Origin of the sequence: Ruegeria sp. 6PALISEP08 (genome assembly GCF_001238295.1) — a bacterium.
Classification (GTDB): domain Bacteria; phylum Pseudomonadota; class Alphaproteobacteria; order Rhodobacterales; family Rhodobacteraceae; genus Ruegeria.
The window spans coordinates 285949-341038 of the sequence record NZ_LGXZ01000002.1; the positions used below are offsets into that span (position 1 = coordinate 285949).

General features: G+C 58.3%; 59 protein-coding genes and 3 tRNA genes (2 of these 62 running past the window's edge). 21 read left to right on the forward strand and 41 right to left on the reverse strand.

Features of this window, described 5'->3' with window-relative positions; genetic code table 11:
• The 13 genes from ftsZ to ALB80_RS04575 form a co-directional block, all read right to left on the reverse strand.
• Positions 1 to 1017, reverse strand: the 5' portion of a protein-coding gene (gene ftsZ, locus ALB80_RS04515) for a cell division protein FtsZ (protein ID WP_050602832.1). Its footprint begins 591 nt before the window's first position; the window shows 1017 of its 1608 coding nt (coding positions 1-1017); it begins with the start codon at positions 1015 to 1017; its stop codon lies off the left edge, out of view.
• A gap of 347 nt (positions 1018 to 1364) precedes the next feature.
• Positions 1365 to 1784, reverse strand: coding sequence for a hypothetical protein (locus tag ALB80_RS04520; protein WP_050602833.1), 420 nt, complete (start codon positions 1782 to 1784; stop codon positions 1365 to 1367).
• The gene (ftsA, locus tag ALB80_RS04525) at positions 1771 to 3105 is read right to left on the reverse strand and encodes a cell division protein FtsA (protein ID WP_050603019.1); all 1335 of its coding nucleotides are present in this window, start codon (positions 3103 to 3105) and stop codon (positions 1771 to 1773) included. Before ftsA ends, ALB80_RS04520 begins: the two co-directional genes overlap by 14 nt.
• A gap of 8 nt (positions 3106 to 3113) precedes the next feature.
• Positions 3114 to 4121: a cell division protein FtsQ/DivIB gene (locus ALB80_RS04530; RefSeq protein WP_083445186.1), complete on the reverse strand. Its 1008-nt coding sequence runs from the start codon at positions 4119 to 4121 to the stop codon at positions 3114 to 3116.
• Complete coding sequence (locus ALB80_RS04535) at positions 4109 to 5032, reverse strand: D-alanine--D-alanine ligase (protein ID WP_157054139.1); 924 nt, start codon at positions 5030 to 5032, stop codon at positions 4109 to 4111. The genes ALB80_RS04530 and ALB80_RS04535 overlap by 13 nt, the downstream gene beginning before the upstream one ends.
• A gap of 103 nt (positions 5033 to 5135) precedes the next feature.
• Complete coding sequence (gene murB / locus ALB80_RS04540; RefSeq protein WP_050602835.1) at positions 5136 to 6062, reverse strand: UDP-N-acetylmuramate dehydrogenase; 927 nt, start codon at positions 6060 to 6062, stop codon at positions 5136 to 5138.
• Positions 6059 to 6352: a hypothetical protein gene (locus ALB80_RS04545; RefSeq protein WP_050602836.1), complete on the reverse strand. Its 294-nt coding sequence runs from the start codon at positions 6350 to 6352 to the stop codon at positions 6059 to 6061. The genes murB and ALB80_RS04545 overlap by 4 nt, the downstream gene beginning before the upstream one ends.
• Positions 6353 to 6373: 21 nt before the next feature.
• Positions 6374 to 6640 (reverse strand): DUF2484 family protein, encoded by a 267-nt coding sequence (locus ALB80_RS04550; protein WP_050602837.1) that lies wholly within the window; start codon positions 6638 to 6640, stop codon positions 6374 to 6376.
• Positions 6637 to 6885: a DUF2484 family protein gene (locus tag ALB80_RS04555; RefSeq protein ID WP_050602838.1), complete on the reverse strand. Its 249-nt coding sequence runs from the start codon at positions 6883 to 6885 to the stop codon at positions 6637 to 6639. The genes ALB80_RS04550 and ALB80_RS04555 overlap by 4 nt, the downstream gene beginning before the upstream one ends.
• Positions 6886 to 6959: 74 nt before the next feature.
• Positions 6960 to 8369 (reverse strand): UDP-N-acetylmuramate--L-alanine ligase, encoded by a 1410-nt coding sequence (murC, locus tag ALB80_RS04560; RefSeq protein WP_050602839.1) that lies wholly within the window; start codon positions 8367 to 8369, stop codon positions 6960 to 6962.
• Positions 8366 to 9463, reverse strand: coding sequence for a UDP-N-acetylglucosamine--N-acetylmuramyl-(pentapeptide) pyrophosphoryl-undecaprenol N-acetylglucosamine transferase (locus ALB80_RS04565; RefSeq protein ID WP_050602840.1), 1098 nt, complete (start codon positions 9461 to 9463; stop codon positions 8366 to 8368). The genes murC and ALB80_RS04565 overlap by 4 nt, the downstream gene beginning before the upstream one ends.
• A complete protein-coding gene (ftsW, locus tag ALB80_RS04570) occupies positions 9463 to 10626 on the reverse strand; it encodes a putative lipid II flippase FtsW (protein ID WP_050602841.1) in 1164 nt (387 codons plus the stop codon). The genes ALB80_RS04565 and ftsW overlap by 1 nt, the downstream gene beginning before the upstream one ends.
• A 166-nt stretch (positions 10627 to 10792) precedes the next feature.
• Positions 10793 to 11089 (reverse strand): putative quinol monooxygenase, encoded by a 297-nt coding sequence (locus ALB80_RS04575; RefSeq protein WP_050602842.1) that lies wholly within the window; start codon positions 11087 to 11089, stop codon positions 10793 to 10795.
• Positions 11090 to 11234: 145 nt separating this feature from the next.
• Here ALB80_RS04575 and ALB80_RS04580 point away from each other — a divergent pair, with 145 nt between their 5' ends.
• Complete coding sequence (locus ALB80_RS04580; protein WP_050602843.1) at positions 11235 to 12416, forward strand: NAD(P)/FAD-dependent oxidoreductase; 1182 nt, start codon at positions 11235 to 11237, stop codon at positions 12414 to 12416.
• 50 nt (positions 12417 to 12466) lie between these two features.
• Here the strand turns inward: ALB80_RS04580 and ALB80_RS04585 are convergent, their stop codons facing one another.
• The 10 genes from ALB80_RS04585 to mraZ form a co-directional block, all read right to left on the reverse strand.
• Complete coding sequence (locus ALB80_RS04585; protein WP_253276814.1) at positions 12467 to 12841, reverse strand: glycine zipper family protein; 375 nt, start codon at positions 12839 to 12841, stop codon at positions 12467 to 12469.
• 112 nt (positions 12842 to 12953) lie between these two features.
• Positions 12954 to 14348: a UDP-N-acetylmuramoyl-L-alanine--D-glutamate ligase gene (murD, locus tag ALB80_RS04590; protein WP_050602844.1), complete on the reverse strand. Its 1395-nt coding sequence runs from the start codon at positions 14346 to 14348 to the stop codon at positions 12954 to 12956.
• The gene (locus tag ALB80_RS04595; protein ID WP_050602845.1) at positions 14348 to 14959 is read right to left on the reverse strand and encodes a hypothetical protein; all 612 of its coding nucleotides are present in this window, start codon (positions 14957 to 14959) and stop codon (positions 14348 to 14350) included. Before ALB80_RS04595 ends, murD begins: the two co-directional genes overlap by 1 nt.
• Before the next feature lie 16 nt (positions 14960 to 14975).
• A complete protein-coding gene (mraY, locus tag ALB80_RS04600) occupies positions 14976 to 16058 on the reverse strand; it encodes a phospho-N-acetylmuramoyl-pentapeptide-transferase (RefSeq protein WP_050602846.1) in 1083 nt (360 codons plus the stop codon).
• A 36-nt stretch (positions 16059 to 16094) separates the two neighbouring features.
• A complete protein-coding gene (murF, locus tag ALB80_RS04605; RefSeq protein WP_050602847.1) occupies positions 16095 to 17489 on the reverse strand; it encodes a UDP-N-acetylmuramoyl-tripeptide--D-alanyl-D-alanine ligase in 1395 nt (464 codons plus the stop codon).
• Entirely contained in the window at positions 17486 to 18985 is a 1500-nt protein-coding gene (locus tag ALB80_RS04610) for a UDP-N-acetylmuramoyl-L-alanyl-D-glutamate--2,6-diaminopimelate ligase (RefSeq protein WP_050602848.1), read from the reverse strand. Before ALB80_RS04610 ends, murF begins: the two co-directional genes overlap by 4 nt.
• Before the next feature lie 22 nt (positions 18986 to 19007).
• Entirely contained in the window at positions 19008 to 20795 is a 1788-nt protein-coding gene (locus ALB80_RS04615; protein WP_050602849.1) for a penicillin-binding protein 2, read from the reverse strand.
• Positions 20792 to 21160, reverse strand: a complete 369-nt coding sequence (locus ALB80_RS04620) for a cell division protein FtsL (protein ID WP_050602850.1) — start codon at positions 21158 to 21160, stop codon at positions 20792 to 20794. Before ALB80_RS04620 ends, ALB80_RS04615 begins: the two co-directional genes overlap by 4 nt.
• Positions 21157 to 22149 (reverse strand): 16S rRNA (cytosine(1402)-N(4))-methyltransferase RsmH, encoded by a 993-nt coding sequence (gene rsmH / locus ALB80_RS04625; RefSeq protein WP_050602851.1) that lies wholly within the window; start codon positions 22147 to 22149, stop codon positions 21157 to 21159. Before rsmH ends, ALB80_RS04620 begins: the two co-directional genes overlap by 4 nt.
• A gap of 4 nt (positions 22150 to 22153) precedes the next feature.
• Positions 22154 to 22657, reverse strand: coding sequence for a division/cell wall cluster transcriptional repressor MraZ (mraZ, locus tag ALB80_RS04630; protein ID WP_083445187.1), 504 nt, complete (start codon positions 22655 to 22657; stop codon positions 22154 to 22156).
• A 990-nt stretch (positions 22658 to 23647) separates the two neighbouring features.
• Between mraZ and ALB80_RS04640 the strand changes: the two genes are divergently transcribed.
• Together ALB80_RS04640 and ALB80_RS04645 are read left to right on the forward strand one after the other, a co-directional pair.
• Positions 23648 to 23872, forward strand: coding sequence for a DUF1127 domain-containing protein (locus tag ALB80_RS04640; RefSeq protein WP_050603022.1), 225 nt, complete (start codon positions 23648 to 23650; stop codon positions 23870 to 23872).
• 370 nt (positions 23873 to 24242) lie between these two features.
• A complete protein-coding gene (locus tag ALB80_RS04645; protein WP_050602854.1) occupies positions 24243 to 24533 on the forward strand; it encodes a DUF1330 domain-containing protein in 291 nt (96 codons plus the stop codon).
• A gap of 4 nt (positions 24534 to 24537) precedes the next feature.
• On the opposite strand, the gene ALB80_RS04650 is transcribed toward ALB80_RS04645, so the two are convergent.
• The gene (locus ALB80_RS04650) at positions 24538 to 26934 is read right to left on the reverse strand and encodes an ATP-dependent helicase (protein ID WP_050602855.1); all 2397 of its coding nucleotides are present in this window, start codon (positions 26932 to 26934) and stop codon (positions 24538 to 24540) included.
• A 180-nt stretch (positions 26935 to 27114) separates the two neighbouring features.
• On the opposite strand from ALB80_RS04650, the gene ALB80_RS04655 reads away from it, so the two are divergent.
• The 4 genes from ALB80_RS04655 to ALB80_RS04670 all read left to right on the forward strand — a co-directional run bounded on the left by ALB80_RS04655 (position 27115) and on the right by ALB80_RS04670 (position 34110).
• Positions 27115 to 28890, forward strand: coding sequence for a diguanylate cyclase (locus ALB80_RS04655; RefSeq protein ID WP_050602856.1), 1776 nt, complete (start codon positions 27115 to 27117; stop codon positions 28888 to 28890).
• Positions 28891 to 28929: 39 nt separating this feature from the next.
• Positions 28930 to 30057 carry an alpha-hydroxy acid oxidase gene (locus tag ALB80_RS04660; protein ID WP_050602857.1) on the forward strand — a complete coding sequence of 376 codons (1128 nt, stop codon included), beginning with the start codon at positions 28930 to 28932 and terminating at the stop codon, positions 30055 to 30057.
• Positions 30058 to 30210: 153 nt separating this feature from the next.
• The gene (locus ALB80_RS04665) at positions 30211 to 33648 is read left to right on the forward strand and encodes a pyruvate carboxylase (RefSeq protein WP_050602858.1); all 3438 of its coding nucleotides are present in this window, start codon (positions 30211 to 30213) and stop codon (positions 33646 to 33648) included.
• A 78-nt stretch (positions 33649 to 33726) separates the two neighbouring features.
• Positions 33727 to 34110, forward strand: coding sequence for an MAPEG family protein (locus ALB80_RS04670; protein ID WP_050602859.1), 384 nt, complete (start codon positions 33727 to 33729; stop codon positions 34108 to 34110).
• A gap of 12 nt (positions 34111 to 34122) precedes the next feature.
• On the opposite strand, the gene ALB80_RS22125 is transcribed toward ALB80_RS04670, so the two are convergent.
• Positions 34123 to 34275 (reverse strand): hypothetical protein, encoded by a 153-nt coding sequence (locus tag ALB80_RS22125; RefSeq protein ID WP_157054140.1) that lies wholly within the window; start codon positions 34273 to 34275, stop codon positions 34123 to 34125.
• Positions 34276 to 34423: 148 nt separating this feature from the next.
• On the opposite strand from ALB80_RS22125, the gene ALB80_RS04675 reads away from it, so the two are divergent.
• From ALB80_RS04675 to ALB80_RS04685, 3 genes are all read left to right on the forward strand, one after another.
• Positions 34424 to 34498 (forward strand) — tRNA-Gly (locus tag ALB80_RS04675).
• Between the two features lie 33 nt (positions 34499 to 34531).
• Positions 34532 to 34606: transfer RNA gene (locus tag ALB80_RS04680), tRNA-Gly, on the forward strand.
• An 81-nt stretch (positions 34607 to 34687) separates the two neighbouring features.
• The gene (locus ALB80_RS04685; RefSeq protein WP_050602860.1) at positions 34688 to 35554 is read left to right on the forward strand and encodes a GNAT family N-acetyltransferase; all 867 of its coding nucleotides are present in this window, start codon (positions 34688 to 34690) and stop codon (positions 35552 to 35554) included.
• Here the strand turns inward: ALB80_RS04685 and ALB80_RS04690 are convergent.
• Positions 35551 to 35790: an Lrp/AsnC family transcriptional regulator gene (locus ALB80_RS04690; RefSeq protein ID WP_050602861.1), complete on the reverse strand. Its 240-nt coding sequence runs from the start codon at positions 35788 to 35790 to the stop codon at positions 35551 to 35553. The two genes, ALB80_RS04685 and ALB80_RS04690, sit on opposite strands and share 4 nt — an antisense overlap.
• A 153-nt stretch (positions 35791 to 35943) precedes the next feature.
• On the opposite strand from ALB80_RS04690, the gene hisB reads away from it, so the two are divergent.
• Together hisB and hisH are read left to right on the forward strand one after the other, a co-directional pair.
• Positions 35944 to 36531, forward strand: a complete 588-nt coding sequence (hisB, locus tag ALB80_RS04695; protein WP_050602862.1) for an imidazoleglycerol-phosphate dehydratase HisB — start codon at positions 35944 to 35946, stop codon at positions 36529 to 36531.
• Entirely contained in the window at positions 36532 to 37170 is a 639-nt protein-coding gene (gene hisH / locus ALB80_RS04700; protein WP_050602863.1) for an imidazole glycerol phosphate synthase subunit HisH, read from the forward strand.
• A 3-nt stretch (positions 37171 to 37173) separates the two neighbouring features.
• Here the strand turns inward: hisH and ALB80_RS04705 are convergent, their stop codons facing one another.
• The gene (locus ALB80_RS04705) at positions 37174 to 37575 is read right to left on the reverse strand and encodes a DUF2147 domain-containing protein (RefSeq protein ID WP_050602864.1); all 402 of its coding nucleotides are present in this window, start codon (positions 37573 to 37575) and stop codon (positions 37174 to 37176) included.
• Between the two features lie 134 nt (positions 37576 to 37709).
• Here ALB80_RS04705 and hisA point away from each other — a divergent pair, with 134 nt between their 5' ends.
• Positions 37710 to 38429 carry a 1-(5-phosphoribosyl)-5-[(5-phosphoribosylamino)methylideneamino]imidazole-4-carboxamide isomerase gene (gene hisA, locus ALB80_RS04710; protein ID WP_050602865.1) on the forward strand — a complete coding sequence of 240 codons (720 nt, stop codon included), beginning with the start codon at positions 37710 to 37712 and terminating at the stop codon, positions 38427 to 38429.
• Between the two features lie 4 nt (positions 38430 to 38433).
• On the opposite strand, the gene ALB80_RS04715 is transcribed toward hisA, so the two are convergent.
• On the reverse strand, positions 38434 to 38880 hold the full coding sequence (locus ALB80_RS04715) for a DUF302 domain-containing protein (protein ID WP_050602866.1): 447 nt from the start codon (positions 38878 to 38880) through the stop codon (positions 38434 to 38436).
• Positions 38881 to 39000: 120 nt separating this feature from the next.
• Here ALB80_RS04715 and hisF point away from each other — a divergent pair, with 120 nt between their 5' ends.
• The 3 genes from hisF (at position 39001) to ALB80_RS04730 (ending at position 40718) form a co-directional block, all read left to right on the forward strand.
• Positions 39001 to 39762, forward strand: a complete 762-nt coding sequence (hisF, locus tag ALB80_RS04720) for an imidazole glycerol phosphate synthase subunit HisF (protein WP_050602867.1) — start codon at positions 39001 to 39003, stop codon at positions 39760 to 39762.
• Positions 39759 to 40076 carry a phosphoribosyl-ATP diphosphatase gene (locus ALB80_RS04725; protein ID WP_050602868.1) on the forward strand — a complete coding sequence of 106 codons (318 nt, stop codon included), beginning with the start codon at positions 39759 to 39761 and terminating at the stop codon, positions 40074 to 40076. The genes hisF and ALB80_RS04725 overlap by 4 nt, the downstream gene beginning before the upstream one ends.
• A 69-nt stretch (positions 40077 to 40145) precedes the next feature.
• Complete coding sequence (locus ALB80_RS04730; RefSeq protein ID WP_050602869.1) at positions 40146 to 40718, forward strand: hypothetical protein; 573 nt, start codon at positions 40146 to 40148, stop codon at positions 40716 to 40718.
• Here the strand turns inward: ALB80_RS04730 and ALB80_RS04735 are convergent.
• The 4 genes from ALB80_RS04735 to rlmB form a co-directional block, all read right to left on the reverse strand.
• Positions 40715 to 41185, reverse strand: coding sequence for a CoA-binding protein (locus tag ALB80_RS04735; RefSeq protein WP_050602870.1), 471 nt, complete (start codon positions 41183 to 41185; stop codon positions 40715 to 40717). The two genes, ALB80_RS04730 and ALB80_RS04735, sit on opposite strands and share 4 nt — an antisense overlap.
• Positions 41186 to 41381: 196 nt before the next feature.
• Positions 41382 to 41840, reverse strand: a complete 459-nt coding sequence (locus ALB80_RS04740; RefSeq protein ID WP_050603023.1) for a YHS domain-containing (seleno)protein — start codon at positions 41838 to 41840, stop codon at positions 41382 to 41384.
• A gap of 98 nt (positions 41841 to 41938) precedes the next feature.
• A complete protein-coding gene (locus ALB80_RS04745) occupies positions 41939 to 42220 on the reverse strand; it encodes a hypothetical protein (RefSeq protein WP_050602871.1) in 282 nt (93 codons plus the stop codon).
• 15 nt (positions 42221 to 42235) lie between these two features.
• On the reverse strand, positions 42236 to 43006 hold the full coding sequence (gene rlmB / locus ALB80_RS04750) for a 23S rRNA (guanosine(2251)-2'-O)-methyltransferase RlmB (RefSeq protein ID WP_050602872.1): 771 nt from the start codon (positions 43004 to 43006) through the stop codon (positions 42236 to 42238).
• Between the two features lie 116 nt (positions 43007 to 43122).
• Between rlmB and ALB80_RS22130 the strand changes: the two genes are divergently transcribed.
• Positions 43123 to 43206: transfer RNA gene (locus tag ALB80_RS22130), tRNA-Tyr, on the forward strand.
• A gap of 644 nt (positions 43207 to 43850) precedes the next feature.
• On the opposite strand, the gene ALB80_RS04760 is transcribed toward ALB80_RS22130, so the two are convergent.
• From ALB80_RS04760 to ALB80_RS04780, 5 genes are all read right to left on the reverse strand, one after another.
• A complete protein-coding gene (locus ALB80_RS04760; RefSeq protein WP_050602874.1) occupies positions 43851 to 44372 on the reverse strand; it encodes a DUF2478 domain-containing protein in 522 nt (173 codons plus the stop codon).
• Between the two features lie 69 nt (positions 44373 to 44441).
• Complete coding sequence (locus tag ALB80_RS04765) at positions 44442 to 45107, reverse strand: NnrU family protein (RefSeq protein WP_050602875.1); 666 nt, start codon at positions 45105 to 45107, stop codon at positions 44442 to 44444.
• A 105-nt stretch (positions 45108 to 45212) separates the two neighbouring features.
• Positions 45213 to 47279, reverse strand: coding sequence for a proline/glycine betaine ABC transporter permease (locus tag ALB80_RS04770; protein WP_050602876.1), 2067 nt, complete (start codon positions 47277 to 47279; stop codon positions 45213 to 45215).
• On the reverse strand, positions 47276 to 48325 hold the full coding sequence (locus ALB80_RS04775) for a glycine betaine/L-proline ABC transporter ATP-binding protein (RefSeq protein ID WP_050602877.1): 1050 nt from the start codon (positions 48323 to 48325) through the stop codon (positions 47276 to 47278). Before ALB80_RS04775 ends, ALB80_RS04770 begins: the two co-directional genes overlap by 4 nt.
• Before the next feature lie 10 nt (positions 48326 to 48335).
• Positions 48336 to 49286, reverse strand: a complete 951-nt coding sequence (locus ALB80_RS04780; protein ID WP_050602878.1) for an ABC transporter substrate-binding protein — start codon at positions 49284 to 49286, stop codon at positions 48336 to 48338.
• Positions 49287 to 49704: 418 nt separating this feature from the next.
• On the opposite strand from ALB80_RS04780, the gene ALB80_RS04785 reads away from it, so the two are divergent.
• Together ALB80_RS04785 and ALB80_RS04790 are read left to right on the forward strand one after the other, a co-directional pair.
• Positions 49705 to 50367, forward strand: coding sequence for a DNA-3-methyladenine glycosylase I (locus tag ALB80_RS04785; RefSeq protein WP_050602879.1), 663 nt, complete (start codon positions 49705 to 49707; stop codon positions 50365 to 50367).
• A gap of 42 nt (positions 50368 to 50409) precedes the next feature.
• Positions 50410 to 51102 carry a hypothetical protein gene (locus ALB80_RS04790; protein ID WP_050602880.1) on the forward strand — a complete coding sequence of 231 codons (693 nt, stop codon included), beginning with the start codon at positions 50410 to 50412 and terminating at the stop codon, positions 51100 to 51102.
• On the opposite strand, the gene ALB80_RS04795 is transcribed toward ALB80_RS04790, so the two are convergent.
• Entirely contained in the window at positions 51093 to 51497 is a 405-nt protein-coding gene (locus ALB80_RS04795) for a cytochrome c (protein ID WP_083445204.1), read from the reverse strand. The genes ALB80_RS04790 and ALB80_RS04795 overlap by 10 nt on opposite strands.
• 92 nt (positions 51498 to 51589) lie before the next feature.
• On the opposite strand from ALB80_RS04795, the gene ALB80_RS04800 reads away from it, so the two are divergent.
• Positions 51590 to 52027, forward strand: a complete 438-nt coding sequence (locus ALB80_RS04800) for a DMT family transporter (RefSeq protein WP_050602882.1) — start codon at positions 51590 to 51592, stop codon at positions 52025 to 52027.
• On the opposite strand, the gene ALB80_RS04805 is transcribed toward ALB80_RS04800, so the two are convergent.
• A complete protein-coding gene (locus ALB80_RS04805; RefSeq protein ID WP_050602883.1) occupies positions 52011 to 52697 on the reverse strand; it encodes an ABC transporter ATP-binding protein in 687 nt (228 codons plus the stop codon). The two genes, ALB80_RS04800 and ALB80_RS04805, sit on opposite strands and share 17 nt — an antisense overlap.
• A complete protein-coding gene (locus ALB80_RS04810) occupies positions 52690 to 53985 on the reverse strand; it encodes a lipoprotein-releasing ABC transporter permease subunit (protein ID WP_050603024.1) in 1296 nt (431 codons plus the stop codon). The genes ALB80_RS04805 and ALB80_RS04810 overlap by 8 nt, the downstream gene beginning before the upstream one ends.
• Positions 53986 to 54341: 356 nt before the next feature.
• Here ALB80_RS04810 and ALB80_RS04815 point away from each other — a divergent pair, with 356 nt between their 5' ends.
• Positions 54342 to 54701, forward strand: a complete 360-nt coding sequence (locus tag ALB80_RS04815) for a hypothetical protein (RefSeq protein ID WP_050602884.1) — start codon at positions 54342 to 54344, stop codon at positions 54699 to 54701.
• 116 nt (positions 54702 to 54817) lie between these two features.
• Here ALB80_RS04815 and proS read toward each other — a convergent pair whose 3' ends face one another.
• Positions 54818 to 55090 carry the final stretch of a proline--tRNA ligase gene (gene proS / locus ALB80_RS04820; RefSeq protein ID WP_050602885.1) on the reverse strand. 1068 nt of this gene lie beyond the right edge of the window, so only the last 273 of its 1341 coding nucleotides appear in the window; its start codon lies off the right edge, out of view; its stop codon occupies positions 54818 to 54820.

Here is a 55090-nt window from a genome sequence, read left to right on the forward strand (position 1 = left end):
CAGCGGCTCGGACATCGAGCGGCGCGCAACAGGCACATCTGCGGATTTTTCGCTGGCGTCGATGCCGGTGGCAACGACCGATACGCGCATTCCACCTTCCATCACTGTGTCCAGAGTCGACCCGACAATGATGTTCGCTTCTGGATCCACTTCCTCGCGAATACGATTGGCGGCTTCGTCCAGTTCGAACAGGGTCAGGTCGTGGCTGCCAGTGATGTTGATCAGCACGCCCTTCGCGCCCTTGAGGCTGATTTCGTCCAACAGCGGGTTGGCAATGGCTTTTTCCGCCGCCTGAACAGCGCGATCTTCACCGGTCGCTTCACCGGTGCCCATCATCGCCTTGCCCATTTCGTCCATCACCGCGCGAACGTCGGCAAAGTCGAGGTTGATCAGGCCCGGACGCACCATCAGGTCCGTCACCCCCTTAACCCCTTGGTACAGAACGTCGTCCGCCATCGAGAACGCCTCGGTAAAGGTGGTTTTCTCATTGGCCAGGCGGAACAGGTTCTGGTTGGGGATGATGATCAGCGTGTCGACAACCTGCTGCAGCGCTTCAACACCGTCTTCGGCCTGACGCATCCGCTTGGCCCCTTCGAACTGGAAAGGTTTGGTGACAACACCAACGGTCAGAACGCCCAGTTCACGGGCGGCTTGTGCGATGATCGGTGCGGCGCCGGTGCCGGTGCCACCGCCCATACCGGCAGTGATGAAGCACATATGGGCCCCTGCCAGATGATCGACGATCTGTTCAATGCTCTCTTCGGCAGCAGCAGCCCCCACGGTCGGACGGGCCCCTGCCCCCAGACCTTCGGTGACTTTCACGCCCAGTTGCACACGTGCCGAGGACTGACTTTGCTGCAGTGCTTGCGCGTCGGTGTTGGCGACCACAAAGTCGACACCGTCCAGCTGTTTCTCAATCATGTTATTGACAGCGTTCCCGCCTGCACCGCCAACGCCAAATACTGTAATCCGAGGCTTCAGTTCGTCGTGCCCGGGCATCGAAAGATTCAATGTCATGCTCTGTCCGCCTGTATTTTTGTCCCGCCAAAGCGGTGTTTTTCTTACCTATCCTTGGACGATTCTAGCCGGATGATGCGAAAAGGTCACGTCAAAAATCGCGTTTCACCACAAAATATGGAGGAAATAAGGCACGAACCGGCGGCATTTTGCAGGCTCTGCCAGATGTAGCGGAAACATCGGCGATCATCACAAGACACCCGACAGGCCGCGAAGGTCTTGCTACCCTTCACGCTCTGATAGATCGTCATTCACACTGCGGAAAACTGCTCAGGTCCTGCCGCGAGACCTCTGACGGGCCTTGTGGATATCTTGAGTGATAAATCGTCCTGCCGCAACCGGATTTTTCAACTGGTCGGGGCATTTGGGCAGTTCAAGCTGCTTTCCGTAATGCTGCGCACTTCTTGAATCTCTCCGTCCGCGAAGGAGGCGAGCCGCACCATCAGGCGGTCTTGGTGCAAGAAGGGCCACCAACAGACAGGAATTCCATCCGGGTCGTTGTCATAGAGAAAGCAGATCTGACCGTTTGGCGTGGTAATTTGCCCATAAACACAGCCACGCCCTTCTTCCCGCCAAACCGAGACGTGGCGGTTCAGAAATTGCTCGGTCCCGACCAGTTCTCCACTGCGAATCTCATAAAACATAAGTGTTTTGCCAACAGCCGCATCCAGAAATGCGTCCGGCGTGATCATGCTCTGGGCCATGGCCCAGCCGGGCAGCAGGGCAACGCTCAGCGCGGCCCCTCGCAGATGTTTACCAATTATCACGAAACCACCGCACGGCGCGCTTGAACGGGCGCGCAGCATAGGTGTCGACTGGGATCTCGAAGTCCCACCATTCATCCTGCGGGTGGGCCGCAAACAGGCTGAGACCCACGGCGGAGGAAAACGCAGGGCCCGTTGCCGATTGCGGCAGGCCATGTACACGCAGCGGGCGTCCCAGGCGCACGCGCTGCCCCAGAATGCGGGTAGCAAGCCCGTCCAGCCCCATGATCTGACTGCCGCCCCCGGTCAGAACGATCTGTTGGCTTGGCATATGTTCGAACCCGGCGGCATCCAGCCGCACTCGGACCTCTTCCAGAATTTCTTCGACGCGCGGACGCATGATTCCGATCAGCTCGGCCCGGCTGACAGTGCGACGGTCATGTTCCCAGTCGCCCGTGTCGCCACCAATGTCGATCATGTCCCGGTCATCGGCCCCGGTGGCGTGAACGCCCCCATTGAAGGTTTTGATCCGTTCGGCCACTGCCGCGGGCACACCCAGACCCATCGAAATGTCGCTGGTCACATGATCGCCGCCCATGCCGACGCAATCCGCGTAGATCATGTGTTTTTTCATGAAGATCGACACGCTGGTGGTGCCACCGCCCATATCGATACAGGCTGCGCCAAGCTCTTGTTCATCTTCGACCAACGCTGAAACGCCCGAAACATAGGCTGAGTTGGCAATGCCTGCCAGCTCAAGGTCACAGCGCTTGATACAGCGCACGATGTTCTGGATCGCCGTCGCATCGACAGTCAGCATATGCATATCGACCGCAAGGCTTTGGCCCATCTGTCCGCGCGGATCAATCAGGCCAGAACGGTTGTCCAGCGCAAAGTTCACTGGTTGCGCATGCAGTACTTCGCGTCCTTCGCCGTAATCGGGCACGTCGCAAGCGTTCAAAACGCGTCCAACCTCGGCCTCGGACACAAGCTGACCGTCAAGGTCCACCTGCGCGTCCAACCCGTATGAGCGAGGGTTGGCCCCAGAGAAACATGCAATCACGTGATCAACACGGATATCGGCCATTTTCTGCGCCGCCTGCAGCGCGGTGCGAATGGCGCGTTCGGTTTCCTGCATGGCGGTGACTTCGCCAAATTGCACTCCGCGAGAGCGCGTGGTCGCCGCTCCGATGACGCGGAACCCAGTCTGACCGGCCATCGAGCCGATGGTGTTGTCTTCACTCAGTCGGCCAGTGCCGTCAAAACGCAAGACAAGGCAGGCAATCTTGGAACTGCCCACATCCAGAATAGCGATCACACCGCGTTGTAAAGCCTGCCGCCGCATCTGCCGCATGGCACGTTGGGACTGATAAAGATCGGTCATCATTGTCGTTACTGCCCGTTACTCACATTCACTTTTGTATTCCACCAGTCTTCGCTGGCGGCTTTGGTCATTCGGATGGTTGGACGCTGGCCAAGGCGCATATCCACCACGGCCACGTCGCGTTCCAGAAGGTCCTGCACTTCGTTCACAGCAAGCACGCGCTCCAGCGCGCGCACCGGGCGGTCGGTCGGCAGCATGATGCGCTGACCGCGGTCCAGAACCAGATCCCAGCGCCGTTCGCCCACACGTACAAGCCCGCGCACGCGATTGCCCAGGCTGCGCGAAGTCCGGAATAGCTCGAGCGCTTCAGCCACATGGGCATCCGCGCCCCTGCCCGCAATCAACGGCAGGTCAACATGATCCTTGCGCGAGGGGGTTTCCTTGACATGGGCTCCGGTTTCATCCAGCAGTTCCAACCCATCGCGGGTGCGCCAGACGATCACGGGTTGCCGCTCGACCACATCCACTTGCAGGATGCCGCCCGGGCGGATGCGCACGGTTGCGGATTTCACCGGGTCCAGCCCAGTGATCGTGTCGCGCATATGCTCGACGTCCAGATCCCAGGAACTGATCGGGAAATCCAGAGGCACAACCTCGCGAATATCCTCGGACAGGCTGGTCCCTGCCCCATCGATGGCCATCAGATTGACCATGAATTCGGGGCGGTCCTGAATCGAGGTGCGGATATCGGCGGCAAAGGCCATGACAGCCTCGCGGCGCTCTTCCGAGGCGAAGTAAAGCCCTACGGCTGCCGCAAAGGCGCAGAGCGGCAGGCCCACTTTGACGCCCATGCGAATGCCCGGCGTCAGCATCCATCGCTGGAGCCGATAGCTGAGACGCGAAGGCGCCGGATCGCTGCGGCGCGCAGTGCGTGAAAACACCCGTGCCCCACGCAGGCGCAAAAGCGGCTCGGTCTCATGCGGTTCTGTGTCCGCCGAGGCGAAATCAGCATCCGGCCCCGAAAGGGGTTTGGACCGATGGATTTCCAACGAACGGCTGGCGGTCAGCGGTCGCATGTGGCGTCCTCCACCATCCAGGCGCAAAGCTGGCCGAATGTCATGCCCAGATGGGCGGCCTGTTCCGGGGCCAGCGATGTAGGCGTCATGCCGGGTTGAGTGTTGGTCTCCAGCAGAAACAGACCATCGGCGCCCATGCTGTCATCCCACCGAAAATCGGTACGGCTGACGCCCCTACATCCCAAGGCATCATGCGCCCGCCCTGCGTAGTCTATGCAGCGGTCGAAGATGTCTTGCGGAATATCAGCGGGCAGCACATGCCAAGACCCGCCGGGCTTGTACTTGGCATCATAATCGTACCAACCGCCATCAATCATGATCTCGGTCACGGTCAGGGCGCGGTCGCCCATCACGGTCACGGTCAGTTCGCGCCCTGCCACGTATTTTTCGACCATGATCTGATCGGGCATGTCTTCAGACAATTGCGGCGGGCCGTTAGCGTTTTCGTGCACGATGTAGATGCCGACGCTGGAGCCTTCGTTGTTCGGCTTGGCCACGTAAGGCGGTTCCAGCACGTGCGCTTCGATCACTGCAGTTTTCGGAACGATCAAACTGGGAACTACGGGCAGCCCTACGGCCTGATACACTTCCTTGCTACGCTGTTTGTCCATCGCCAGGGCCGAGGCCAGCACGCCAGAGTGCGTATAGGGAATCCGCATCCATTCCAGCAGACCCTGAACGCAACCGTCTTCACCCCAGCGGCCATGCAGGGCATTGAAAACCACATCAGGCTTGATGTCCAAAAGGCGCGCATAGAGGTCGGGACCTGCGTCCAGCTCGACCACTTCAAAACCTTCTCCCACAAGGGCGGCTGCGCATTCGCGCCCAGAACTGAGAGACACCTCGCGTTCCGCCGAGGGTCCACCCATCAATACCACCACTTTGGGGTTTGTCCTGCTCGACATACCCAACGTGCGCCTCAATGTCCCCGGACCTTATGTCTTGGTCCGTACTGCGTTTATGCCTTTGATCCGTCGCCTGAATTTGCCTGTTATTGGTCTGACGGTTGGGGCTTTATTCTTTCAGCGGATCTCCGACCCGCATGATTTCCCACTCTAGCGTGATGCCGCTTGTTTCGTAAACCTTTTTTCGCACTTCTTCACCCAGACCCTCAAGGTCAGCAGCGGTGGCGGTTCCAGTATTGATCAGGAAATTCGAGTGTTTGGGACTCATCTGCGCACCGCCAAGCGTCGCGCCACGCATCCCTGCATCGTCGATCACTTTCCACGCCTTAAGATCATGCACGTCATCCGCCTGACCTGTCGAGGAAAACCCCGCCGGGTTGCGAAAGGTCGACCCTGCGCTACGGTCCTTGGTCGGCTGGGTTTCGTCGCGCTTTTTCAGCTGCGCTTCCATGCGGGCATGGAGGTCTTCGGGACTGCCCGACGGGCCTTCAAACGTGGCGGAAACTAACACTGCTCCTTCGGGCAGGTCTGTTTGCCGATAGCGGAAATTTAGGTCATCCGGCGTGAGGTTCAGAACCTCACCGCACCTTGTGACAATGGTGGCCTTTTGCAGCACATCCGCTGTGTAGCTGCCATAGCATCCCGCGTTCATCCGCACTGCCCCACCGATCGAGCCGGGGATGGTCCTCAGAAACGTAAGGTCCACCCCCGCATCCGCTGCCTTGCGTGCCACATGGGCATCCAGCGCGGCAGACCCGGCAGTGACGGTGGTTCCGTCGACCTCAATCCTGTTGAACCCACGCCCCAACCGGATCACCACAGCGCGCAGGCCACCATCCCGCACGATCAGGTTCGAACCAACCCCCATTGGGAAGACAGGAACATCTGACGGAAGATCACGCAGAAACGCCTGCAGGTCTTCGAGGTCGGCAGGTTGGAACAGGTAGTCCGCCGGGCCGCCAACACGCAGCCAGGTGAGGTCGTTCAGCGGGCGTGCCGAGTTCAGGCGCCCCCGAACTTCAGGCAGGTTGCTCATGCGTTTGACTTTGCGGCCAGCCCGCGCCCGCCAACGCCGCCGGCGATCACAGCAAGCAGGAAGGGCAGGACCGAGCCGGTCAGCCAGACGAAGGGTCCGAATGCCTGTTCCTCTTCACCTGTTCCGACGCCCGCCAGCATTACGATCAGCACCAAGGCACCAGCCGAGGTCAGGCCGATGAGCCATAACAAACCCCTGATTCCGATCCAACGCCCAGCAACAAACCCGGCAACAGCGCCAAGGATCAAAGAAATGAGCGGCAGATAAGCGAAAGTGGCGATGTCGACCATGGAGCCTCCTGAAAACGACCGTTACTTACTGGCCGCCTTCATGCCCTGCATTTTTGTCTTTGTCCAACGGGTCAGGTAAATCATCGGCCAGCGCAGCATTGACATGCCCATCCCCAGCACCAACAGGCCGATCCACGGGCCGTGCTGGTACGTGACATAGCCCAGGATCGGGATTCCCACGGCGATCAGGATGTAAGCCCGTGTCCAGTGGTTATCCTTGCTGGGGATCATCGCAAGGATATTTGCAGACAAGCCCCAAAGAGCGGCCAGAGCGAGGGACCAGCTCATTCTGCCACCTCTCGGCCCGTCCATTTGCGCCAGTAATAACGGATCGGGTTGCGGAACATCGACACGAAGCCACCAAAGGCAAGAACAGACCAAACCCAGCCATGGCCATATCCCAACCAAACGATCAGAACCGGCGCGCAGATTAAAAGGACGATCCCCGGAGGGAATTGCAGCCGCATCGGCAGCATCGCCACAACGGTCGCACAGATCACCCAGAGGGCCGCAAAGATTACGGAATAATCCATTTCCCCTCCTAAGGTCGGTGATGGCGGGTAGCAGGTTGGTTCACCCTATGGTTGCACACCAATGGACCGGAATGTCAAACAGCTTGTTTTCTTAACAGTCTCTCGGGCAGAGCATTGGCCCAGGCGCTGATCGTACCGGCCCCAAGGCAAACGACCATGTCTCCTGGACGGGCCTGTTCCCGCACCAAGCGCTCAAGATCGTTTTCGTCCAACAGCGCCCGTGCGTGGCGGTGGCCATGGCGGATCAACCCCTGCACCAGATCGTCGCGGGAGGCCCCTTCGATCGGCTCTTCACCAGCCGCGAAGATATCAGCGATGGCCACGACATCGGCGTCGTTAAAGCAGGTGCAGAAATCGTCGAACAGGTTGGACAGGCGTGAGTAGCGGTGAGGTTGGTGAACGGCGATGACGCGGCCTTCGGTCGCTTGGCGCGCAGCCTTTAGGACAGCAGCGATTTCGACCGGATGATGGCCGTAGTCATCGATGATGGTGACACCGTCAACTTCTCCAACCTTGGTGAAGCGCCGATTGACCCCGCCAAAATTGGCCAGGGCCTCGCGAATTTCAGTCGCTTTCATACCCAGATGGCGCGCGACAGCCACAGCAGACAGCGCGTTCGAGACGTTATGATCACCGGGCATCGGCAGGGTGCAGCCTTCGATCACCTTGTCTTCGTATTGCAGGTGAATGTCGAAATGGGCGACACCGCCTTTGTAGGTCAGGTTTTCCGCCCGCACATCGGCCTGTGCATTGAACCCATAGGTGCGCACGCGGCGGTCGGCGATACGACCAACCAGAGCCTGAACCTCGGCATGGTCAGTGCAGCAGACAGCGAGGCCATAGAATGGCAGGTTCGAAACAAACTCGTGGAAACCGTCCCGCAATCTGTCGAAATCGCCCCAGTGCTCCATATGCTCGGGGTCGATATTGGTGACGATGGCGATGGTAGCGGGCAGACGGTTGAACGAGCCGTCGGACTCGTCTGCCTCAACCACCATCCATTCGCCCTGCCCCATGCGTGCATTCGAGCCATAGGCGTGGATGATGCCGCCATTGATTACAGTCGGGTCGAAATCTCCCGCCACCATGAGTTCCGCCATCATCGTGGTCGTGGTGGTCTTGCCGTGCGTGCCGGCAATGGCGATGTTCGAGCGCAAGCGCATCAACTCGGCCAGCATGTCGGCCCGGCGAACGACGGGCAGCCCTTGCGCGCGCGCTTCATCCAGTTCCGGGTTGCCCGGTTTGATCGCGGTCGAGACGACCACAACGGCCGCGTTTTCCAGGTTTTCGGCCCGTTGTCCGACAAAAATCTCTGCGCCCAAACTTGCCAAGCGGTCGGTGATCTTGGAAGTCTTGAGGTCCGAGCCCTGCACCCGGTACCCCAAATTGAGAAGAACCTCGGCGATCCCGGACATCCCGATCCCTCCGATCCCAACAAAGTGAATCGGTCCTACGTCTTGCGGCAGTTTGGTTGCAGGATTCATGCGGTCTCCTTCTGCGCCAGTTGTTCGACAAGATGCACCAGACGCTCGGTCGCGTCGGGGGCACCGGTCGAAAGGGCGGCATGGGCCATTTTCTGTGCGGCTTCGGGGTTGGTCAGAACCGTGGTGATTTGATGCGTCAATGCGTGAACGTCAAGGGCGTTTTCGGGGACCATGATCGCACCGCCAGCCTGTACCAGTCCGCGCGCATTGGCGGTTTGGTGATCTCCGGCGGCGGCGGCAAACGGGACCAGGATCGAGGGTCGCCCAATGACGGAGATATCTGCAACACTGGACGCGCCCGAGCGCGAGATCACCAACTGTGCATCCGACATGCGACGGGGCACGTCAGCGAAAAAGGTCTGAACTTCGGCGCGGATGCCATGATCATTGTAGAACGCTGTAACGCGCGCACTGTCCTCATCCCGCGCCTGATGCGAAACACGGATGTGGTTACGGATGTTTTCAGGCAAGGCGGCAATGGCCTCGGGCACCACGTCGCTCAGGATACGCGCACCTTGTGAGCCCCCCATGACCAAAATCGACATCGGGTAGTCGCCGGGCGGGATGTATCCGGCGGCAGCGCGGTCCAGTACAGCGGCGCGCACCGGGTTGCCGGTGTGGACGCCCTGCGCCCCTTCGGGCAAGTCCGTTGGCCAGACACCGCAAGCAACCTGCGCAACACGGGTGGCGAAAAGCTTGTTCACACGGCCCAGCACACCGTTCTGTTCGTGGATCATGCGTGGGATCTTTAGCAGTGTTGCCGCGCCCAACGCAGGGATCGACGGATACCCGCCAAACCCAACAACCACGTCGGGCTTATCACGCATCATCTGGAACGCCATGCTGGTTACACCGCCCACGATCTTTGGGCCGACCAGCGCCTTGGCTGCCAAACCGCCGCGCGCGAAGGTAGCCGAGGACACCTCGGTAATCTCGGTCGCATCCGGGAAGCCACCGGTATAACGCGCACCGCGTGGATCGGTGGACAGGCGCACCCGCCAGCCCTTCTGCAGCAAAGCCTCGGCCAAGGCCTGAGCGGGGAACATGTGGCCCCCGGTTCCGCCAGCCGCAATCAACAGGTAAGGGCTCCCCATTATCCTCGTCCGCGTAAAATATCGCCAAGTTCGCCCTGAGGGCGGGTTCGGGTGAAGGCCAATAACATGCCAATCGCAATGCCGCCCGCAATCAGGGACGACCCGCCATAGCTGACAAACGGCAACGTCATGCCCTTGGCGGGCAACAGGCGCACGGCGACACCCATATTGATCATCGCCTGAACTCCAAACATGCAGGCCAGACCAGTGCCGGCCAGTCGGATGAACATGTCGCGTTCGCGCATCAGGCGAAGCAGAGACCGCACCACGATCAGTGAGTACACCGCAATAATGATCAGCACCAGGATCAGGCCATATTCCTCGGCCGCAACCGCAATGATGAAGTCGGTATGGGCATCGGGCAGAGACCATTTCACCTGCCCCTCACCCACGCCAACGCCGAACAGCCCGCCTTCGCGGATAGCATTGGTGGCATAGCCCAACTGGGTGGTCGGATCGACCTCTTGGTTCAGGAAGCCATCGATGCGGCGGGCGAAGTGTTCGGAGTTTGAATAGGCAAACATACCGCCCAATACGACCGCCCCTGCCATGCCGACGAGCAGAAGCATTGGGGCCCCCGCCACAAAATACATCACACCCCAACCGAACAGGATCAGGCAGGCCTGACCGAAATCGGGCTGCATCACCAGCATCCCGACAATCGCCATACACAGTGCAAAGGACCAAATCCGCCCCGGAGGGCCGTTAATCTGTTGCGAGGCAGCCAACAGCCAAGCGGCCACGACAATGAAACCGGGCTTCAAGAACTCGGACGGCTGCAGCGAGGCGAAGCCCAGCGAATACCAGCGCACAGCACCCTTACCAAAGTCGGTCCCGAAGACCGGCAGAAAGACCAGCGCCACAAATGACGCCAGAAACCCAAGAACGGCCAAACGCCGCACCAAGGTCGGAGACATCATCGATGTCAGCAACATCGCGATCAGCGCCAATCCGCCGAAGATGGCCTGACGCTCGACATAATGGAAAGGATCGAACCCGTTGCGCCCAGCCAGCGGAGGGGATGAGGCCAGCCCCAGCAACAACCCGATGGTAAAAAGAATCAGAACGCAGGACATCGTCCAGCGATCAATTGTACGCCACCACTTCGGTAGAATCGGTTCTCCGCGCTGGTCCTGGACCGCGCCATACACCATCTCAGTCATGAGATACCGCCACTCTCTGCCTCGTTCACGTCCCGTTTTCGGGATCTGATTGAGAGTTTACAGGGTATTTTGCGTTTGGGCTAGTAGGATGACAGAGCCATTGCCAAAATTACCCCCAGGACCAATGATCTGAAAACTGGCACTTGAACTTCAACAGAGTCTTGGATCACGAACCAACAAGATCGTAGTGCTTGATGGTTCTGGATTCGACCAGTTCAGCTTCAGCGGGATCGATATGCGGGCTTGTGTAATCCTCGCCGACGAATGCTTTCAGCGCGTCCAGGCTGTTCCAAACCATGACAAAACTGAATTCGCGCGGCGAATCCGAGCGCGGCGCGCCCGGCAGAACCTGCACGATACCTTCGGTGTTTTGCATCAAAGGTATCGCGGTCTCGCGGAAGAATTTCGAGAATTCGGCCTCTTTACCGGGTCGCACCGTGACTTGGAAAATGCGCATGATCATTGCGGGACGCTCCTTTGCAATAGACAGATTTGGGGTCCTTCGTGAAAGGAGTTTACCACAAGGCTGTCGCTTCTGATGAACTGACGCCCGGTCTGCCAGCGTGCTGCCTCTTGCCATCCGAACCAATCCACGCCATCCCCCGCCCATGACCTACGACACGATCATCCTTGGCGCCGGGGCAGCCGGCATGATGTGCGCAGCCTTTTGCGGCGGGCGCGTGCTGGTGATCGACCACGCCAAGGCACCGGGCGAGAAAATACGCATCTCGGGCGGTGGGCGCTGTAACTTTACCAACATGTATGCGGGGCCCGGCAACTTCCTGTCGCAGAACCCGCATTTCTGCAAATCCGCGTTGGCGCGCTATACCCAATGGGACTTCATCGATCTGGTCGGTCGGCACAACATCCCATGGCACGAGAAAACCTTGGGGCAATTGTTCTGCGACGGGTCTTCGAAACAGATCATCCAGATGTTGCTGGACGAGATGGGCAATGCAGGAGCCGAGCTGTGGGTGCAAACCTCGCTAAGGGATCTTCGCAAACAGGAAGGCGGATTTGCGCTGGAGGTAGAACGTGAGGGACAACGCCAACACCTGACCTGCGCCAATCTGGTGCTGGCCACGGGCGGCAAATCGATCCCCAAGATGGGCGCGACCGGGTTGGCCTATGACATTGCCGGGCAGTTCGGCTTGCGCATGACCGATACGCGCGCCGCGCTGGTACCGTTCACCTTCCCGGATGGTCGGTTCAAGGACCTGTCCGGTGTTTCCCTGCCCGCACGGTTGTCAAACGACCGCACCAGCTTTGACGAGGCGCTGCTGTTCACGCATCGCGGCCTGAGCGGGCCGTCGGTGTTGCAGCTGTCGTCTTACTGGAACGAAGGCGAAACGATCCGGGTGAATCTGATCCCCGAACTGCCGCTGTTCGATCTTCTGCGCACCCAACGACAGAGCGCGGGCCGCAAGGCGTTGACAACAGAGCTGGCGCGCCATTTGCCTGCGCGTCTTGTCGACCATCTTCGTCAGGTCATTCCCATGTCCGGGAACCTAGCCGACCAATCGGACACAAAACTGTCTGCATTGGCCGCGTCTTTAGCCGACTGGCGGCTGGTGCCGTCAGGAACCGAAGGGTATCGCACGGCTGAGGTGACACTGGGCGGGATCGACACCGACGATCTGTCCTCAAAAACGATGGAGGCCAAGGATGTCCCTGGCCTCTATGCGATTGGCGAAGCGGTGGATGTCACCGGCTGGTTGGGCGGCTACAATTTCCAGTGGGCATGGTCCTCGGGCCATGCTGCTGGTGTTGCTATTGCCGCCAAAAGCTAAACGACACTTCCGATAGCGCGGCCTTAGCCGACACCTGAGATCGCGCGGCCCTAGCCGACGACGTTATACCCGCGACCGCGCATACAGTTGCGCACGATGACTTCTTTGTTCTGGTTCTTGTTGATCACGTCCGCACCGGCACCCACAAGCGCGCCTGCAACAGCTGCACGACCCAGATTGTCGCTGCTGTCCTGAACGATTCCAGTGACGGCAGCCGCACCCGCCGCACCGATGGCAGCGTTCCCAGCTGTGGACCCATCAACGGACGCCTGCGACGCGGCCAGTTGCTGACACTGCTGCAGATCAACATTGTAGTTCGGACCAATTGGACCATCGACAATAGGTTGGTAATTGGCACCGGTGTTGGTGCACGCCCCAGCCACCAGGATGGCAGGCAGGATCATAGAAAGTTTACGGAATGGCATAGTCATGACCTCGTTTTGAAACTCTGCAAGGCAAAAACCAATAATCATGGCGCGTCAAGCTGATAGGCCGCCAGCTTCCCTCAACCGGCGGTCATTTGCAACCAGAGGTCGGCTACACCCTTTTTCGAACCTCGGCGACAAAGTCATCACCGCGCTGCTCGAAGTTGTCATACTGATCGAAGCTGGCCGCTGCCGGCGCCAGCAACACGGTGTCACCCGCTTCGGCATCCTTCATCGCCTGCGACACGGCGGCCTCCATCGTGGTACAAACCTGCGCGTCAGCATCAAGCTGCATCGCAAAACCAGCCGCTTCGCGACCAATCACATAAGCCTTGATGACCCGGTCCGCTGCCGCGTTCAGGGCTGAGATACCGCCCTCTTTCTCAAGCCCACCGCAAATCCAACGGATATTCTTGAACGCGGTCAGCGCTTTCAAAGCGCTGTCGACATTGGTCGCCTTGGAGTCGTTGACGTAAGTGACCCCATCTGTCTCGGCAATGATCTGGCTGCGGTGTGGCAGGCCCGGATAGGAGTGTAGCGCATCCTCGATCACGCGCGGGGCAAGGCCAAGCGAGCGGCAGGCGGCATAAGCCGCACAAGCGTTCTGATGGTTATGCGCACCCGGCAGGCCCTTGATCATGCGCAGGTCGATGGAGCCTGCCTGCCGCCCTTTGCGGTATTCCGACAGGAAGCCCTTGCGGGCAAAAACCTGCCAGCCCGGACCGGTCAGTTTGCGCGCAACCGAGATACGGATCACCCGGTCATCCGCTGGCCCTTCGGCCAGTTGTCCCGCCAAAAATGCGCCCTCGGTTTCGTCAATGCCGATGATCGCACGATCCGGTCCGCCTTCGGCAAAGAGGCGCCGTTTGGCCGCGAAGTAGCCCCCCATCCCACCATGACGGTCCAGATGGTCGGGCGAGAGATTGGTAAACACCGCCACATCTGGGGTCAGCGCACGGGCCAGTTCCGTCTGATAGCTGCTGAGTTCCAGCACCACCACCGAGCCGTCACCGCCCGGATCGATATCCAGAACCCCGCGCCCGATGTTTCCCGCCAGCTGCGCCTCGCGTCCGGCCTCGGTCAGAATGTGATGGATCAGCGCAGCCGTTGTGGATTTTCCATTCGATCCCGTGACAGCGATCACGCGCGGCGGTGTGTCGTAATTGTGCCATTCCGGTCCGGCAAAGGAGCGGAAGAACAGGCCGATGTCATTGTCCACCGGCACGCCAGCGTCCAGGGCTGCGGCCACCACAGGGTTCGGTTCGGGATAGAGATGCGGAATGCCCGGTGAGACGATCAGCGAGGCGATGTCGTCAAACGCCCCATGCTTGCGCAGGTCAGCGCAGGCGAAGCCCTCGCCTTCGGCCGATTCACGGGCTGCCGGGTTGTCGTCCCAGCACACTGGCTCGGCCCCGCCCGCACGCAGGGCACGCGCAGTGGCCAGGCCGGAGCGGCCCAACCCCAGAACGGCCACTTTCTGCCCTGCAAAGCCTTTGATCGGGATCATTAGGGGGTCACCTTTTTAAGATTACCGAAGATCGTGAAATCACCAACAGCTACGACCCCGCCAATAATAAACAGCAACGAAATGAAAAACGATAGTATTTGTACGCTTACTGCCTCGCGGTCGTAGCGACCACTCAATTGAGTAAGCCTGTAGCCAACTACTAATGCTGCGGAGTTTGCAACGTGAAGGAACGCGACCAATACTACAAACGCGGTGATCAAAAACACACGGATATCAAAGCCAACACAGGCCAAAAAAATCAGTGTGAAAAATACCGCAATAGCGAGCCACAACGCTTGATCAATAGTACGATGAGAAGACTTACTATTGGGCCACCTTGTATTTACGCAATTGTGAAGCACAACTATGGGGATTGACACAACGATAGCCACAGCGGACAAAACCAAAGCGGCAATGATCACCCCCCAGTACGAACTGCACAGATCAAAAAGCCCAAGAGTGTTGTAAAAGAACAAGCTAAGGGTGCCTTTCCCAGGTGAAACGCTTTCCCAAAATTTTATAAAAATTACAGCCAACCCTGCCGACTGTAGCCCAGCCGCGATGGCGTAAAGCCGTTCGCGCTTACACAATTCCATTTGATCGCAAGCCATTCCGCGTTGTCTTTAACTACCGCACTTTCAACGTCGCCAGACCGATCATCGCCAGGATCAGCGAGATGATCCAGAAGCGGATGACGATCGTGGGTTCCGCCCAGCCTTTTTTCTCATAGTGATGATGGATCGGGGCCATCAGAAAGACCCGCTTTCCGGTGCGCTTGAAGTAGAGGACCTGAATGATCACGCTCAGCGCCTCGACCACGAACAGACCTCCGACCACGGCCAGAACCAGCTCGTGCTTTGTGGCCACGGCGATTGCGCCCAATGCGCCGCCCAAGGCCAGCGATCCGGTGTCGCCCATGAACACCGCCGCGGGTGGGGCGTTGTACCACAAAAAGCCCAAACCGCCTCCGAACAGGGCAGCCGTGAAAATTAGAATCTCGCCGGTTCCAGGCACGTAGTGCACGTCCAGATATTCGGTGAAGTCAACGCGCCCGACCGCATAAGCAATGATCCCAAGGGTCGTCGCGGCAATCATCGCGGGCATGATGGCCAGCCCATCCAGACCGTCGGTCAGGTTCACCGCATTGGCGGCCCCCACGATCACGACGACCGTGAACGGGATGTAGAAAAGTCCCAGATTGACCAGAGTGTCCTTGAACACCGGCACCGCCAGCTGGTTCTGAAGCGCTTCAGGATGATGCAGCGACGCCCAGAGCGAGGCCAGAACTGCAATAATGACGCCCAGCGCCAGGCGCATCTTGCCCGAAACGCCCTTGGTATTCTGTTTCGACACCTTGGCGTAGTCATCCGCAAATCCGATAGCCGCATAAGCCAAGGTCACAAACAGCACCATCCAGACATAAGGATTGTCCCAACGCGCCCAGATCAGGGTCGACGTCACCAGCGCGCCGACGATCAGCAGCCCACCCATGGTTGGCGTACCTGCCTTGGAAAAATGCCCTTCGGGACCGTCGTCGCGGATCGGCTGTCCTTTGCCTTGTTTCTTGCGCAGCACATTGATCAAGGGTTTTCCGAACAGGAACCCAAAGATCAGCGCCGTCATGAAGGCACCGCCAGCGCGGAAAGTGATATAGCGGAAGAGGTTCCAGAAATCCCCACCGTCCGACAGGGCGGTCAACCAATACAGCATGACAATACCTTTCTCACACGCGGCGTCTGGGCGCGATCACCCATCAAGCGCGCTCCCTTGCCCCATTTTGCGCAGACCGTCAACAATCGCAGCCAATGTCATGCTGAGAGAGCCTTTTGCCAGCACCGTGTCGCCATCGCGGATCAGTGCGGGCAAGTGTTCGGTCATCTCAGCACTGGTTTCGAACCAGAGCCCGCGTTTGTCATCGGGTAGCGCTTGGTGCAGGGCCTGCATCAGCGGTCCAATGCAATGTACCTGATCCACCTGCGCCATGGCTGCAGCGTCCGCCATCGCGGCGTGCATCACCTCTTCTTGCGGGCCCAGTTCTTTCATATCGCCCAGAAATGCGATGCGACGGGTACCTTGCGAGGCGGCCAACACATCCAGCGCGGCCTCCATCGAGGTTGGGTTGGCGTTATAGCTGTCATCCAGAAGTTCGATCTGACCACCCCCGGACAGCGGCAAGCTTTCGCGTACACCGCGACCCTTGACCGGCGACCACGCACGCAGACCCGAGATGGCTTGATCCAGATCGACACCCAGTTCCACGCATGCTGCCAGAGCCCCAAGCGCGTTCATGGCAAAATGGGTACCGGCAGAGTTGACCTCAAAGCGGATGAGTTGATCGCCGACCACTGCCTGGGCGTTCACTGTGTTGGCCCCTTGCTGCGCATCGGTCAGCCGGTAATCTGCAGCATTGCAGCCGAAATCGACGATCCCGGCGCCGTGATCCTGCGCAGTCTGACGCAGGATGTCAGCGTGTTCTATATCTGCATTGACGATCGCGGCTCCGCCAGGCTCCAACCCCTCGAAGATCGCCGCTTTCTCATGAGCGATGCCTGTGACGGACTCGAAGGCTTCCAAGTGCACCGCAGCCACGGTTGTGACCAGCGCCACGTGCGGTCGGGCCTGTTTTGCCAGCGGGGCAATCTCGCCCGGGTGGTTCATGCCGATCTCTATCACGGCAAACTCAGTATCACGCGGCATCCGCGCCAAAGTCAGCGGTACGCCCCAATGGTTGTTGTAGCTGGCCACGCTGGCGTGGGTTTTGCTTTGCGTTTCGAGGATCGTCGCCAGCATTTCCTTGGTCGAGGTCTTGCCGACGCTGCCCGTCACACCCAAAACGCGCGCATCAGTTCTAGCTCGTGCCGCCTGCCCCAACGCTTCAAGACCGGCCTGCACGTCATCAACGATCAGCAGAGGCGCCCCATCCGGGACATCTTTGGGAATGTGAGAAACCAGCGCCGCCCCTGCGCCTTTTTCCAGTGCCTGCGCCACAAAATCATGACCGTCCCGCGCGGCTTTCAGCGCCACGAACAAATCGCCAGGCTGGATTGTGCGCGTATCAATGGACACACCATTGGCAATCCAGTCACTCGTAGCCTGACCGCCAGTAGCCTCAGCGGCCTCGGATGCTGTCCAGAGCGTCATGCGACCCTCCCGTCCAGCGCGGCGACCGAGATGCTGGCCTGTTCAACGTCATCAAAAGGCAGAACCTGATCCCCGACGATCTGACCGGTTTCATGTCCCTTACCAGCAATCAGCAGCGCATCGCCCGGTTGCAGCGCGTCGATGCCGCGTAAAATAGCCTCGGCGCGGTCGCCAACCTCAGTCACACTGGCCTGATCTGCGGCCTCAAGCGCACCTTCCATGACGGCCGCACGGATGGCGGCAGGGTCTTCACTGCGCGGGTTGTCATCGGTGACAAACACCACATCAGCATGGTTGGCCGCCGCCTTGCCCATCAAAGGTCGTTTCGTGGCGTCTCGATCCCCGCCTGCCCCGACGATAGCGATCAGTCGCCCCATCACATGCGGGCGCAGCGCCTTGAGGGCGGTGGCCACGGCGTCGGGCGTGTGGGCGTAATCCACAAAAACCGTTGCACCATTATCGCGCGTTGCGGCCAGTTGCATCCGCCCCCGCACGGTCGTCAGATGCGGCAGGGTTTCAAAAACCTGCTCTGGGCTGTCGCCTGCGGCGATGACCAGCGCGCAGGCCAGCAGGATGTTTTCCGCCTGGAACCCACCGATCAGGTTCAGGCGGGTCTGGAACGTTCGGCCCTGCCAGGAAAACCGAAGGTCCTGCCCGGTGGCGTCAAACCGTTGATTGATCAGGCATAAATCGGCGTCACCCAAACCAACGGTCAGAACCGATTGACCCCGAGATTTTGCGACCCGCTGGACCTGAGCGCCTTTGGGGTCGCTCAGATTGATCACCGCTGTACCATCTTGCAACAACACACGGTCGAACAGACCGGCCTTGGCGGCGAAATACGCCTCGAAGGTTTCGTGATAGTCCAGATGGTCTTGAGTGAAGTTGGAAAACCCTGCGGCTGTCAGGTGCACACCATCCAGACGGCGCTGTTCCAGACCATGGGACGAAGCCTCCATCGCGGCGTGGGTCACGCCATTCTCAGCCGCCTCTGCCAGACAGCGATGCAGGGTGATCGGCTCAGGTGTGGTGTGGGCCAGCGGCGCGGTCCAGGCTCCCTCGACCCCGGTGGTGCCAAGATTCACGGCGGCATGGCCCAGCTCGGCCCAGATTTGGCGCACAAACGTGGAAACAGAGGTTTTGCCATTGGTCCCGGTGACAGCGACGATGGTTCGCGGTTGTGCGCCAAACCACAATGCGGCTGCCCCGGCCAGCGCTTGACGCGGGTCTTCAACCACTACCAGTGCCGCGCCTGATTCACCCAGCTCGGCCTCAGCTATCTCGGCCCCTTCGGCATCGGTCAGGATCGCAGCGGCCCCCATGCGCAGGGCAAACTGGATGAACTTACCGCCATGAACGCGCGTGCCGGGAAGGGCCGCAAACAGGAAGCCGTCTTTCACCTCGCGGCTGTCGACGGCCAGACCTGTAATGCCGGGGTTTGCGCCCCCGCGTGCAGTCAGGGCCAGTTGGTTAAGTTTCTTTGTCCTTGTGCCCATGACCCACCTCTTGCCGGACAGCCTAGTTTGAGGTCAGCGTTATAGCAGCGCCCGCCTCAGGCTCAAGCCGGGGACGCAGGCCCAGCAAGGGCGCGACGCGACTAATAAGTTCGGCGGCGACCGGCACGGCAGTCCAGCCCGCAGTGCGGCGCTTTTCGCCATATGCCACGATCGAAGGCTCGTCCAACGTGACGATCAGAACGTATTTCGGATCATAGGCCGGGAAGATTGTCGCAAAGGTCGCGATGACCTTGTCATCGTAATACCCGCCGCGCGGCTTGGGCTTGTCCGCCGTACCAGTTTTGCCGGCCACATCGTAACCCTTAACCTCGGCAAAGCTGGCGGTGCCGTCTGTTACCACTTTGCGCAGCATTTTCTGTGCCTGGCGCGCGGTGTTTTCCGACAATACGCGAGGGCCGTATTGCGGGCCGTTTTTACGCAGAATGGTCGGGCTGACATAGTGCCCGCCATTGGCAATGGCAGCGTACCCGGCGGCCAGATGCATTGGGCTGGTCGATAGACCATGGCCGTAGGAAATGGTCACTGTGCTCAGCTCGCCCCATTTCTTGGGCCTGAGCGGCACCCCACCCTTGGCCTCGACAATTTCAAACGGTGTCGGGTCGAACATGCCCAGCGTATTCAGGAATTCCTGCTGCCGCTGCGCACCAATCTGCAAGGCAAGACGGCCCGTGCCCCGGTTCGAGCTGTGTACGATCACATCCGCAACGCTGATTTTGCCGTAATTCTTGCCGTTGAACTCTCCAATGGGAAAGCGACCGATCTTCATCGGGCCTGATGTGTCGATGATGGTATTGGAATTCACCAGCCCCAGCTGAACAGCCTGCGCCGCAGTGAAAATCTTGAAGACCGAACCCAATTCGTACACACCTTGCACGTACCGGTTGAACAGCGGGCTGTCTGATGGATCAAAACCCGAAGTCGGCGGGCGCGGGCGGTCGTTCGGATCAAATGAAGGCAGAGACGCAGCCGACACGACCTCGCCCGTATGCGCGTTCATCAAAACAGCCGACGCGCCCTTGGCGTTCATGATCTTCATGCCGCCATACAGCACCTGTTCAACAGCCGCCTGAATTGTCAGGTCCAGCGACAATTGCAGCGGCTTGTTGCCGTTGGCCGGGTCACGCAGATAGTCGTCGAACTGTTTCTCTACACCTGCCACACCGATCACTTCGGCAGCGCTGACGCCTTCACGACCAAAACCGGACCCGCCCAGAATATGCGCGGCAAGCCTGCCGTTGGGATAAAGACGCATTTCGCGCGGACCAAACAGAATGCCCGGATCGCCGATGTCATGGACGGCCTGCTTCTGCTCGGGCGAGATACGTTTCTTGATCCACAGGAACTTGCGCTTACTGGTGAAATCCTTGACCAAACGCTCTTTGTCCAGATCAGGGAAGATTGCCACCAGCTGATCTGCAGCGGCAATCGGGTCGATCATCAATGGCGGCTGCGCGTAGACCGAATACGTGTCCAGATTGGTCGCCAGAATACGCCCTTCGCGGTCAACGATATTGGCACGCTGCATGGCAATTGCCGCACCCGGCGCACTTGCCACGGGCTCTTGCGCCTCGGACGTGGCCAGCATTCCCATGCGGACACCAACAACCGAGAAGGCGCAGAAGAAGAACAGCCCCAGCACCAATAGGCGCCCTTCGGCGCGGGCGCGGGCACGGTCTTTCATGTCTTCGTGGCGTTTACGGATGTTTTCCCGCTCGATCGCCTTGGGGTTTTCGCCCCGGGCGCGAGCGTCGAGGATTCGGGCCAGCGGGCGCAACGGCGTGCGAGTCATGGAATCTGCACCTCGCCCAAAGCCTGAATGTCTGTGATGGCCTGCAGTTCAATCGGATCCACGATGGGCAGATCGGGGTCTTCGGCATAGGCAATCTGGTCGGCACGCCCGAATTGTTCTGCCCGCAGCGGCAGCAGAGCCAGGCGTTCAAAGTTCAAATCTGCCAACTCGCGCAGCCGGTCGGGGCGGTTCAGATAGGCCCATTCGGCGTTCAGGACAGCCAACCGAACCTGCGCCATGCCGATCTCGCGCTGTAGTTTCTGTGTTTCCTTCACCACCTGCTGGGTGCGGTAGTTTTCCTGATAGGCCCAAATCGCCAATCCAAAAACGGACAGAGCGGTCAACACATATAAAATACTCTTCATCTTGCCCTTCCCCCCAATTGCGGCATTCCAATCGCGCGGGCCTCAATTTCTCCTGATGGTGCCTCGGTTCGGGTTGCCACGCGCAGCTTGGCCGAGCGCGCGCGGGGGTTTTCCTGCAGTTCCTGCTCATCCGGCCCTACGGCCTTACGGGTTTTCAGCGTGAATTGCGGCTGATCCTGCTCGATTTCGGGCGCATATCGGTTCGCACGCCCTGTCTTGCCCGCGCGGGACTGAAAGAACCGCTTTACCATCCGATCCTCGATGGAATGGAAGGTCACCACGGCCAGTTGCCCGCCTGGCTTCAACGCCCTCTCCGCCGCCATCAATCCTTGAAACAGCTCTTCATATTCGGCATTCACAGCGATCCGCAGCCCTTGAAAGCTGCGCGTCGCCGGGTGCGATTGCCCTGGCTTGGGTCGCGGCAAGCAGGATTCGATGATCCCGGTCAGGCGCAAGGTCGTGGTGATTGGGTCTTCGGCCCGCGCCTTGACGATGGCTTTGGCGATTCGACGACTTGCGCGCTCCTCGCCGAAATGGAACAGGATATCAGCCAGTTGCGCCTCACTCGCCGCGTTGATCAAATCCGCTGCGCTTTCACCCTCCTGGCTCATCCGCATGTCCAATGGGCCGTCCTTCTTGAAGGAAAAGCCCCGTTCGGCCTGATCCAGCTGCATAGAAGACACACCGAGATCCAGCACAACGCCGTCCAGATCCTGTGCGTATTCGTCCATCCGCGAGAACACACCGGGCTGCATCACCAGCCTGTCGCCATACTCTCCGGCCCAATCCGTGGCCATTTCAAAGGCTAGTGGGTCACGGTCCACGCCGATGACCTTGTCAGCCCCCGCATCTAACAACCCGCGCGTGTACCCGCCTGCCCCAAAGGTGCCGTCCAACCAAACGCCGGACACCGGAGACACCGCAGCCAGCAATGGACGCAGCAAAACAGGAATATGAGGTTTATCGGAGGGAGGGACAGCGCCGGACATGCCGTCACGCGTCCCCGACGCCATCGAGATAGACCATCGGGTCGAAATCGTCGGGCAGATCGTCCATCCATTCTTCGGCTTTGGCCAGTTCCTCGACTTCGTAGGTCTCGGGCTTCCAAATCTGGAACGTGTCACCGGCAGCGATAAAGAAGGCCTCGCTCTCCAGATCGATCTTGGTGCGCAGCTTGGCGGGCAGAACCAGACGCCCGGTTTCATCCACGTTTGTCGGGAAGGACTGACCGTGGAACATGCGTTGCAACATTTTGCGCTCCATCGAGCCACGCGGAAGCGCGTCGATTTTGGCATCGACCTCGTCAATCGCCTGCATGGTATAACATTCAAGGTATTTGCGACGGTGATCGCCGTACACAATCACGAGTTCAGGATTGTCACCAGGCTGCCAGTTGGGATCGGAAGCTTCAAGCACACGGCGAAACGAGGCCGGGATCGAGACCCTGCCCTTCGTGTCCACCTTATGGTGGCTTTCACCTCTAAACCTGCGCGCCAAGACGACTGTCCCTTTCGCTTGCGCCCCACTTAAAATTCACGTCCCCAGAAGGTAAAAACGGCGGGTTGATCTGCTGCCACTGATCAACCCGCCGCATTGACCCGCTTTGCGGGATGTCCAGCTGCACGCGCCACCTGGGGGGATGTCTGCTCGCCCGCGCGCCGGATCTCTTGATTGATGAAAGCGAGATGCCTGTATGAAACCTGATTAGTATTTTTGGTTCGGGGTCGTTTGGCGCCCCTGCTGCCTCGTCCTCATCGGATGTATAAGGGATGCCATGGGAATTCATGGAAATCAATAGGAAATTTTTTGATCGTGTCGCTTGAAGCACGGCACATCTATACTGAAACGGAAGAAATTCGGCATCAATACACCATAATTAGAAGCGAACCGCCCAACAATATCAACATATAGAAAAAACGCACCGGCGAAAATTTCCCACGTTTTCCCAAAAAAATTTGAGATTTCTTATTCGGACTGGATTTTCTGGCCCACTGCAAGCAACCGGCCCATAGAATCGACTAAAGCAAAAGGGGGTTCTAGGTGTCATTTCCCCACCTACACCAACACCGCCCACGATTTCCCATACGCAGTCACTTGCGACCGCAAAAGCGAGTCTCCGACCTGCCTCCACCCCGGAAAACTGGAATCAACGAGACGATGCTACGCCTCCAAAAGGCCAGTCGTTGGTGCCCTCCGACACTTCAATGATCTGATGCCAGCATTTCACATCGCATAAATTCACGCCGAACATGCTCAATTCAAAGGCACCCCACCGCGTGGCGTTTTTCCAGGCGCTGACGGTGCCTCAGACAATACCTATATTTCAAAGGCGTATTTCACCGCCACGAAAAACCCGAACCAATCTATGCATTTGCTGCATGGCAGCATTGACGATGTGACCTATTGTGCAATCGCAGCATTTGCCTATTTTCAATCTCAAGCAAGGGCCGAGTGATATCGGTAACACAAGACAGACGGATGATGAAAATGGCAGTCGCAGGCACACATACAGCACATAAAAGCACAACGGCGTTTGGATTGGCCGCATTGGTTGAGACCGCCAAGACCCGTTTTGTGCGCTATCGCATGTATCGCCAGACAGTTAACGAACTGTCCGGGCTGTCAAATCGTGAACTGACCGATCTGGGCCTGCACCGCTCGATGATCCGCCGGGTCGCGTTGCAGGCCGCAGAAGACCACACCGCGCGTTAAGCGCAAACAGATACAGAGATCAGGCCCTTCCTCCTCCCTTTGGGTCTGTAATCAGCGGCAACGTCTTTCCTCCTCCCTGACGTTGCCGCACCTTATACCGGCCTCAAGATGCTGGAACCTGATACATCAGGGCTCTCCTCCTCCCTGCCTTGATGTTGAAAGCGCGCGGCGACGCATTCCTCCTCCCTAGCGTCGCCGCGTCTTCCTCATACCGGGCTCAGACCCGGGTTCGCATACGTCAGGGCTCTCCTCCTCCCTGCTCTGATGTTGACAAGACGGCGGTTCCCTTCCTCCTCCCTGGGAACCGCCGTTTTTTGTTTTTTCGACACTGGTGTAAGATGGCCTTCTGATTTCTGATCCGGAGGACGCCATGGCAGCCTATTTCATCGCGCAGATCGACATCCACGACCCTGACGGGTATCAGGATTATCTGGCGGGCTTCATGCCAATCTTTGACCGCCACGGAGGCCGCTTGCTGACGGTCTCGTCGAAATCGGTCGAACAGATTGAAGGCGGTTGGCCGGAAGGTGGAATTGTGCTGATGGAGTTTCCAGACCTTGCCGCGGCGAAAGCCTGGAAAGACGACCCCGATTACATCGAGCTAGCGAAGATCCGGCAAGCCACCGCCTCGACCAACCTGGTTCTGGTCGAAGGGATCTGACACCTCAGAACGGGACGTCATCCTTGTTGGCCAGGAACCGCGAGACGACTTTCTTGGTTCCCGCCTTGTCAAAATCGACCTCGACCTTGTCGCCCTCGATCCCGATCACCGCGCCATAGCCGAATTTCTGATGGAAAACACGCTCACCCAGCGTGAAACTGGCCAATGCGGTGGCGTCAATCACCGTACTCCGGCTTTCTTTCGGCTGCGACATGCCATATTGACCTTGCCGCGCCTGCAACCGTTTCCAGCCTGGTGAGTTGTAGACATTGGCTTCGGCTGCGCGGGTTTCGATTCCCGCGGTCCGGTGCCCGCCGCCATAAAGACCAGGGGGCGTCAGCACCTCAACGTGGTCTTCCGGCAATTCATCGATGAAGCGCGAAGGCATGGAGTTCTGCCATTGCCCGAACACCCGCCGATTGGCAGCAAAGGAAATCGTACATACCTCTTCAGCGCGGGTGATGCCGACATAGGCCAGACGGCGCTCTTCCTCGAGCCCTTTGAGGCCGGATTCGTCCATTGACCGTTGCGACGGGAACAAGCCGTCCTCCCACCCCGGCAGGAAGACAACTGGGAATTCAAGCCCCTTGGCTGCGTGCAGGGTCATGATCGACACCTTCGCTCCGTCGCTGTCTTGTTCGTTGTCCATGACAAGGCTGACATGTTCCAGAAACCCTTGCAGGTTTTCGAAATTGTCCAGCTGGTTGACCAGCTCTTTCAGGTTTTCCAGACGCCCCGGCGCTTCGGGAGTCTTGTCGTTCTGCCAATGAGAGGTATAGCCGGACTCGTCGAGAATGATCTGCGCCAGTTCGATATGCGTATGTTCGGGCGCGCCGAACCGCATGGGGGATATCCCGTCATCGATCACCGAATCGTCTTCGACTTCGATCCGGGGGCCGCGCGTCATCGCGTTCCACCGGGCCAGCCCATCGATCAACTCGCGCAGCGCTTTGCCGCCCTTCCCCTTGATCAACCCGTTATCGACCGCGATCCGCGCGCCCTCGACCAGAGGCACCCCGTTCTCACGCGCTGTCATCTGTATGGTTTGCTGGGCCTTGTCGCCAAGGCCGCGTTTCGGGGTGTTTACGATGCGCTCAAAGGCAAGATCATCCTCAGGGCTGACGACCAGCCGGAAATAGGCCATGGCATCGCGGATCTCCATCCGCTCATAGAATCGCGGGCCGCCGATCACCTTGTAGGGCAGACCGATGGTCAGGAACCGATCTTCAAACGCGCGCATCTGGTGCGAGGCGCGTACAAGGATAGCCATCTCATCAAGGTTCACAGGGCGTATACCGCGCGTGCCGCCCTGCATCGCGTCGATTTCTTCGCCGATCCAGCGGGCCTCTTCCTCGCCATCCCAATGGCCTATCAGGTTGACCTTGTGGCCATCATCCGCATCAGTCCAAAGCTCTTTGCCCAGACGGTTTTCATTGCCCCGAATAACGTTCGATGCAGCCGCCAGAATATGCGGGGTCGAGCGATAGTTCTGCTCCAGTCGCACCACATATGCGCCAGGGAAGTCCTTTTCGAACCGCAGGATGTTGCCTACCTCGGCCCCGCGCCAGCCATAGATCGACTGATCGTCATCACCCACGCAGCAAATGTTTTTGTGCCCCCCGGCCAGCAACCGCAGCCACAGGTATTGGGCGACGTTTGTGTCCTGATACTCATCCACAAGGATGTAGCGGAACCAGCGCTGGTATTGCTCCAACACGTCCGGGTGGGTCTGGAAGATCGTGACCACGTGCAGCAGCAGGTCGCCGAAATCCACCGCGTTCAACTCACGCAGACGGGTCTGGTATTGAGCATAAAGCTCAATGCCTTTGTTGTTGTAGGCCCCGGCATCTGCGGTTGGCACCCTATCCGGTGTCAGTGCGCGGTTCTTCCAATCGTCGATGATCCCCAGCAGCATCCGCGCTGGCCAGCGTTTGTCATCGATATTGGCGGCCTGTACCAGTTGTTTGAGCAGGCGAAGCTGATCATCAGTATCCAGAATGGTGAAATTCGACTTCAAGCCAGCCAGCTCCGCATGGCGGCGCAACAGCTTGACGCAGATCGAATGAAACGTGCCCAGCCACGGCATCCCTTCGGCAGGCTGACCCAGCAGGCGACCGACCCGTTCTTTCATCTCGCGCGCGGCCTTGTTGGTAAACGTCACCGACAGAATCTCATTCGGACGGGCCCGCACCGTATTGAGCAAATGCGCGATCCGGGCTGTGAGGGCCTTGGTCTTGCCTGTCCCTGCCCCGGCCAGCATTAGAACCGGACCGTCCAGACGCTCAACTGCGTCCCGCTGCGCCGGGTTCAACTCATCCAGGTAGGGCGAAGGGCGCACGGCCATTGCCCGCGCCGACAGCGATGCGCCTTCGAAGGCGTCCATTTCGTCAAAACTGCTCATGAATCCAAACTACGCCGGATGCGCGCCGAGTGAAAGAGTTTGTTCACGGCTTGTTCACAAGCTTTTCGCACTTCTTTTTCCATTCAATCCTAAACAAATACGCCGCTGCCCTGAGCGCCTGTTAACCCTCTGTCAAATCTTGAATCGGATGCCTATCTGAGTGTTGTGGGAGCGGAAATAATGGAACAGGTGGAACCGACAGGTCAGTCATCAAGGCTGAAAATGGTGGGTGTGACCGTAATGTTGCTTGCGCTGACGGCAGCAGCAGGCTGGGGAATCTATGCCGTTCCCGCACCGGTGGTTGATCGCATGCTGGAATCCGACCTGCGAGAAAGCGCAATGCAGATGAGCCGTCAGGTCGAAAGCCACCTGAGCGATCTGAATGCTACTTTCCGTTTTCACGCATTGACCGAGCATGATGAAGAATTTCTGGAGCTGTTGCCCAAAACCTCGGACATTTATCGCGTCAAGCTGTTTGAAGCTTCGGGGCACGTTTTCTGGTCGACACGTACAAATGATATTGGAACCGTGAACACACAACCGTTTTTCCAGTCGGTCGTCGCGGCCGGCGGTCTCTATTACAAACACCAAGAGAAACCGATCACGGAAAAAGATTCGTTTGATCCCGATCATGCCGGAGATACAGGCCTAAGCAGTCGTCACGTGGCCGAGGTCCACACGCCGATCATCAAGGATGCGGTGTTTCTGGGGGCTATCGAATTCTATTCGGATATTGCAGACCTCAGGAACCTGTTTATCTCCCGCGTCCGCATTTCTTTGACGTTTTTGAGCGGAGTCGCCTTGCTGGCACTGACCACCGTCATCCTGATTGTCCACCGCACCAACCGCCGTCAGGTGCGTGATCTGCGCAAACGTGCCGAAAAAGAACGTGAGCTGATGGATGAACAACTGCGCCTGGCTAGAGAGGTTCGCCTGCTCGGGGAATTGAACGAATGGTTGCAATCAAGTCGATCACTGGACGAGCTTTTCGAAATGGTCTCACGCTTTATGACCCACATTTTGCCTGAGTCGGAGGGCAGTGTTTATGTCTATTCGAACTCTCGCGATGTGCTGGATGGCTGCGCCAGCTGGAATGGCGGCGCGCACAAGGCGCATATCCATCCTGAAGGTTGCTGGGGCTTGCGGCGCGGCAGGACCTATGAGTTCGGCGCATCCGAGATCGATTTTGTCTGCGAACATGCCGAACCGCATGACGGCCGACCCTATTTCTGCTTTCCCATTCTGGCACATGGCGAAACAGTTGGTCTTCTGCACCTTAGGGCAATCGAAGGGCGTGAGGATTGTTTCAACAAAAGCCGTAAATTGGCTCAATTATGCGCCGAACAGATCAGCATGGCGATTGCCAATGTCCGCATGCGGGATCAGCTTCATGACCAATCGGTACGCGACCCGCTGACCGGATTGTTCAATCGCCGCCACATGACCGAAACGCTGCGCAAATCCATCAGCCGCTGCCAACAAACGGGCGCTGCGCTGAGCCTGATTGCGGTGGACGTCGATCACTTCAAGAAGTTCAACGATACACATGGGCATGATGCCGGTGACATGGTCTTGCGCGCGGTCGGCGCCGCGCTGGAGCAAGGCTGCGACAGGGACGAAATCGCCTGCCGCATCGGCGGCGAAGAATTCATGCTGATTCTGCCCGACAACAGCCCCGAAGACGCCGTAACTCGTGCCGAACAGTTGCGTCAGGCGGTCGAAGCCGTAGCTGTACGCTATGGCGAGAAGGCTCTGCCCCGCATCACGATGTCGGTTGGGGTCGCGCATTACCCGGCCCATGGCACCATTCCACAGGACCTGATGCGTGCTGCCGACGACGCACTGTATGTTGCCAAGGATAAGGGTCGCAATCAGGTTCAGGTTGCCTGCGGAACCACGGATCCGGCTAAACGCGCAGGGCCTGAAAGCAAGCATCCCTCGACAGATGCAGCCTAAAAACCTTGCCGAATCGCGTGGTGGATCGGATCAATCTGCATGGATCTGCACAGCACCTATCCCGGCATTCCGGACCTGAAACGACGCGCGCGCCGCCGCCTGCCGCATTTTGTGTGGGAGTATATCGACAGCGGAACCGGTATTGAAACGACGTTAAACCGCAACCGCATTGCGCTGGATGATGTCCGCCTTTCCCCCTCGATCCTGCACGGTGAGCTGGAGTTTGACACATCAAGGACGTTTCTGAGTACCGCTTGTCCATTGCCCTTCGGAATCGCCCCCATCGGGATGTCTGGACTGGTCTGGCCCGATGCGGAGCGGCTGTTGGCGCAGGCCGCTGCGCAGGCGGGTATTCCCTATACCCTGTCCACCGTTGCCAGCCAAAGCCCCGAGGATTTGGCCCCGCATTTGGGACCAAACGCGTGGTTTCAGCTTTATCCACCGCGGGACCCCGAAATTCGCAAGGATATGCTGGATCGGGCGCGCCAGGCCGGATTTCGAACTCTGGTGCTGACCGTGGACGTCCCTGTTGCCTCGCGCAGGGAACGGCAAACCCGCTCAGGTCTCAGGCAGCCGCCAAAGCTGACGCCGCGCTTGCTGGCACAGATTGCGGCAAGACCCGCCTGGGCTATGGGGATATTGCGCAACGGCGTGCCGCATATGCGCACTCTGGACAAGTACATCGAAAATCCCGGAGATCTGCCTCCGACGGCCCATGTCGGATACCTGTTAAGGACCTCGCCAGCGTTGGACTATGTCTCGTGGCTGCGCGATCATTGGGACGGACCTTTTGTTATAAAAGGCATCCTGCGCGCCGAAGACACAGAGCGTCTGGAACAGATCGGGGTGGACGCCCTTTGGGTCTCGAATCACGGTGGGCGTCAGTTTGACGCCGCTCCTGCCAGCATTGAGGTTCTTCCTTCGATTCGCAAAGCAACTCGCCTGCCCCTGATCTTTGACAGCGGTGTCGAAGGCGGGCTGGACATTCTGCGTGCGCTGACTCTGGGAGCGGATTTCGTCATGCTTGGGCGCGCATTCTTGTACGGATTGGCGGCACTTGGCACGCGCGGACCCGCCCATGTCATCGATATTCTAAATCAGGATCTGCACGCAAATATGGGTCAGATGGGCCTAGCAGATTTGTCTCAATTCGAGAGAAAGCGCTAAGTATTTGATGCTGCGGCGCGGCATAAGTATAAGAGCGCAGCGACCAAGGGCGTTTGCGAGCGGTAACATGCCGGTTCTACCCAGAAGAACGGATATACCTGCGCGTATTGTTTGCCCAAAGAGACGCCCAAACACAAAAGACCGGGACCTATTATGACAGACTTCTCCAAGATCCTGATCGCCAACCGCGGCGAGATTGCCATCCGCGTTATGCGCGCAGCAAACGAGATGGGAAAACGAACCGTCGCCGTTTACGCCGAAGAGGACAAACTGGGCTTGCACCGGTTCAAGGCGGACGAGGCGTATCAGATCGGTGAGGGCATGGGGCCGGTCGCGGCCTATCTGTCGATCGATGAGATAATCCGTGTTGCCAAGCAATGCGGCGCAGACGCGATCCACCCAGGCTATGGCCTGCTGTCCGAGAACCCGGATTTCGTAGATGCATGCGTCAAGAATGGCATCACCTTCATCGGCCCCAAGGCGGAAACCATGCGTGCGCTAGGCGACAAGGCCAGCGCGCGGCGTGTCGCAATCGCGGCGGGTGTACCTGTCATTCCGGCAACCGAAGTGCTGGGCGATGACATGGACACCATCCGCAAAGAGGCCGCCGAGATCGGCTATCCGCTGATGCTCAAAGCCAGCTGGGGCGGTGGTGGTCGGGGAATGCGCCCGATCCAGTCGGAAGATGAGCTGGAAGAAAAAGTTCTGGAAGGTCGCCGCGAGGCCGAAGCCGCCTTTGGCAACGGCGAGGGATATCTGGAAAAGATGATCATCCACGCCCGCCATGTCGAGGTACAGATCCTGGGCGACAAGCATGGTGAGATCTATCACCTCTATGAACGCGACTGCTCGGTCCAGCGCCGGAACCAGAAAGTGGTCGAACGCGCCCCCGCCCCATACCTGAGCGAAGAGCAACGCGCCGAGATCTGCGAGCTGGGCCGCAAGATTTGTGCCCATGTGAACTATGAATGCGCTGGCACGGTCGAATTCCTGATGGATATGGAAACCGGCAAGTTCTACTTCATCGAAGTGAACCCGCGCGTACAGGTGGAACACACCGTGACAGAAGAAGTCACCGGCATCGACATTGTGCAGGCGCAGATCCTGATTGCGGAAGGCAAAACACTGGCCGAGGCCACCGGTGCAGCAAGTCAGGCAGACGTACATTTGACCGGTCATGCTCTGCAGACCCGGATCACGACCGAAGACCCGCAGAACAACTTCATCCCCGATTACGGCCGCATCACCGCCTATCGCTCGGCCACTGGCATGGGCATTCGTCTGGACGGCGGCACGGCGTATGCAGGCGGTGTGATTACGCGCTATTATGATTCGCTGCTGACCAAAGTAACGGCTAAAGCGCCGACCCCCGAGGCAGCAATTGCCCGCATGGACCGTGCGCTGCGCGAGTTCCGTATTCGTGGCGTCAGCACCAATATCGACTTCGTCATCAACCTGCTGAAGCATCCGACCTTCCTGTCGAACGAATACACCACCAAGTTCATTGACACGACGCCGGACCTGTTTGCCTTCAAGCGCCGCCGCGATCGGGGCACCAAGGTTCTGACTTATATCGCCGACATCACGGTGAACGGTCACCCCGAAACAAAGGATCGGCCAGAGCCGCGCGCCGATCTGAAAGAGGCCAAGCCCCCCGCGCAGAAGGCAGAGCCGCAAATGGGCACTCGCAACCTGCTGGAGCAGAAGGGCCCGCAGGCCGTGGCCGACTGGATGAAAGCGCAGCGTCAGCTGCTGATCACCGATACCACCATGCGCGACGGGCACCAGTCGCTGCTGGCAACCCGTATGCGCTCGATCGACATGATCAAGGTGGCACCCACCTATGCCGCAAACCTGCCGCAGCTGTTCTCGGTCGAATGCTGGGGTGGCGCGACCTTCGACGTGGCCTATCGCTTCCTGCAGGAATGCCCGTGGCAGCGCTTGCGTGACCTGCGCGAAGCGATGCCGAACCTGATGACCCAGATGTTGCTGCGCGGCGCGAACGGTGTGGGTTACACCAACTATCCCGACAACGTAGTGCAGGAATTTGTGCGTCAGGCGTCCAAAAATATCGACGTGTTCCGTGTGTTCGACTCGTTGAACTGGGTCGAGAACATGCGTGTGGCGATGGACGCCGTGGTAGAAAACGGCAAAATCTGCGAAGGTACCGTCTGTTACACCGGTGACATTCTGGACCCGGATCGCGCCAAATATGACCTGAAATATTATGTCGGCATGGCGAAAGAGCTGCGCGATGCCGGTGCGCATATTCTGGGCCTGAAGGACATGGCTGGCCTGCTGAAACCGGCCTCAGCCAAGATCCTGATCCGCGCGTTGAAGGAAGAGGTCGGTCTGCCGATCCACTTCCACACCCATGACACTGCAGGTATTGCCAGCGCGACCATTCTGGCGGCGTCCGAGGCGGGCGTCGACGCGGTGGATTGCGCGATGGACAGCTTCTCGGGCAACACCAGTCAGGCAACACTGGGCACTGTGGTCGAGGCGCTGCGCCATACCGACCGCGACACCGGGTTGGACATCAAAGCGATCCGCGAAATCAGCGACTACTTCGAGGTTGTACGCGGCCAGTACGCGGCCTTTGAATCCAGTCTCCAGGCTCCGGCATCGGAAGTCTATCTGCACGAGATGCCCGGAGGCCAGTTCACCAACCTCAAGGCGCAGGCGCGCAGCCTGGGGCTGGAAGAGCGCTGGCATGAGGTGGCGCAGATGTATGCGGACGTGAACCGGATGTTCGGCGATATCGTGAAGGTGACACCGTCGTCCAAGGTTGTTGGCGACATGGCACTGATGATGGTCAGCCAGAACATGACCCGCGAACAGGTCGAGGACCCGGGCACCGATGTGGCCTTCCCTGACTCGGTCGTAGACATGATGCGCGGCAATCTGGGTCAGCCTCCGGGCGGGTTCCCCGACACTATCATAAAGAAGGTGCTCAAGGACGAAGCCCCCAACACCGAACGCTCCGGCAAGGACGTGCCTGCGGTTGATCTTGAGGCCACCCGCGAAGAGCTGTCCAAGCAATTGGAAGGCAAAGAGGTCGATGACGAGGACTTGAACGGATACCTGATGTATCCCAAGGTCTTTTTGGACTACATCGGCCGTCACCGGGTTTATGGCCCGGTCCGCACCCTGCCCACGCGCACCTTTTTCTACGGCATGGAGCCGGGCGAAGAGATCACGGCGGAAATCGACCCGGGCAAGACGCTGGAAATACGCTGCCAGGCCATTGGCGAAACGGATGAAAAGGGCGAGGTTAAAGTGTTCTTTGAACTCAACGGCCAGCCGCGTGTCATCCGGGTTCCGAACCGGATGGTCACATCGACCACGCAGGCTCGGCCTAAGGCCGAGGTCGGCAACCCAGATCATGTCGGAGCCCCCATGCCGGGTGTTGTGGCCACTGTCGCCGTTACTGCGGGCCAACAGGTCAAGGAAGGCGACATGCTGCTGACCATCGAGGCGATGAAGATGGAAACCGGTATCCACGCCGAGCGCGACGCGACGGTCAAAGCGGTTCATGTGCAGCCCGGCGGCCAGATTGACGCAAAGGACCTTCTGGTCGAGCTGGAATAAGCTGCAGAACCTTCTACAGTTCAAAGGGCCGCGCGGGAAACTGCGTGGCCCTTTTCTATAATGGAACGGAGATACACCATGCTTGCAATCACCCCGATCTACGCGGCCCTGATCGCACTGCTTTATGTGACGCTCAGCGTCAAAGTGATCCTGCAGCGCCGCAGCGACAAGATCTCAGTCGGGGATGGCGGCAGCAAAATGATGATCAAAGCGGTACGGACGCATTCCAACTGCGCCGAATACGCACCCATCGGCCTATTGCTGATCGCAATGGTGGAGTTGCAGGGCGCAGGTGGCGTGCTTTTGCATGTGCTGGGCTTGCTGTTGCTGGCAGGACGTTTGCTGCACGCTTATGGGTTTGGCAGAACGCCACAGATCGTCATCCTGCGACAGATTGGCATGGGGCTGACTTTCACGGCGATATTGGTCGCTGCCATTGCGAATCTGGTTTTGGCGCTCTGACCGATTGCGGGTTTAACCCGCCAAAACCCGCGTTTCGATCAGCGGGGCTTGCATCAGGGTTGGCTCGACCTCTGCCACCCTGTCTTCGCCGCGCGCGCAGATCAGTGTTGTAAGCGCAATCAAGGCAGCCAACACCGCCATTTTCAGGTCCGCTGTATTTGTCATTTTCTTCTCTCAGCCCCTCTTGTTTTGTGATGCTCTGGATTTAGAACGCTTCAACCCTAGATTTCCGTCGAAAGATTTTTCCGCTTTTTTGCGTTTTTCCGCTTGCAGCCCCGCGTGGGAATTTATACATCCCTCCTCACTCAACGGCGCGGGCGTAGCTCAGGGGTAGAGCATAACCTTGCCAAGGTTAGGGTCGGGCGTTCGAATCGCCTCGCCCGCTCCATTGAGAGGTCTTTGGACCACATATGTATCTGATGCGGGCGTAGCTCAGGGGTAGAGCATAACCTTGCCAAGGTTAGGGTCGGGCGTTCGAATCGCCTCGCCCGCTCCAGATACAAAACTGTCCAAACATGCTGGTTCTTTGCTGGGCGTTGCGCCATTCTGGCCGCATTACGCAATGCAGGATTACCCTATGTCTGATTACATCATCCGCCCGCTCACTGCCGCCGAAGTTCAGCACGCCGTCGATTGGGCCGGGCGCGAGGGCTGGAACCCGGGGGTTCATGATGCCGAGTGCTTTCGTCCGACGGACCCGGACGGCTTCCTGGGAGGCTTTCTGAACGGAGAGATGATCGCATCAGTTTCAGCGGTAAACTACAACGATCACTTTGCTTTCCTGGGCTTCTACATCGTCAAACCCGAATTCAGACACCATGGCCACGGGCTTGAGATCGCGCAGCATGCGCTGGCCCATTGCACCGGGCGCAACATGGGTCTGGACGGCGTGGTCGAGCAACAGGACAATTATCGCAAGTCCGGGTTCACCTTCGCCTATAACAACTATCGGTTTGCCGGAACGAAAACTCGGATGTTGGCGAAACTGGACACATCTCCGAATGATCGCATCGCGGATCTGAACAACGCATCCGACGCATTGAAGGCTTATGACCGCAAACTGTTCCCTGCGCCACGTGACCTTTTTTTGGATAGTTGGCTGAGCGCTTACAGCCATGTCTCGAAGGTATATACTGAGAATGGCGAGATCAGAGGCTACGCCACGCTGCGCCCTTGCCTCACGGGCTATAAAGTAGGGCCTCTGTTTGCGGACACCACCGATATTGCAAAGGCGTTGTTGAACGCTGTCTTGTCCTCGATCCCCGAGGACCACAATGAACACGAGGTTTTCGTAGATATGCCTCAGCCCAACGCATCAGCCTTCGCATTGGCCGACGAACTTGGGCTGGATAAAGTCTTTGAAACGGCCCGGATGTATTCCGACCACGAGCCGGATATCGATCTGAACCGCATCTTTGGCGTCACCACGTTCGAACTTGGTTAAAACGCCTTGAACGTCATCGTCGTCAGCGAACGTTCGATGTTGGGAATCACCAACAAATGTTCGTTGATGAAATGGCCTACATCCTCGGTTTCGGGGATGTAGAGTTTGAGCAGCAGGTCGTATTCACCGCTGGTGGAATAAAGTTCCGAATGAATTTCGCGCAGAGCGATTTCCTCGGCCACCTTATACGTGGTGCCGGGTTTGCAGCGGATCTGGATGAAAACGCAGGTGGACATGATGTAACCCTATCGGTTCGTTTGCTTGCAAGCTGACACGGGGCACAGCCGGGTGCAATCCCCTGCAACAGTTTGCCGTGAATGCCACCTATGGTCTGGATAAGGCAACCCAACCCCGTCTATAAGCGCGCCTGTAGCAAAAGGAATTCGCCCATGCGCAGCGCTTCGATCAGCCGCAAGACCGCCGAGACCGAAATTTCGGTTCAGGTCAATCTGGACGGCACCGGCACCTATGACAACCAGACCGGCGTCGGGTTCTTTGACCATATGCTGGATCAGCTGGCGCGCCATTCGCTGATCGACATGACGATCGAGGCCAAGGGCGATTATCACATCGACGACCACCACACGGTCGAGGATACCGGTATTGCGCTGGGTCAGGCACTGGCGCAGGCTTTGGGCGACAAGAAAGGCATCCGTCGTTATGGCGAATGTCACCTGCCCATGGACGACGCACAGGTACGCTGTGCGCTGGACCTTTCGGGCCGTCCCTTCCTGATCTGGAACGTTGATCTGCCGACCCAGAAGATCGGTACATTCGACACCGAGCTGGTGCGCGAGTTCTTTCAGGCGCTCAGCACCCATGGCGGCATCACGCTGCATATCGATCAACTGCACGGTTTCAACAGCCACCACATCGCCGAAGCTGCCTTCAAGGCCGTTGCACGCGCCCTGCGGGATGCGGTTGAGACCGACCCCCGCAAGGCGGACGCTATTCCGTCAACCAAAGGCGCGCTGTAAATGCTGACCGCAATTATTGATTACGAAAGCGGTAACCTGCATTCGGCCGAGAAAGCATTTCAGCGCATGGCGCGCGAGGTGAACGCGGGCGAGGTTGTTGTAACCTCGGACGCGGATGTTGTCGCGCGAGCGGATCGTCTGGTTCTGCCCGGTGACGGGGCATTTCCGGCCTGTGCTTCCGAGCTACGCGGCCACAAAGGTATCTATGATGCGATGGTCGAGGCAGTCGAGCAGAAAGGCCGCCCGTTTCTGGGTATCTGCGTCGGCATGCAACTCATGGCAACAACAGGCCATGAATATACTGATACGGATGGTCTGGACTGGGTTGCCGGTGATGTGGTCAGGATCGAGCCTTCGGATTCAACTCTGAAAGTACCCCATATGGGCTGGAACAATCTGGTTCTGGAAAGCGATCACCCCGTGTTCAACGGGGTGAAATCGGGGGATCACACCTATTTCGTGCACTCCTACCACTTCCGCGTCACGGATCCGGCACAGCGGCTAGCTTATGTGGAGTATGGTCAGGAAGTCACGGCCATTATCGGCCGCGACACGATGGTTGGGATGCAGTTCCACCCCGAGAAAAGCCAGGACGTTGGCCTGCGCCTGCTGGGCAATTTCCTGACCTGGAAACCCTGACGCTTACTGGACCCTTGTCCAGGTCTGACCCCGGCAGATCAGACCGCCCGCCACACAGCCTTTGACGGTCAGTTTGTTCTGGCCGTCCAGCGACATTTTCGAGTTATAGGTCTTGTCGCGGTCCGGGGCCCAGATCTTGCCGCTGTCATAACTACCGCCACCCTCGGGCACCATGTCCCAGATGATCTGTTTACCCAGATTTTCATATTCCAGCTGCTGGTTGCCATCCGCGTCGAACGCACTGTCGATGGTACCGCAAATCGCGCTGCCGCATTCTGAAATTGTTACGTGCAGATATCCGCCTGTATCACCCGGTGCGGTCTTCCACAGACCATCGACGGGATCAGCGGCCATTGCCCCGGTTGCAAGAAGCGTCAAACCCGCTGCAAAAGTAAATCTCTTCATGGTTTTCTCCCTGTTTTGAGGACAGTCTGACCCGCCAATGAGCGACGGGCAAGAATGACCCAGCGTCGCGTTGCATCCCCTGCCCTGCTTGTGCGATATCCCGCGCGTGTAACAGTGATATAGGGCCGCCCGACATGATCCTCTACCCCGCCATCGACCTCAAAGACGGCAACGCCGTCCGCCTTCTGCGCGGAGAAATGGACAAGGCCACCGTTTTCAACGAAGACCCCGCCGCACAGGCCCGCGCCTTTGTCGAGGCGGGATGCGAGTGGCTGCATCTGGTCGATCTGAACGGCGCATTCGCGGGTGTGCCTGTCAACGCCGCTCCTGTCGAAGCGATTCTGAAAGCGTGCAATGTGCCCGCTCAGCTGGGCGGTGGCATCCGCGACATGGCCACCATCGAGACCTGGATAGACAAGGGTCTGGCCCGGGTCATTCTGGGCACGGTTGCTGTCGAAAACCCCGATCTGGTGCGGGAAGCCGCCAAAGCCTTTCCCGGTAAGGTCGCTGTGGGTATCGACGCGCGCAACGGGATGGTTGCCACCAAAGGTTGGGCCGAAGAAACCGACGTGCAAGTCACCGACCTTGCCCGCAGCTTTGAGGATGCCGGTGTCGCCGCAATTATCTATACCGATATCAACCGCGACGGCGCCATGCAGGGTCCGAACATCGAGGCCACCGCCGCGCTGGCACAGGCTGTATCAATCCCGGTCATCGCCTCGGGCGGTGTCAGCTCTTTAGAAGACCTGATTGCCCTGCGCGACTGTGGTGTCGAACTGGACGGCGCGATCTCGGGTCGGGCGCTGTATGATGGCGCGATTGACCTGGCCGAGGCCATTCGCGCCCTGTCTTGATAGGTTACTGCGCGGCAGCGGCGGTCAACTTGGCCAAAGCGCCGCGCATCTTTTCGATGACGGGTGACTTTTCGACTTCATCCAGCTCATCCATTGTCTCTTTGGGGTCTTCATAAGCCAGCCAGACCTGACCGTTGGCATCTTCATAGGCCTGAACCTTGAGCGGCAGGAACAGCCCGGCACGTGGATCAATCTGCATGGCTGGTGTGCCCAGCGCAGGATTGCCGAAAATCAGCACCTGATTGGCGGGAATGGGTGTGCCGACCTTTTCCGCCCCGGCCGCATGGTCGATGCGTGCAAACACGGTGGCCCCGGCGTTGCCGACCGCTGCTTCCAACGCGTCCAGCGCCTCAGCCACGGATTTATTTGTTTGAACTTTGATGATGTCGTCAGCCATGGCGGATAGTGCGCCCCCGAATGTTAGAATTGAAGCCAGAAGAAGATGTTTCATTTCGATAATCCTTTTCATGAATTTCACCTCTAATTTCCATGGCTTCACGATGGATCGCAATCACAAGTCTGGCATCGGCGGGGCTTTGCCGCTAAAGGTCCGGCAACGAAGGACGCCCAGATGCTAAAAACCCGGATCATTCCTTGTCTTGATGTTGCTGATGGCCGCGTGGTCAAAGGTGTAAATTTCGTCGGTCTGCGCGATGCAGGCGACCCGGTGGAATCGGCCAAAGCCTATGACGCTGCCGGTGCAGATGAGATCTGTTTTCTGGATATTCACGCGACCCATGAGAACCGAGGAACTATGTTCGATGTGGTGCGACGCACGGCCGAGCAGTGCTTTGTGCCGCTGACAGTGGGCGGTGGCGTACGCACCAAGGATGATGTCCGTGCCTTGCTTTTGGCAGGGGCGGACAAGGTCAGCTTCAACTCGGCCGCCGTTGCCAACCCGGATGTGATCGCGCAAGCAGCGGACCAGTTCGGAGGTCAGTGCATTGTCTGCGCCATCGACGCCAAGACGGTCAGCCCCGGCAAGTGGGAAATCTTTACCCATGGCGGACGCAAGCCCACCGGCATTGATGCTGTGGAATTTGCAAAAACTGTCGTTGCCAAAGGGGCCGGAGAAATCCTGCTGACCTCTATGGATCGTGACGGCACAAAGGCTGGGTTCAACCTGCCCCTGACCCGCGCAATTTCCGATGCAGTGGACGTGCCGGTGATCGCCAGCGGCGGTGTCGGCAATCTGGACCATCTGGTGGAAGGCGTCACGAAAGGCCGGGCGAGTGCGGTACTCGCTGCTTCGATCTTCCACTTCGGCGAATACACCATCCGCGAAGCCAAGGAACACATGGCCGCCGCTGGTATCCCGATGAGGCTGACATGAGCATTCTGCACGAACTGGCCAATACAATTGAGGCTCGGAAGGGTTCTGACCCGGACTCGAGCTGGACGGCCAAGCTTCTGGCCAAAGGCCCTGAAAAATGCGCCGAGAAATTCGGTGAGGAAGCCATTGAGGCGATCATCGAGGCTGTTAAGGGTGATAAAGCCAAGTTGACCTCTGAGGCGGCGGATGTTCTGTATCACCTTCTGGTCATGCTGGCCGCGCGGGACGTGGTGCTGGACGATGTCTTGGCCGAACTGGCCCGTCGTCAGGGCGTCAGCGGCATCGCGGAAAAGGCATCCCGCTCCGACGGGTAACGCCTGGGTTCCGCGCCGCTGTTTTGACCGCTATACTCGGGCGTCAGATTGGCAGGCCGAGGGCGCGATATGATCCGAGTTTTGATGCTTGTGGCAACGCTTGCCATTGCCGCGGCCTGCTCTGCGCCACCTGCCTCGACCGGCGACGAGGTTCAACGACTGTCAGCCGAAATTCAGGCGCTGGGTCCTGATATCGACCCAGAAGAAGCCCGACGGGCTGCGCAAGTCGCTTATGCCTACACCGCGCAGCTTGTCGATGAATACCAGATCACGGATCCGCCATTGATCCACAACGCAAAAGTCAACAAGGGCCTGCGCCCGCGCGGGCTGTGCTGGCACTGGGCCGAAGACATTGAGCGTCGCCTAAAGCAGGAAAACTTCCAAACGCTGGAGATGCACCGCGCCATCGCCAATGCCGACAACCCGCTGAGGATCGACCACAGCACCGCAATCATCAGCCGCAAGGGGGAAACGCTGTATGACGGCGTTGTACTGGATCCGTGGCGCTACGGCGGGGTTTTGTTCTGGTCTCCGCTGGTTGAGGACACCCGTTACGAATGGGTGCCGCGCGACGTGGTTTTGGAGAAGCGGCGTCAAGAACAAGTAGCCCGGCTGAAACCGTATCAGCCGGCAACGCCTTAAAGCTTGGATGAGATGATTCCGGTCGAAAACCCGCCCATGCGCAGCTCGCCAAACAGGCGTTGATACTCGATCTTGGGACAGCGGTTCATCACGACGTCCACACCTCGCGCTTCGGCCTTTGCGGCTGCTTCGGGATGTTCAACCCCGATTTGCATCCAGATCGTACTGAGTGAAGGGAAGGCCGCTAACGCTTCGTCAACGATGGGCGGCACAGCTTCGGACCGCCGGAAAATGTCGACCATGTCCACCGGCTCGGATAACTCCGACAAGCTGCCACGCACCGTCTTGCCAAACAGTTCCTTACCCGCATGTCCCGGATTGACCGGGATCACATCGAATCCTTTCAGCGACAGATAACGCGCCACGTAATAGCTGGGTCGCACCGGATTCATGGATACCCCAACAACGGCGACCGTTTTGGTCCGTTGCAGAATGGCTTTCAGATATAGGTCAGAATACTGAGGCATGCCCCATCCTTAACAGGGTTCCAAAAAGAAAAAAGCGCCCAAGAAACCTTGGGCGCCAGTTGTTGGAACGAGGGACAGTGAAATGACCCGCGGCAGTTCCGTTCCGCGGTCACTGTGACATTTAGGCATAAGTTTGGGGAAAAAAAGAGGTAGCGCGCATTTTTGTGATGACTTTTCACAATTAGCTGATTTCCGCCTAATCCTGATACAGGACTATCGGCCAGTTTTTTTCTGCCATTTCAATGTATTCGGCCCTGTCCTGCCGCCACATCGCCTCGATCTGTGGGGAATGCGTCAGATACAGGCGGCCATCGACCAACTGCCACGCATTGGGATCGGTGCTTTTCAGAACCCCCTTGGCCATCGCATAAGAACAATACCCGCCAAACTGCGGGGCAAAGGCGCGTGGGTTGCTTTCAAAGCGCTCACGGTTTTCTGCAGATGAGAAATGCCACTTGGCCCCTTTCCACATCACCGCATTTTCAGCTGCGCCCATGACAGGCGTCGAACCTTCAAAATAAGTCACGGGGTCATACCCGGCCAATGCCACACCTTCGGTGACAAAATAGACCGGTTTGTCCTGCGCAAACGCCGCAGAAGTCAGGAAAACGGCACTCAGCACGCCAAGGATGGTACGTCGGATCAACATCGTCATTTCAGAATCTGCAATCTTGAAGGTATCAAGATGCAAGTTTTTTCCGGCAACGGAAGCCCTGTTGACATGGATGTGATCAGGGTTCAGCGCCGCGGCACTTAGTCAAAGATGTCCTCGATCACATCCCAGGCTTCGTCAAACACCCGCGAGAGCATAGTTTTCTTCTTCTTTTTGCGTTTCGCCTTAGGTGGTGACACATGAGAACCGGCCGATCGTGCTTTTGCGGTTTTCCCGGTCTTTCGCTTGGGCAGCATCTTCAGATCATGCAACGGCGCCCCGCAGCTTGAGCAGCTGAGCTCGTGTCGCTCTTTGCCCTTCAGGACCAGGGCCGCGCGAGTCCCGCAATAGCAGCAGGTGGCGATTTTGGATGGACCGGAAATGGCGCTCTCCTTTGCTCAGGGACGGGATGCATATAAGGCGATTGCCGCCGCGTTTGAGACATTCAGTGACCCAAACCCACCTGCTGCGTCAATTTTCACCAACTGATCCACGGTTTCCTTGGTCTTCTGCCGCAAACCCGGGCCTTCCGCACCAAGCACAAGCGCCACGGGGCGATCACGTCCCTCGCTCAGTGCGCCTTCGATTGTCACCTCGGCTTCGCCGTCCAGTCCAAGAACCAGAAAGCCCATGCCCTGAAGTTCAATGATCGCGTCCGCAAGGTTGCGCACCCGCAGATACGGTTGGCGCTCCAGGGCGCCGCTGGCAGTTTTGGCCAGCGCTCCCGTTTCGGGTGCAGAATGATGGCGCGTACCAATCACGGCGCTGGCCCCAAGAACTTCGGCCGAGCGCAGAATCGCCCCGACGTTATGCGGATCGGTCACACGGTCCAACAGAATGACTCTCGGGTTTTCCCGTCCAATACAGTTTTCGGCCAAACCACCCCAATCCAACGGCTTGACCTCAAGCGCAGCACCCTGGTGAACCGATCCCGCATCGATGGGAGCGGTAAATTTGCGCGGATCAACCATGTCGACCTCGATCCCTGCAAATTCAATCGCTTCGGCCAGTTTGTCACGCGCGTTGCGTGTCACGATCAGGCGCAGTTTCTGACGTTTAGGGTTCATCAGAGCATCGCGCACCGCGTGCAGGCCAAACAGCCAGACGGTTTCGGCCGCAGCAGCTTTGCGCGCCTGTTCCTTTTCGACGACCCATTTGGGTTTCTTCATTTTAAGGGCCTCCGGGCCGAGATTTCGGTTTCCTGCGTCAAAGCGAAATTTTCCTGTTGACGCTCCTTTGGTGCGCTAGTAATCACGCCTCCACGTCAGGTGCAACGCCTGACAGTGGGCGACAGGCCGCAAGGTGTGGCAGGGGACTGTAACTCCCTCGCGGAGACGCACGCCTGGTTCGATTCCAGGGTCGCCCACCATTTTTCAACGTATTTGAAATCACGTTGAAAATCCTTTTTTCAAGGGATTTCCTTTTAGAGCTCGTCGCAAACCCGGGCACTCCTTGATTTCTCATGATGGACAACCTGTTCGAGACTCGTTGCAGTTTCTTTGGCAGCAGCCCTCAATATGGTTAGTGGGCAACGGCTCGGGCAGCGCCACTTGCAACGCTAACTTTCACAGGCATTCGGAACGGCGTGACTGTCGCGACGCAGACGATAAAGCCGACGCAAACGCAACCTACGCTCTCATCCTTCATACCGACGCTTCAACCTCTGACACTCTCAAGCGGATTCAGCGCTATCGACCAGTTGGTTCTGACCGTCAACAATCCACTAAAAGGGTAACCATTCTGGAACGACCTTTATGACCCGTTTGGCCCCAACACGGTTTGGTGTAACAATTGGTGCGCTGGTTATCGGATAGACAACCTGAACGTCACCCTGGCACCTGTTCCCTTGCCCGCCAGCGGCCTGTTGTTGTTGGATGCCGTGATGGCATTTGGCGGATATCGCAGACTTGGGGCATCGTAGTTGCAACCAATACCCCCAAAAAGGACGCGCTGATTGATTATCAGCACGATCTTTTTTGCGTTTGCCACTGTGTGTCTTGCGATTTGACGCGCCTATTCCGCCGCCGTACGCAGCTCTGAGACCCTTTCGAACCAGGCCTCAATCGCATCCAGATCGGCTGGCAAGACCTCGGCAGCACCGTCTGCGAAGGTTTGAAACTTCTCCTCGTTCAATCCGTTCACACCGACCAGCACCGGGATGTCCATCGCCAGCGCTTCACCGATCACAGGGCGGAATCCGCGCCCGTCGGATTCATGCTTTCCGAATTTGTTGATGATCAACAGTTGAGGCGCATCTTCAAGCGAGGCCGTCACATAGCCCACTGCTTGCTCAAGCGCCGCCGGATCAAGACGGCAACCGCGCGACTGGGTTCCCAGCGATTGCGAGATGCGGATGGTTTCACCCTCTGGCAGCACGCGTACATCCATATCGCATTTGCTGCTGTCCACGCATTCGGTGTTGGTCTGAACAACGCCCGCCAGTTTCGCGCCCGAGGCCAGTAGACGTTCTGCGACAGCGCTCAGCAGGCGGTCGGTGGCGCCGCGATCGGTGGTGGTGACATAGGCCAGATTCATCTTGGACCTCTTGTTTTTCATTGCGACATTTCAAATAGCACGCCAAGGCGCATCCGACCACTCCCCTAGCTACGGAAGCGGCGACAGGCCGATCACAGGTGCGTGCAGGTGAAGAAGAACTGCGTATACGGCAATCGCCGTCAGCCAGGCCCCGGGACGCGGCCAGGGACGCGGCGCGCGGAGTGAAAACCGTGCAGTGTTTCGAGACAAGCGGACCCACTCAAAGCCCATTTCGCGGGATTTACGCCGGTCGATCAGGCCCATGCCCATTGCCGCGAATCCGGCAAAAAGACCGAACAGGATCACATGAGAAAGGCTGCCATTGGCCAGCAAATGCGCCACCGCCCACAGCATAAGCGCGGCAAGAATGGGATGGCGGGTTGTGCGTAGAATACCGGGCTGCTCTGGATCAAACGGTCGGTTGCCCAGCCCACCAAACGAGAACGGGTTTTGGATGGCCAGCCCCGCAACGGCCAGCCAGCAGACAACCGGCATGATCAGGATCGGCACCCAGCGCAGAACCGCAAACGGTGGAATGACCTCCACATACGGTGCGTTTGCGGCAGCAATGATCAGCCAGGCCAGCACAGCCAGCGACAGGATGGAATACCCTGCAAAATACCCGCGATGCCCCAGCGTTCCGACCAGCCACCCGCGCACTGCGGGCCGCACGGGAATCACGTGGCTGAGGAGGAATGTGATAAGCGCTGCAAGGAATAGGCCCCAACCGGTCATGGTGATCTCCGAATGTATTGGGATCGGTCTAGTTCAGGACGGCGGCGGCTTCCTTGTCCGAAATCAAGTTTGGAACAGGGGCAGATGAACCGCCCCTGCCCTGTTTCATAACCCAAGTGCAGCGCGGCGTTCTTCGGCAAAACCTTGCACGATGCGATCAGCAATCAGTGCCAGAACCGCCATCGCCGCGCCCGCCGAGATACCAAGCCCCACATCCGCCTGACCCAGCGCCAGATAGATCGACTGGCCCAGACCAGTGGTCCCGATCAGGGCGGCAATCACCAACATTGCAAAGGCATAAAGGATGGTCTGGTTCAGCCCCAGTAATATGGTCGGCGCTGCATACGGTGCGCGCACGTCCCGCATGATCTGCCATTCGGTCGCCCCGCTGGAGATCGCGGCCTCCATCATTTCCTCTGGCGTGTTGACCAGCCCGTGCCGGGTGTAGCGGATCATTGGGACGATCGCGTAGGCACAGATTGCAAGGAAGGCCGAGAATTCGCCGATTTGAAACACCATCAGGACCGGGATCAGGAACACGAACAGCGGGATCGTCTGCAGCATATCGCAGATCGGGCGGACCACTTTCCACACCGGTTCCCATACCGCGCTGGCAAGACCGATCAGGCCGCCAAGCACGGCGCAGGAAAACACTGCCGCGCCGCTGAGGTAGAGTGACAGAAGCGCTCTTTCCCAAAGGCCCGAAACAAGGATGGTGCACAGCAGACCCACACAGAGCGCGGCCAGACGCCAACCGCCCGCGACCCAGCTCAGCGCGGCAACACTGGTCAGGACAAAAGGCCACGGCAAGTTGGCGATGCCAGTTTCCAGCATTCCAATCAGGATCAGAACGATCAAGCCACCCGTCAACCGTCCGCGCCAAGCCATCAGCAGGGCAATCGCGGCACCAGCGGCGAACAGGCCAGCGCTCATGGTCGACGTCCACTGAAAGCCCCAAGTGAAGGGCAGCACCGCCTGATCCAGACCGATCCGTAACGGCAGCAGCACATAGAACAATGAGTTGTTCTTGAACGCATCCAGCCAAGGGCCGTTGGCTTGTGTGAACGCGGTCAAGCCGCTGTCGACAGCCTCGGCCATCGGGTCCAACAGGGTCAGTTCGGACGGATTCGGCAACCAATTGCGGAATGCCAAAGTAAACAACACGGCAAAGCCAAGCATCGCCCAGACAACACGGCTGTCATAACGTTTGCGTTCGGTTGCAAGGGTGCCACTCATCCGGTCGATCACCACGGCAAAGACCACGATGACCAGACCGGCCATCAGCGATTCACCGAACTGAGCTTTGCGCATGGTCAGCAAAACCTCCCAGCCGATATCGTTGAAGCCACCGATAACTGCGGCAATGATCACCATCGACAAAGCGGCCATAAGGCATTGGTTCACACCGACCATGATCTGCGTTGTAGCGGCGGGGATTTCGACCTGAAACAGTTGCTGGAATCGTGTACCGCCAGACATGATGGCCGCCTCTTTGATCTCGGGCTCCACGCGCTCCAACCCCAGCATCACGTTGCGTGCCATAGGTGGCGCTGCGTAGATGGCCGAGGCGATCAGGCCGACAACGGGTCCAAAGCCAAAAAGCAGCAACAGAGGCGTTAGATAAGCGAAGGTTGGCACTGTCTGCATGACATCCAGAACAGCCTGTACCAAGGATTTTACCTTGGGCACCTCATTAGCGAGAATGCCGATACCGCCGCCCATGATCAACGCCACAGGGACGGAAACGGCAACAAGAGCCAAGGTGTTCATGCTCTCGGCCCAATAGCCCGACGCCAGTACAAAGCTGAGACCCAAAAAACCCAGTGCTGCCATCGGCAAGCCGCCAAGGTACCAGCCCAGTGCAGTCACGATTCCAATCAGGATGGGCCATGGCGTATTGCCCAGCACGTAATTGGCCCAGTCCATCGGATAGGTCATCAGGTCTGAAAACAACCGCATCGCCGGTTTGATCAGGTTCAGAAACCAGCCCAGAAACGCGCCAACCCATTGGGTTGCAGGCAATTCCCACGCAGTTGGCCATTTCACCAGCCATGGGGCGATACCTTCAAGCACAAGGCAAACGGCGCCGACGATGACCGTGATAAGGGCGGCCTTTGCCCCCGCCGTCAACTGCGCGCTGTTTTGCGTCGGCAGGTCGGTTACAGCCGTCATGATTCGTCCACCTGCAACGCGGCAGCAAGATCAGATGGATGTACCGTACCGACGACGTTGCCGTCGGCGTCCCGCACCGGCACGGGCTCATACAACTCCATGCAATGCGCAAGGGCCGCGTCCAACGTCATCGAAGTGGTCAGGCCAGGATCGTCCGGACCACAGTCCGCCTCGCTCCGCATAACCGAGGCGACCTTAGCGTGCTGACCCTTGGCCACGTCTTTCGAAAATTCGCGAACGTAGTCATCTACGGGGCGCAATACGATATCCGTCGGCGTTCCGATCTGGACGATCTTGCCATCGCGCATGATGGCGATGCGGTCGGCCAGTTTCAGTGCTTCTTGGATATCGTGGGTAATAAACACGATTGATTTCTTCAGCGTCGCCTGAATGCGCAGGAATTCGTCCTGCAACTGGCGACGGATCAGCGGATCAAGGGCCGAGAACGGTTCATCCAGAAACCAGATATCGGGGTTCACGGCTAGGCTGCGTGCGATGCCCACACGCTGACGCTGACCACCAGAAAGCTGACGAGGAAAGCTGTCTTCACGCCCGTCAAGACCGACCAGTGAGATCACTTCCTGCGCGCGGTCCAGCCGTTCCCTTTTGCTCACGCCTTGAACACGCAACGGATAGGCCACGTTTTCGGCCACGGTCATATGCGGGAACAGACCGAAATGCTGGAACACCATACCCAGCTTTTTGCGGCGCAGGTCCGTCATCACCTTCTTCGAGGCACCAATGACGTTTTGATCATCCACACGAATCTCGCCGCCCGTGCCGGGCAGCAGTTGCGAGATACAGCGGATCAACGTGGATTTACCCGAGCCTGACAGGCCCATAATGACGAACAGCTCGCCCTCTTTGACCTCGAAATTGGCGTCTTGCACCGCCGGGATGAATCCGTTTTCCCGCAGGTCGGTGGCGGCTTTGTCAGCGTCATTCCCTGACCGAGACAGCGCGTCGGTCAGGGCTTTGTCAGCGCCGGGGCCAAACACCTGCCAGAGATTCCGGCAGGCGATGGCTGGCATAGTCGCGTCAGTCACTTACGCGCGCTCACTGCGTTGCTGCGTCAACAACCGGACGCCACTTGCCTTCGTTTTCGGCCATCCATGCGGCAACAACCTCTTCGACCTGACCACCGTCAACATCGATCGCGCCCATCATTGGCTGCTGGTCTTCGACCGCCAGTTGATAGTTCGACAGGATCTCATAGGCAGCGGGCCACTTGTCTTCCATGCCGCTCCAGCTGGCTTTGAAGATGCGCGACGGCGAGAAGTCGCAATCGTTGATCGCATTGGGGTTCGGACCCCATGCCGGATCGTTGAAGCACGCCTCTTCACCCGCTGGCAGGTCGACGAACTGGACGTCATAGGCCGACATCGCCCAATGCGGCTGCCAGAACGTGATCAGCAGCGGCGACTTACGCTCGGTCGAGGCGCGCAGTTCAGCGATCAGAGCACCTTCGGAACCCGCAGGCACAGCTTTGAACGGCAGTTCCAGACCGGTCATACGATCTGCGCCAGGCGTCCCCCAGTCGGCCGGATAGTCAACCAGACGGCCACCGGGCAGAGTTTCGGCGGTTGCGAAGACCTGCGCACAGTCTTTCAGCGCCTCCCAAGCGGGAAGGCCCGGGCACAGATCAGCGACGTGCGCCGGGTATGCGATGCCTTCCTTGGCAGCCAGGCCCAGATCGCCGATTTCGACAACCGTGCCTTCGTCGATCTTCTTGGCATATTCGTCCGATACGTTGGACGACCAGATTTCCAGCGTCGCGTCGATGTCGCCATCCGCCAGCGCCTGGAATTGGTTCATCATGCCTGCAGTCACAAACTCGACGTTATAGCCTGCGGCCTTGAGCATCTCACCCGCCACATGCGTGGTCACGTGCTGACCAGTCCATTCATTGATCGCCAGCTTGATCGGCTCGTCCACGGCACCCATATCCGCCGCTTGCGCCGCACCAGCAACGGTTAGGGCCATAAGGCTTACACTCAGTTTTTTCATGGATTTTCTCCCTGTCTTATTTGTTTTGCCCACCCCGGCGGACTTGTTTCCGCCGGCATACTTGTCGGACGACAATAACATGTCGCAACATGCACAAATTTAGCCGGAAAAGGAAAGTAATCAGTTTGTAACAGACGACGTTAATCGTACAGCAAACCGTGGATATTTCCCTTCAAGTACCCCTAACGCACCCGGCACGGCCAATCATTAACCCTTGTACAAAACCCGGATCGTTGACTGACGAGTCAATCACAAACTATTTTGCCCCCGTTTGTCGAGGATTTCTTTAACACTTCTGCCCTTTTTTCACTCGGGTCAGAAATGTCAGCACATCAGCTAAGAAGCACTATTTCAAGTTTGCCATTGCCAAACCGGAACAAAAGACAAACATTCGAGGAGTGATTTTGAGGTTTGGCTTATGCGCACATTTGACGAAATCTTCGACATTTCAGCAGCACGACATGGCGGGCCGGATGCGTTGGACGCGATGCTGCACAAACCCAAGAGCCCTGAGGAACTGGCCGCAATGCCGGAAGATCGCTGGCTGGCCGTTATCACGAAATGCGTTTTTCAGGCCGGGTTTAACTGGAAGGTCATCGAAAACAAATGGGATGGATTCGAGATCGCGTTTGATGGTTTTGATGTAGGTCGATGTGCCTTTATGGATGACGATAAATTCGATGCGTTGCTGCAGGATACGCGAATCGTGCGCAATGGAACCAAGATCGCGGCAGTGCGGGACAACGCTGCGTTTCTGATGGAGCTGCGTGAAGAAGGTGGTGCGGGCAAAGTACTGGGGGGGTGGCCCTCGACGGATTACATCAACTTGCTTGCACTGCTGGCCAAGCGTGGGTCACGTTTGGGTGGCGCTTCAGCCCAATACGCGATGCGATTTTCCGGACGGGACAGTTTCATTCTGTCCCAAGACGTTACAGCGCGACTGATCGCAGAAGGTGTGATCGACAAACCCGCCACGTCCAAGAAAGCTATGCTGGCCGTTCAACATGCCTTTAATACTTGGATGGACCAATCCGGGCGATCCCTGAGTGAAATCAGCCGGGTTCTGGCCATGAGCCTGTGAAAACGGTTTGCGGAACAGGCACAGCGGACTAGGATTCAACTCATGGTTCTGCGTGTATTTCTTGTTACACTCTTGTTTCTGTCTTCCTGCGGTCGCCCACTGACCGAACCGGAACGCGTGTTTGCAGAGAGCATTCAAGGCGACACACTGAACTTGAATAATGTGCGATTGGTCGAAGGTGCCCCGGTGGCTCCGGTCACGTATTTCCGAGAGGAACGCCCGCGTCTGGCCTGCCGCGAGCTTATTCTGCCGCCAGTCGAGGCCGGGCATGTGACAGGCAAGCCCGCGGCCGTAGCCCTTTTCAACAAGGTCTATTTTGCGCGCGACTGGTATCTGGAAGACTATATGACCGACTTCCCCGATCAGATGAACCTGATTGCCGCTATGTTGTTGGCTCATGAACTGACCCATGTCTGGCAGTGGCAGAATCGCGCAACCACCGGCTATCACCCTCTGCGGGCAGCAGCAGAGCATGGCGGACGGAGAGATCCGTATCTGTTCAATCTGGACACCTCGCCTGACTTTTTATCCTACGGTTTCGAACAGCAGGGCGCGATTGTCGAGGAATACGTGTGCTGTCGCGCGCTGGACCCTCAGGCCAAGCGCACCAAGAGGCTGCACACCATGCTGGGCGAAAATTTCGACTTGTCGCCCTTGCCGGAAAACGGACGTGAACGGGCGGTTCTTTTGCCTTGGAGCGAGGCGGAAGTAGACGGAATTTGCAGTCAGTCCTGAAGCGTTTCCAGATAGGCCACCAGATCCACAATAGGCTGGCTGGTCAGAATAGGCTGACCCCGAGGTGTTTTCATGGACGTATCCTGCCCGTCAAAAAACGGTCCATAAACCGGCATAGGGCTGCCGTGGCTGACCAATGGATCTCTGCCATCGATCCGGGCGACCACACGAGCGGAGGGGAACAAGCCATCCTCATCGGTCAAATTGGTCAAATCGGTTGGTTGTACAACCAAAACGCTGGCCATAGGCCCCTGCCCGGTTGCATCAATCCCATGACAGGTTGCGCAATAATGCATGTAAAGCTCCTCTCCGGTCTTGGCATCCTTCGCCGAGACCGTCTGTGAGGTGGCGACCGAAATCCCAAACACCAGCATACTAAGAGTTGCCCTGAACATCATATCCTCCTGCCACGATAGACATTTGCAGGGTTGCCCGGTCGACGTCTTGGCGCAATGATCCAGATCAACGCAGGCGGAGGGTACAGGCAATGACACAATACGCAGCCATTATGCTGGCGGCAGGGATCGGCGTCCCTATTCTTGCGGCTTTGAACGCGGCCCTGGGCAAGCTGATCGGATCGCCAACCACGGCCGCCGTGATTCTGTTTGCGATCGCCTTCGCGGCGTCGGTCCTGGTGATGCTGCTATTTCCGGGTTTCGAAGCGCTTTCCAAGGTGGTCGCAGCCCCGAAACATCTGTTACTGGCCGGTGTCCTGATCGCATTCTACGTTCTGTCAATCACCCACGTTGCCCCTCATTTCGGGGTTGGCAACGCCGTGTTCTTTGTATTGCTGGGGCAATTGATCAGCACGGCGGCTATTGACCATTTCGGCCTGTTTGGCGCTCAGATCACGCCACTGACGTGGATACGGGCCGGTGGTATTGCCGTGATGGCCATTGGTGTCGCGATCACTCAACTGGCCTGAGCACCCCGCCCTCAAGCCTGACCATCCGGTCCATACGCGCCGCCAGATTCAGGTTGTGGGTCGCGATCAAGGCCGACAGCCCTTCGTCGCGTACCAGAGCCATCAGCGCATCAAACACCTGATCCGAGGTTTCGGGATCCAGATTGCCGGTCGGCTCATCCGCCAATAATACACGCGGTTCGTTGGCCAGAGCCCTGCAAAAGGCGACACGCTGCTGTTCGCCGCCGGACAATGCTGCGGGCCGGTGGCTGGCACGCGGGGCAACGCCGACCCGATCCAACAGATCCATGGCCCGTACCTGCGCGGCCTTTTCTGAAATGCCGTTCGCCAGCTGCGGCAGGGTGATGTTTTCCAGTGCCGTAAACTCAGGCAACAGGTGGTGGAACTGATAAACGAACCCGACGTCCTGACGGCGCAGCGCGGTTCTGGTGCGATCGCCCTTGCTGGTCACGCTCTGCCCGCCAATCTCAACCGAGCCTTCATCGGGCTTGTCCAACAAACCAGCAATGTGCAAAAGCGTTGATTTGCCCGCGCCTGACGGGGCAACCATCGCCACGGCCTCCCCCGCGCGCAAATCCAGATCGACACCGCGCAGAACCTGTACTTCGCCCGGCGTACCTTTGAGGTAAGTCTTTTTCAGACCATTCAGACGCAATGTGACATCATTCATAGCGCAGCGCCTCGACCGGGTTCAGCCGCGCCGCGCGGCGGGCTGGAAAATAAGTGACGATGAAGGACAGGCCAAGCGACAGGCCAATGGCTTTGAGTACATCGCTCAGATGCAATTCGGCCGGCAAAGCATAGATGCCCCGGATCGACGGGTCCCATACGCCGCCGCCCATCACGTAATTCACGAACGAGAAAATCGGATCGATATAGATGGCAAAGAGGCATCCCAGAATAACACCCATCGCCGTTCCGATCAGGCCGGTGAAAGCTCCGCAAATGAAAAAGATACGCAGAACCGACCCCTCGCTCAGCCCGATGGTGCGCAGGATGCCGATATCGCGCCCCTTGTTTTTAACCAGCATGATCAGGCCGGAAACGATATTCATTGCGGCAATGAGAACCAGGATCGAGAGGATGATGAACATCACGTTGTCCTCAACCTCCAAGGCCCGCAGAAAGCCACCGGATGCGTCCTGCCATGTCCAGATCTGGCTGCGTTCACCCGAGGCCTCAATGATCGAAATCAGGATTGGACCCAGACTTTCGGGTTGCTGCACCATCACTTCGATCTCATCTGCCACACCTTCGCGGTTGAAAAAACTCTGGGCCTGCGAAAACGGCATATAGACGCGGGTGCGGTCGATGTCATAGCGACCCGCCGAGAACACATAGACGACGCGATACGCGTTTACACGCGGCGAGGTACCAAAGGCGGTTTTGACCCCATTGGGCGAAGTCAACTTGACGACATCGCCCACGGTGGCCCCGATACTGCGCGCCACGCCAGACCCGATGGCGATGACATCTTCACCCGTTTGAAACTCAGTCAGATCGCCTGCGGCCTGATCCGCCTGCGCAACACCCGGCAAGTCGAACAAATCATCGGGGCGGATGCCGAACACCTCAACCCCGCTGCTGCGGTCGCGATTTGTGATCAGAACCTGCCCTTTGACCAAAGGCGCAGCCCGCTCAACTCCGGCGACTTGCGCGATCCGGGCCGCACGATCTTCATAATCGGCTATCGTTCGGTCGACCCGACCCTGATCATCAATTTCCCCCGACGAATAGACCGTCACATGTGCGTTGGCGCCCAGAATGGTACCCACAAATTCCGAGCGGAAGCCGGACCGGACCGCCAGTGTCGCAATCAGTGCAAACACTGCCAGAGTGATCCCGATCAAGGAAATCCACGTCATCACACTGACACCACCTTCGGCCCGGCGGGCCCGCAGGTAACGCCAGGCGATTTTCCATTCAAATTGGGCAAAGGGCGGGGGTGTTTTGGCCATGCCTGCTCCGGGGTGTTCTTGTTTGCGGGGACAGTTTCGGCATTTCACCCAATGGTCAAGCCGGTTGTCACTTTGACCTGGTTCCTCAGCCCGAATGAGCCGAATCAATACGGGTGACAACAGTAGCGTTACGGCCAAACAGATGACTTGGATATCAAGCGCTACACCATGAGTTGTGAACCGCATCACAGACAAAGCCGGATTGTTTCAGCTATGAAGTTAATCATCGCGCTTCGTGATGTCCTGAATCCAAAAGGCAACAATAAGTGCGAAATATTATTACTCTTTTTGATTATTTTCAGAAACTTTGTCACCCTGACTGTGGGGGAACACATTTAAAGAGCGGGGGTCGCTCAATGAATTTTCAAATCTCAACTAATGGAGCGGGGGCTATTCCGTCCCGCCAAGCATCAACAGAACTGGATTGCGAAACAGCGGCACTGCTGCGCGCGGCCATTCGACCGATCTTTGCCAGCGCAGCAAGCTGGAGCAACCTGACAGATATCCTGAAAGAAAAAGGATACCGGCTGGTGTTCCGTCAGGGCCGTTTGTGCATCACGGATCGGACAACCGACGCACGTGTTTGCGGGCTGCGGTTTCTGGGTCTTGAGTTTCGTGAACTGGTCAGCCGTCTGGGCCGACCGATCGTGGTCGCACGCGGCGACGACGCCAATGGAGATATTTTGGCCGAGCGCCCGACGCCAGACCGAAACTAAAGGCTAAGCCAAGCGCCTTGCTCCGGCCGCAGACGGCGGCCAGTTCAAGATTCTGTCCGTCAAACTCGTTCAGATCAGTTTCAGGTGCCGGTCAGCGCGGCCCCCGACAATCGTGATCAGGCGATCTGCTCATAGATTTCAGCAACTTTGGTGACAGCCGCTTCCGGGCTCAGCTCTTCGCTTTCGCCAGTGCGGCGGCAAGTCAGTTCAACAACACCGTTCTTCAAACCACGCGGGCCCACGGTGATGCGCCAGGGCAGACCGATCAGGTCCATGGTTGCAAACTTGCCCCCTGCACGTTCGTTGCGATCATCATATAGCGGCTCCAGACCCAAGGCGGTCAGCGCCGCATAGATCTTGTCACAGGCCGCATCCGCTTCTTCGTCACC

What these genes read in the sequence shown, in the direction of transcription:
- ftsA (WP_050603019.1), bottom strand. Translation starts at nt 3,105, where the DNA reads ATGACCGATCTTTATCAGTCCCAACGTGCCATGCGGCAGATGCGGCGG.
- ALB80_RS04530 (WP_083445186.1), bottom strand. Translation starts at nt 4,121, where the DNA reads ATGCGACCGCTGACCGCCAGCCGTTCGTTGGAAATCCATCGGTCCAAA.
- murB (WP_050602835.1), bottom strand. Translation starts at nt 6,062, where the DNA reads ATGAGCAACCTGCCTGAAGTTCGGGGGCGCCTGAACTCGGCACGCCCG.
- ALB80_RS04545 (WP_050602836.1), bottom strand. Translation starts at nt 6,352, where the DNA reads ATGGTCGACATCGCCACTTTCGCTTATCTGCCGCTCATTTCTTTGATC.
- ALB80_RS04550 (WP_050602837.1), bottom strand. Translation starts at nt 6,640, where the DNA reads ATGAGCTGGTCCCTCGCTCTGGCCGCTCTTTGGGGCTTGTCTGCAAAT.
- ALB80_RS04555 (WP_050602838.1), bottom strand. Translation starts at nt 6,885, where the DNA reads ATGGATTATTCCGTAATCTTTGCGGCCCTCTGGGTGATCTGTGCGACC.
- murC (WP_050602839.1), bottom strand. Translation starts at nt 8,369, where the DNA reads ATGAATCCTGCAACCAAACTGCCGCAAGACGTAGGACCGATTCACTTT.
- ALB80_RS04565 (WP_050602840.1), bottom strand. Translation starts at nt 9,463, where the DNA reads ATGGGGAGCCCTTACCTGTTGATTGCGGCTGGCGGAACCGGGGGCCAC.
- ftsW (WP_050602841.1), bottom strand. Translation starts at nt 10,626, where the DNA reads ATGACTGAGATGGTGTATGGCGCGGTCCAGGACCAGCGCGGAGAACCG.
- ALB80_RS04575 (WP_050602842.1), bottom strand. Translation starts at nt 11,089, where the DNA reads ATGATCATGCGCATTTTCCAAGTCACGGTGCGACCCGGTAAAGAGGCC.
- ALB80_RS04580 (WP_050602843.1), top strand. Translation starts at nt 11,235, where the DNA reads ATGACCTACGACACGATCATCCTTGGCGCCGGGGCAGCCGGCATGATG.
- ALB80_RS04585 (WP_253276814.1), bottom strand. Translation starts at nt 12,841, where the DNA reads ATGCCATTCCGTAAACTTTCTATGATCCTGCCTGCCATCCTGGTGGCT.
- murD (WP_050602844.1), bottom strand. Translation starts at nt 14,348, where the DNA reads ATGATCCCGATCAAAGGCTTTGCAGGGCAGAAAGTGGCCGTTCTGGGG.
- ALB80_RS04595 (WP_050602845.1), bottom strand. Translation starts at nt 14,959, where the DNA reads ATGGCTTGCGATCAAATGGAATTGTGTAAGCGCGAACGGCTTTACGCC.
- mraY (WP_050602846.1), bottom strand. Translation starts at nt 16,058, where the DNA reads ATGCTGTATTGGTTGACCGCCCTGTCGGACGGTGGGGATTTCTGGAAC.
- murF (WP_050602847.1), bottom strand. Translation starts at nt 17,489, where the DNA reads ATGACGCTCTGGACAGCATCCGAGGCCGCTGAGGCTACTGGCGGTCAG.
- ALB80_RS04610 (WP_050602848.1), bottom strand. Translation starts at nt 18,985, where the DNA reads ATGGGCACAAGGACAAAGAAACTTAACCAACTGGCCCTGACTGCACGC.
- ALB80_RS04615 (WP_050602849.1), bottom strand. Translation starts at nt 20,795, where the DNA reads ATGACTCGCACGCCGTTGCGCCCGCTGGCCCGAATCCTCGACGCTCGC.
- ALB80_RS04620 (WP_050602850.1), bottom strand. Translation starts at nt 21,160, where the DNA reads ATGAAGAGTATTTTATATGTGTTGACCGCTCTGTCCGTTTTTGGATTG.
- rsmH (WP_050602851.1), bottom strand. Translation starts at nt 22,149, where the DNA reads ATGTCCGGCGCTGTCCCTCCCTCCGATAAACCTCATATTCCTGTTTTG.
- ALB80_RS04640 (WP_050603022.1), top strand. Translation starts at nt 23,648, where the DNA reads ATGGCAGTCGCAGGCACACATACAGCACATAAAAGCACAACGGCGTTT.
- ALB80_RS04645 (WP_050602854.1), top strand. Translation starts at nt 24,243, where the DNA reads ATGGCAGCCTATTTCATCGCGCAGATCGACATCCACGACCCTGACGGG.
- ALB80_RS04650 (WP_050602855.1), bottom strand. Translation starts at nt 26,934, where the DNA reads ATGAGCAGTTTTGACGAAATGGACGCCTTCGAAGGCGCATCGCTGTCG.
- ALB80_RS04655 (WP_050602856.1), top strand. Translation starts at nt 27,115, where the DNA reads ATGGAACAGGTGGAACCGACAGGTCAGTCATCAAGGCTGAAAATGGTG.
- ALB80_RS04660 (WP_050602857.1), top strand. Translation starts at nt 28,930, where the DNA reads ATGGATCTGCACAGCACCTATCCCGGCATTCCGGACCTGAAACGACGC.
- ALB80_RS04665 (WP_050602858.1), top strand. Translation starts at nt 30,211, where the DNA reads ATGACAGACTTCTCCAAGATCCTGATCGCCAACCGCGGCGAGATTGCC.
- ALB80_RS04670 (WP_050602859.1), top strand. Translation starts at nt 33,727, where the DNA reads ATGCTTGCAATCACCCCGATCTACGCGGCCCTGATCGCACTGCTTTAT.
- ALB80_RS22125 (WP_157054140.1), bottom strand. Translation starts at nt 34,275, where the DNA reads ATGACAAATACAGCGGACCTGAAAATGGCGGTGTTGGCTGCCTTGATT.
- ALB80_RS04685 (WP_050602860.1), top strand. Translation starts at nt 34,688, where the DNA reads ATGTCTGATTACATCATCCGCCCGCTCACTGCCGCCGAAGTTCAGCAC.
- ALB80_RS04690 (WP_050602861.1), bottom strand. Translation starts at nt 35,790, where the DNA reads ATGTCCACCTGCGTTTTCATCCAGATCCGCTGCAAACCCGGCACCACG.
- hisB (WP_050602862.1), top strand. Translation starts at nt 35,944, where the DNA reads ATGCGCAGCGCTTCGATCAGCCGCAAGACCGCCGAGACCGAAATTTCG.
- hisH (WP_050602863.1), top strand. Translation starts at nt 36,532, where the DNA reads ATGCTGACCGCAATTATTGATTACGAAAGCGGTAACCTGCATTCGGCC.
- ALB80_RS04705 (WP_050602864.1), bottom strand. Translation starts at nt 37,575, where the DNA reads ATGAAGAGATTTACTTTTGCAGCGGGTTTGACGCTTCTTGCAACCGGG.
- hisA (WP_050602865.1), top strand. Translation starts at nt 37,710, where the DNA reads ATGATCCTCTACCCCGCCATCGACCTCAAAGACGGCAACGCCGTCCGC.
- ALB80_RS04715 (WP_050602866.1), bottom strand. Translation starts at nt 38,880, where the DNA reads ATGAAACATCTTCTTCTGGCTTCAATTCTAACATTCGGGGGCGCACTA.
- hisF (WP_050602867.1), top strand. Translation starts at nt 39,001, where the DNA reads ATGCTAAAAACCCGGATCATTCCTTGTCTTGATGTTGCTGATGGCCGC.
- ALB80_RS04725 (WP_050602868.1), top strand. Translation starts at nt 39,759, where the DNA reads ATGAGCATTCTGCACGAACTGGCCAATACAATTGAGGCTCGGAAGGGT.
- ALB80_RS04730 (WP_050602869.1), top strand. Translation starts at nt 40,146, where the DNA reads ATGATCCGAGTTTTGATGCTTGTGGCAACGCTTGCCATTGCCGCGGCC.
- ALB80_RS04735 (WP_050602870.1), bottom strand. Translation starts at nt 41,185, where the DNA reads ATGCCTCAGTATTCTGACCTATATCTGAAAGCCATTCTGCAACGGACC.
- ALB80_RS04740 (WP_050603023.1), bottom strand. Translation starts at nt 41,840, where the DNA reads ATGACGATGTTGATCCGACGTACCATCCTTGGCGTGCTGAGTGCCGTT.
- rlmB (WP_050602872.1), bottom strand. Translation starts at nt 43,006, where the DNA reads ATGAAGAAACCCAAATGGGTCGTCGAAAAGGAACAGGCGCGCAAAGCT.
- ALB80_RS04760 (WP_050602874.1), bottom strand. Translation starts at nt 44,372, where the DNA reads ATGAATCTGGCCTATGTCACCACCACCGATCGCGGCGCCACCGACCGC.
- ALB80_RS04765 (WP_050602875.1), bottom strand. Translation starts at nt 45,107, where the DNA reads ATGACCGGTTGGGGCCTATTCCTTGCAGCGCTTATCACATTCCTCCTC.
- ALB80_RS04770 (WP_050602876.1), bottom strand. Translation starts at nt 47,279, where the DNA reads ATGACGGCTGTAACCGACCTGCCGACGCAAAACAGCGCGCAGTTGACG.
- ALB80_RS04780 (WP_050602878.1), bottom strand. Translation starts at nt 49,286, where the DNA reads ATGAAAAAACTGAGTGTAAGCCTTATGGCCCTAACCGTTGCTGGTGCG.
- ALB80_RS04785 (WP_050602879.1), top strand. Translation starts at nt 49,705, where the DNA reads ATGCGCACATTTGACGAAATCTTCGACATTTCAGCAGCACGACATGGC.
- ALB80_RS04790 (WP_050602880.1), top strand. Translation starts at nt 50,410, where the DNA reads ATGGTTCTGCGTGTATTTCTTGTTACACTCTTGTTTCTGTCTTCCTGC.
- ALB80_RS04795 (WP_083445204.1), bottom strand. Translation starts at nt 51,497, where the DNA reads ATGTTCAGGGCAACTCTTAGTATGCTGGTGTTTGGGATTTCGGTCGCC.
- ALB80_RS04800 (WP_050602882.1), top strand. Translation starts at nt 51,590, where the DNA reads ATGACACAATACGCAGCCATTATGCTGGCGGCAGGGATCGGCGTCCCT.
- ALB80_RS04805 (WP_050602883.1), bottom strand. Translation starts at nt 52,697, where the DNA reads ATGAATGATGTCACATTGCGTCTGAATGGTCTGAAAAAGACTTACCTC.
- ALB80_RS04810 (WP_050603024.1), bottom strand. Translation starts at nt 53,985, where the DNA reads ATGGCCAAAACACCCCCGCCCTTTGCCCAATTTGAATGGAAAATCGCC.
- ALB80_RS04815 (WP_050602884.1), top strand. Translation starts at nt 54,342, where the DNA reads ATGAATTTTCAAATCTCAACTAATGGAGCGGGGGCTATTCCGTCCCGC.